Raw genomic sequence first — 57,671 nt, 5'->3', positions numbered from 1 at the left:
GCGAGACGCCCTATACCATCTGGTCATCGCGCCGCCCACGTCGCCCCCAGGACGAGACGCCACTAAGGGCCGATCAACTGGGCGCGGCCTTGTGGCAAAGCGTCCTCGCCGCAAGCCGCCAGGCGCCGATCACGGAAGGCCGGCAACAGAACCATCAGGAGCAAGCATGACAAAACGCGTTGCCATCATCGGCGCCGCCCATCGTTTTCCCGGCACCACCCCTGAACGGTTCTGGCAGGATCTGCAAGACGAGCGGGATCTCGTCACCCAGGTCGCGGAGGATCGCTGGAGCCACGACAGCTTCCTCCACGCCAACAAGCGACACCCGGGCACCAGCATCACCTTCGCCGCCGGCAGCCTGGGCGACATCGACGGCTTCGACGCCGCCTTCTTCGGCATTTCTCCCCGCGAAGCCGCCCATATGGATCCCCAGCAGCGCATGCTCCTGGAGCTCGCCTGGGAAGCCATGGAAGATGCCGGCCTCAAGCCCTCCGACATGCGTGGCAGCCGCTGCGGCGTGTTCGTCGGTATCGCCAGCCTGGACCACTCCTTCCGCATGGCCGACGACCTGGAGGCCGTCGACGCCTCCACCGCGACCGGCAACGCCTCCAGCATCGCCTCCAACCGGCTGTCGTACCTCTTCGACCTGCACGGGCCGAGCATGTCGCTGGATACCGCCTGCTCGTCCTCGCTGGTGGCCTTTCATCAGGCCTGCCAGGCGATTCGCTCCGGCGAGACCGACACCGCCCTGACCGGCGGCATCAGCCTGCACCTGCACCCCTACGGCTTCCTGGTGTTCTCCAAGGCCAGCATGCTGTCGCCGAACGGGCGCTGCCGCGTGTTCGATGCCGATGGCGATGGCTACGTGCGCTCCGAGGGCGCCGGGCTGTTCATGCTCAAGGACCTCGACAAGGCGCTGGAGGATGGCGACCGCATCCTGGCGGTGGTGGCCGGCTCGGCGGTGAACACCGACGGTCACAAGTCCGGCCTCACCGTGCCCAACCCCGAGGCGCAGATCGCCCTGATGCGCGAGGCCTACGACAAGGCCGGCATCGCCCCGGACGACATCGACTACCTGGAGGCCCACGGCACCGGCACCGCCGTCGGCGATCCCATCGAGACGCGCGCCATCGGCCAGGCACTGGGCACCCGCCGCGCCACGCCGCTGCCCATCGGCTCGGTGAAAAGCAACCTCGGCCACCTGGAGACCGCCTCGGGCGCCGCCGGCCTGGCCAAGGCGCTGTACAGCCTGCGCCACCGCGAGGTGCCCGCGACCATCGGCCTGAAGACGCCCAACCCGCGCATCGACCTCGACGGCTGGAATCTCGACATCGTGACCAGGGCGCGCCCCCTCAAGCCGGAGGGGCGCCTGGTCATCGGCGTCAACTCCTTCGGTTTCGGCGGCGCCAACGCCCACGTGATCCTGGAGAGCCCGCCGGAGGTCGTGCCCGCGCCCGCCCCGAGCGTGGATGCCGCGCTGCCCCTGCGTTTCTCGGCGAAAAGCGCCCCCGCGCTGAGAGCCATGGCCGGGCGTCTGGCCGAATGGCTGCGCGAGCGCGAAGACGACGACTTCTACGACATCGCCTACACCCTGCAGCACCGCCGCGAACGGCACCCCGAGGGTGCCCTGCTGTTTGCCCACGACAGGCAGGAGGCGGCCCGCATCCTGGCGGCCTACGCCGAGGCCGACGACACCAGCCGACTGGCCCTCGGCCAGCACGTCGAGAACGCCAGCGGTCCGGTCTTCGTCTACAGCGGCAACGGCTGCCAGTGGGAGACCATGGGCCGCGACCTGCTCGAGCACTCTCCCCGCTTCGCCGCCGCCGTCGACGAGGTGGATGCGCTGTTCCAGCAGCACGGCGACTTCTCCCTGCGGGCCGAACTGGAAGGCCACAACGGGCAGGAGCGGTTCCAGCGCACCGAGATCGCCCAGCCGGCACTGTTCGCCGTGCAGGTCGGGATCACCGAACTGCTTCGCGAGCAGGGCATCGAGGCCAGCGCGGTGACCGGGCACAGCGTCGGCGAAGTCGCCGCGGCCTGGGCCTGCGGCGCGCTGTCGCTGGCCGACGCGGTCAAGGTCATCCATCGCCGCAGCCACTTCCAGGGCCAGACCCGTGGCCTCGGCGAGATGACCGCCGTGGGCCTCGGCGAGGCCGACCTCGGCGCCTGGCTCGAGCTCCCCGAGTTCAATGAGCTGGTCATCGCCGGCATCAACAGCCCCAAGGGCGCGACGCTGGCCGGCCCGCCGGACAGCCTCGGACGGCTGGAAGCCCGGCTCGCCGCCGAAGGCGTGTTCGCCAAGCGCCTGCCGCTGGACTACGCCTTCCATAGCCCGGCGATGGATGGCATCGAGCAGGGCCTCATCGACGCCCTGCAGGGGCTCGCGCCAAGCGCCGGCGCCATCCCCTTCGTTTCCACCGTGACCGGCACCATGCTCGCCGGCACCAGCCTCGATCCGACCTACTGGTGGCGCAACATTCGCGAGCCGGTACTGTTCGGCAACGCCGTGGGCGAACTGGTCGAGCAGGGCCACAACACCTTCATCGAGATCGGCGCGCATCCGATCCTGCGTCGCTATCTCAACGAGATCCTGCGCGACAAGGATCGCCAGGGCCTGGTCATCGACACCCTCGATCGCCAGCGCCCCGGCGAGCAGTGCCTGCGCGACGCCGCCGGCAAGACGCTGCTGTCCGGCGCCTCCACGGCGCTGGACCGCTACTTCCCGGTGGAGGGCCGCCTGGCCGACCTGCCGCGCTATCCCTGGCAGCGCGAGCGCTACTGGGTGCAGGGCACCACCGATGGCCAAGGCCTGCTGAGTCGCCATTACGAGCACCCGCTGCTCGGCTATCGCCTCGCCCAGCAGTCGCATACCTGGGAGAGCCAGCTCGACACCGGCCGCCTGCCCTGGCTGGCCGATCACGTCGTCGGGGAAGGCGCGGTGTTCCCCGGTGCCGGCTTCCTCGAACTGGCGCTGGCCGCCGCCCGCCACGAGCACGACAGCGAGCTCATCGACATCGAGGAACTGGAGATCCAGGCGCCGCTGCTGCTCGACGGCGCCAACGGTCGCCGCACCCGCACCCGCCTGGCACCGGAAAGCGGCCACATCGAGGTGCTCTCCCGGGAGCCGGTCACCGGCCAGGAATGGCAGCGCCACGCCGTCGCCCGGGTCATGCAGCAGAGCCGCGGCTTCCAGCTGCGCCGCCGGCCTCCCGCGCTGCCCGAGCGCGACCCGGACTTCCGGCTCACCGACCATCTCGCCATGGCTGAGGCGATCGGCCTGCACTACGGCCCCGCCTTCCAGGCCATCGGCCATGGCTGGGTGGAAGGCCACAGCGTGATCGGCGAGATCAACCTCCCCGAGGTCATCGAGCGCGAGCTCGAACATGGCTACCTGCATCCGGGCATCCTCGACAGCGCCTTCCAGCTGTTCATCCCGCTGCTGGCGCAAGAGGGCCTGACCGACGAAGGGCTGGCCTTCGTCCCGGTACGCGTCGGCCGCCTGCAGTGGCGCGCCGACGGCGCCCGCCCGGCCCTGACGCACGCCCGCCTGCTCAAGCGCGCGCCGCACTCCTTCACCGCCGACTTCGAGCTGTTCGATGCCGAAGGTCGAGCGATCGCCGTGCTCAGCGAGACGCGCTTCAAGGCGATTCGCCTCAAGCCGCGCCAGACGCCGCACCTGAGCCATCTGGGCGTCTGCCTGACGCCGGCGCCGCGCCGCCAGGCGGCGCCCGACCTGTCGCCGCTCTATGCCGCCATGCCGCAGTTGGTCGATGCCTTTAGCGGCGAGGCGACGCAGCCCTATGCCCAGGAAGTGGACCCGCTGCTCGACGGCCTGGCCGAAGCCTTCGCCGAACGCACCCTGCGCGACACCTGCCATGACGGCGTTCTGACTCGAGCCGACTACCGCACGCTCGTCGGCACCCATCTCAACGCCCGGCCGCTGATCGACCAGCTGCTGCGCCTGCTGGTCGACGCCGGCCGCCTGGCCGCGGATGAACAAGGCTGGACGTTCACCGACGACGAGCAGGACGCCATCGCCCCGGAGCAGATCTGGCGCCTGCTGCAGCGCGACTATCCCGAACACTTCCCGCCCCTGCAGCGGCTCGGCCGCTTCGGCCGCCACCTGCCCGCCCTGCTGAAGGGCCAGGCGCAAGCCGACGACGTGGGCCTGGAGGCCGATGCCCTGAGCGCGCTCACCGCGAGCCTGGTCGGCGAGCGTGGCTGGCGTGCCATCGCCGATATCCTGCTCGACTGCCTGCCGGCGGTGCTCGCGGCACTGCCCGAGGGCCAGCGTCTGAGCGTGCTCGAAGCCGGCCCCACGGCGCCGCTGCTGGGGGAGCGCTTGACCGCGCTGTTCGACCCCGACCGCTGCGACTACCGCGCCATGACCGTGGGCGACGCCGCCCATCAGCACGCCGCGCGCCTGCAGGAGCGCTTCCCCACGATCGCGGTCGAGGCCCTCGACCCGCTCGACGATGGCGCGGCATCGCCGTCGCTGCCGTCGGCCCAGCTGGCGCTGGTCAGCCTGGATGTCACCCATGCCGCCGAGGTCGAACGACTGCTGGACGCCGTGGCGTCGCGTCTCGCCCCCGGCGCCGAACTGCTGCTGGTCGGCATCCGCCCCAGCGCCTGGCTCGACACCCTGCTGGCCACGCCGGGGCTGGACGACGACGCCAGCCCGCGCCGCGTCACCGAGCCCGACGCCGTGATCGACCAGCTGAAACGCCTCGGCGCCAGCGACGTACAGTGCCTATCGCCGCAAGACGACGAGCGCGGCGCCTACCTGTTGCATGCCCGCCTGGCGGAGAGCCCTCAGCTCCAAGAAAAGAGCCCTCAGCTAGGCGAAGAGAGCCCTCAGCTCCAAGAAAAGAGCCCTCAGCCAGGCGAAGAGAGCCCTCAGCTTCAGGAAAAGAGCCCTCAGCTCCCCAACACCGGCGCCGATATCCTGCTGGTGGCCGACGCCGAAGGCAGGCCCTTGGCCGACCAGCTGGCCGAAGGCCTGGCACAGCGTGGCGCCACGGCGACCATCGCCGACGCACCGCCGAGTCCTGAAGCTGCTTCCCCGCAGCGGATCGTCGACCTGCGGCGCGGCGAGGCACGCTGCGAGCAGGCCGCCGACTGGGCGAAAGCATTCGACGACGCCCAGGACGTGAGCCTGTGGCTCGTTACCCGCGGCGTGGCCGGTATGTGGGTGAGCGGTGAAGAGCCAGAAGTGAGTGGTGAGCGGTCAGCACAGAGCAATGGGCAAGTGCCCGGCCCGGATGCGGCGCTGTGGGGCTTCGGCCGGTCGCTGGCCAACGAGGCCCAGGGCTTCACGCTGACCCTGCTCGACCTTCCCGCCGGCGACCCTGCTGACGGACAGGCCGAGATCGGGGAGCCGGTGCTCGCGGCGCTGCTCGACGAGCTGCTGACCCCGGACAGCGAGACCGAAATCGTGCTCAACGAGGACGGCCAGCGCTACGCCACCCGGCTGCGCCCGCTGCCCGCGCCCGGCGCCCATCAGGACGGCAACCGGCGCCAGGCCATGACGCTCGGCTTCGACCTCCCGGGGCAGCTTCGCCACCTGCGCTGGAAGGGTCACGACCTGCCCGCCCCGCAGGCCGGCGAAGTCGAGATCCGCGTGAAGGCCACCGGGCTCAACTTCCGCGACGTCATGTACACCCTCGGCCTGCTGTCCGACGAGGCCATCGAGAACGGCTTCGCCGGCCCGACTCTGGGCCTGGAGTTCTCCGGCATCGTCGAGGCCGTGGGCCCCGAGGTGACCAACGTCGCGGTGGGCGACGCCGTCGTCGGCTTCGGCCCGGCCAGCTTCAGCGACCGGCTGATCGCCCGCCACAACGCCATCGCCCCGCTGCCGGAAGGCGTCGGCTTCGCCGCGGCGGCCACCATCCCGACCACCTTCTTCACCGTCTACTACGCGCTGAAGCACCTGGCGCGCCTGGCGCCCGGAGAGCGGATACTGATTCACGGCGCCGCCGGCGGCGTGGGCATCGCCGCGCTCCAGGTCGCCCAGTGGCTGGGGGCCGAGATCCTTGCCACCGCCGGCAGCGACGAAAAGCGCGACTTCCTGCGCCTGATGGGCGTGGAGCGCATCCACGATTCCCGCGCCCTGACCTTCGCCGAGGAGATCCTCGAGGAGACCCAGGGGCAAGGGGTCGACGTGGTGCTCAACTCCCTGGCGGGTGAGGCCATCCACCAGAACCTCAGGGTGCTGCGGCCGTTCGGGCGTTTCCTGGAGCTCGGCAAGCGCGACTTCTACGAGAACACGCCCATCGGGCTGCGTCCGTTCCGCAACAACCTCAGCTATTTCGGCATCGACTCCGACCAGCTGATGAAAGAGCTGCCCGAGCTGACCGGCGAGCTGTTCGGCGAAATGATGGAGCACTTCCGCGACGGCACCTTCACGCCCCTGCCCTACACCGCCTTCGACAACCACCAGGTGATCGAGGCGTTCCGCTACATGCAGCAGGCGCGGCAGATCGGCAAGGTCGTGGTCACCCACGAACGCTCGCCCGGCGACGCGCCTCATGTCTCGCCCGAGACGCCGCTGGCGCTGAGCGCCGACGCCAGCTACCTGGTCACCGGCGGCCTCGGCGGCTTCGGGCTGCGCACCGCCGAGTGGCTGGCCGAACGCGGCGCCCGGCACCTGATCCTGCTCGGACGCAGCGGCCCGGCCAGCGAGGAGGCCCAGGCCGGCGTGGCCGCCCTCGAGGCCGGCGGCGTGACGGTGTGGGCCGAAGCCTGCGACGTCACCGACCGCGATGCCCTGGGGGCCCTGCTGTCACGAGCCAAGGCCGAGCTGCCGCCGCTGCGCGGCGTCGTGCACGCCGCCACGGTCATCGACGACGGCCTGATCCGCAACCTCGACGCCGAACGCATCCAGCGGGTGCTGGCCCCCAAGATCGACGGCGCCCGTCATCTGGACGACCTCACCCGCGAGCTTGCCCTGGATTTCTTCGTGCTCTACTCCTCGGCCACCACGCTGTTCGGCAACCCCGGCCAGGCCAGCTACGTCGCCGCCAACCACTGGCTCGAGGCCCTGGCCAGCCATCGCCGGGCCCTGGGGCTGCCGGCGACCTGCGTGTGCTGGGGCGCCATCGACGACGTCGGCTTCCTGGCCCGCAACACCCAGACACGCGACGCCCTGCAGGAGCGCCTCGGCGGCAACGCCTTGCCCTCCGCCATGGCCCTGGCGGAGCTCGAGCGACTGCTCGTCCACGGCGGCGAAACGCGCGGCATCCTGGAGCTGGACTGGAGCGCCCTGAGCCGCTTCCTGCCCACCGCCCAGGCGCCGCGCTTCCTGGAGATCGCCCGCCACGGCGAAGACGACGGCCGCCACGACCAGGACGACAGCCTGCTCAAGGCCCTGGCCGAGCTGCCGCCGGAGGCCATGCACGAGGCCATCGTCGACCTGCTGCGCGCTGAGCTTGCCGGCATCCTGCTGATCGAGGAAGACAAGATCGACCCTCAGCGTTCGGTCTACGAGATGGGCTTCGACTCGCTGATGGGGGTGGAGCTGATGACCGCCATCGAATCGCGCCTCGGCGTCCAGGTGCCCGTCATGGTGCTCAGCGAAGCCTCGACCCTGGACAAGCTGGCCGGCGTGCTGATCAACAAGCTGACCCAGTCGGGCGACGCATCGGCAGAGGACGACACCCAGGACATCAACATCGAGACGCTCGCCGAACGTCACGGCGCCAAGGAGGTAGCCTCGTCATGAGTCAACATGCCCGCGACGATCTCAAGCGCCAGCTGCTCTCTCGTTCACGGCGGCGCAGCCGGCCGCAGCCGAGCGATGCCGCATCAACCGACGTTGCAACGAGCCAGCAAGTGCCCGAGCGGTTCGTGCGCTTCGAGGATCATCCCGGCTACCAGCAGATCGCCATGATGCGCGAAGGGGCACGCCGGCTCGGCCTGACGGACCCCTTCTTCAAGCAGCACGAAGGCAATGCGGGCGCCACCACGACCATCGACGGCCGCAACTACATCAACTTCGCCAGCTACAACTATCTGGGCTACTCCGGCGATCCTCGCGTCAACCGCGCGGCCGCCGACGCGGTGGCACACTACGGCAGCTCGGTCTCGGCCAGCCGCATGGTCGCCGGCGAACGCCCCATCCACCAGGCGCTGGAACGCGCCCTGGCCGACGCCTACGACGTCGAGGACGCCGTGGCGTTCGTCAGCGGACATGCCACCAACGTGTCGACGCTGGGCTACCTGCTGGGCCCTCGCGACCTGATCCTCCACGACGAGTACATCCACAACAGCGCCATGGTGGGTGCCCAGCTCTCCGGCGCCAAGCGCATCGCCTTCCCGCACAACGACATCGCCGCCCTCGATGACCTGCTGAGCCGCCATCGCGGCCAGTTCGAACGCGTGCTGATCGTCATCGAAGGTCTCTACAGCATGGATGGCGACGTGCCCGACCTGCCGCGCTTCGTCGAGCTCAAGTCTCGCCACCGGGCCTGGCTGATGGTCGACGAGGCTCACTCCTTCGGCGTGCTCGGCGCCCGCGGCCTGGGGCTGCGCGAACACTTCGATGTGCCAGCGACCGCTGTCGACATCTGGATGGGCACCATGAGCAAGACCCTGGCCGGCTGCGGCGGCTACATCGCCGGCTGCCGTGCCCTGGTCGAAACGCTGCGCCACCTGGCACCGGGCTTTCTCTACAGCGTCGGCATGCCCGCCCAGGTCGCCGCGCCGAGCCTCAAGGTGCTGGAGCTGATGGCCGAAGAACCCGAGCGCATCGCGCGCCTCCAGGACATATCGCGCTATTTCCTGGAACGCGCCCATACCCTCGAACTCGACGTCGGCGACAGCATCGGCGCCGCCGTGGTCCCGGTGATCGTCGGCAGCTCGCCGCTCGCCGCCGGGCTATCCCACGACCTGTTCGAGCGCGGCATCAACGTGCAGCCAATCCTGCACCCGGCGGTGCCAGAGAAGAGCGCGCGGCTGCGCTTCTTCCTGTCCTGCGAGCACACCCGCGGGCAGGTCGATGACACGCTCGCCGCCCTGCAGCAAGCCATGAACCGCCGAGCCGCGGCCCACGCATGAGCCAGGCCTGCATGACCGACGGCCCGCCCGCGGGGCGAATGCGCATTTTGTTCCTGCCGCTTGGCTGGGTGCTTGCGCACACCGCGCGCTGCATCGAGATCGCCAAGGTCCTGCGCCAACGCGGCCATGAGGTCGTGTTTGCCGGCGACGATCCCCGCCACCCCGCCTCTCGGCTATCCCTGGTCGAGCAGGCGGGCTTCCGGCTGGTCTACGCTCGAGAGCCGGACCTGCCCTACGCCTGGGAACGCTACAAGCAGCACGGCTGGCGAGCGGCCGCCTGGGATCTCGCCCACCTGCGCCAATGGGCGCCGCTCGGCAAGATCATCGAGGGGCAACTGGCGGTCATCGAGCGCGAACGGCCGGATCTGGTCGTCGGCGACGCCAGCGTCAGCGCCAGCACGGCGGCCTATATCGCCGGCGTGCCCGTGGCCGGGATCATGAACGCCTATGCGGCGCGCCTGCTGACACCGCGCTCCCCGCTTTATCTGGCCGCACGCGGCTTCGACCGCATCTCGCTGTCGCGCTTCCGCCGGCGCGTCTTCCACCGCCACGGAGTTCCGGAGATCGATGCCCTGGCGCTGCTGCACGCCATGCCGATGCTGTCGCCGGATCTTCCCGGCCTGTATCCGATGCCGGCCCGCTTTCGCGACTATCACATGGTCGGCCCGATCTTCCCCGACCATCCCGCCCCGCTGCCCGACTGGTACGATGAGCTCGACGACGGCACGCCCAATGTCTACATCACCATGGGTTCGACGGGCATGTTCGAGACCTTCCTGAAAGCCGTGTATCCCCGGCTTTCGACGCTGCCATATCGCTTCATCGTCACGACCGGCGGCCAGGTCAGCCAGGACGTCATCGACGCCGCACCGGCTAACTTCCGCCTCACCGACTATGCGCCGGGATCGGCGTTGCTGGCCCACTGCCGAGCCATGATCTTCCACGGCGGCAACGGCACCTTCTATCAGGCCCTGGCGGCCGGCGTGCCGATGCTGGCCCTGCCCTCGCACTACGAACAGCGCCTGAGCGCCCAGATCGCCGTGCGTCACGGCGTCGGGTTACGCATGAAGGCCCGCCGCTTCAGCGTCGACCGGCTGGTCACGTCCCTGACACGCCTGGTCGAGGAGCCTCGCTTCGCCGACGCCGCCGCGCGCTTGGCGCCCCAGGTGCGTGACACCGATGGCGCCGCCAACGCCGCAGATATCCTCGAGCGGATCGCACGAGAAGGCCGACCCGCGGGGATATGCAAGCCTGTGAGCGCCGCTTCGCGGCTGGTGAATGGTGAGCGCGCGACGCGCTTGTGAGTGGTGAGTGCAGCTTGCGGGCTTCGGGCTTCGAGCTTCGAGCTTCGAGCTTTCGGACTCTTCCCTCCTCCCACTCACCCTCCAATAACGAGAAAACTCACACTTACATTTTAAAAAACTCATTCTTGCCTGCGAACAAAGATGAGTTCGCTATGGCGAAATAGCGGTTTTTGTATCAACATGTAACACTATAGATAACTTGTGTGAACATTCCTTGCTAGCTTGAAACTCAACATTCCGGCCTATCGCATGATACTCGACGCTTAGCCGAAGTCGCGACATGGCCTGAATGACCTTCAATAACGGCTAGCAGGGAATCACCATGTCACATCGTATGTGGTTAGGTACTTTCGTGGTGGCATTCATGACCAGCGGTCCATGTGTCGCCGACCTTCGCCCCTATGTTTTCGTCGATGGCGGGATTGCCGACCCGGACCTTAACGGCATCGAGGCGCACTATGAGCGCATGAAGGATGAGGCCAGCAACGCGGGTGGCAATGGAAAGATAGATACCGATGACACGAGCGGTGCCTTTGCGATTGGCGTCGGTATCCAGCCGTATCGGCACTTCGCCATGGAAGTCGGCTACTACGATTTCGGCAGCTATGACATCGAGGGCGCCGGACAATATCTGCGCGGTGAACGGCAGATGTCGGCATCGGGCGATACTCGCACCACCATTGATGGATGGGGCGCACAGGGCATTTTCATCATGCCTTTATCGGAACGTTTCACCGTCCAACTGGGTGCCGGCGCCGCATGGCTCGACACAAGAATAGAGGGGCAATATACGCAATCCGCCACCACGCGGGCCGGCACGCAGACACGCCAGAACGATATCGACAAGACCATGCACGATACCGTGGCTCTGCTCGGCCTGGGAGCGCGCTACCGCATCACTTCCAGCGTTCAACTCAGGGTGGACTATCGATACTTCGGCGGGGTCGGCCAATATACCGACGAACATGGCAGCGAAGTTCAGCTCGTCACGGCGGGAGTTTCCTATCACTTCTGATCTTTCAATCATGTTTTATCTATCGACTTCGGCCCCATCACTCCTGGCGCAAGCCCCATCATGGTGATCCATCTCGGCTGGACAGTCGCCAGGTGCCTAGCCGACCGGGGCTTCCGAGGTTAAGCGCGACGCCATCTCCATCGGGAAATGCCAAGGAATCACCTACGGGGCACCCGCAGGGCATTCACCACTGCCTTGGCTGCTGATGTAGCCCATGGATAGCCAATGTCCTACACGTGCACCTCTTATATCTCAATTAAAAAACAATAAAACGCCACATTAAAAAATCAAACGTCATACTAGCAAATAATCCAAGAGCCTATTTTTATAGGCAATCTCCTACAAGATAACCCTCGCTTCTCTTAGTTTTCTACGTCTAGCCCACCACTAACTTCAAAGAGCGGGCCATATTAGAAAACGCACATGAGAAAAGTTCCTAGAGACTTGCAAAATCTCCGGGACTCCCTCTTGCGTCGCGCCCGCCAACCACAGGGAAGAGAAAGGGGGATGTAGAATGGCCATTCTCAACATCGCACTCGCTGATGGTGAAACTCGAACGATTACACAATCAGATACCGGCGGAGATGCCGACAACACTATCAATATCAATGGACTAGGAAATTCCGAGCTCATCGTCGATGGTACCTCTGCCACACTCGGCAGTATCCTGGATATCCAAGCGGGTGCATCACCGACATTTACCGCCACGAATGGCGGCAGCCTGACGGTTGATCAGGGTCTGCTGAATGTCAGTGGGCTGGATAGCTTTTCTTTCGGCATCGAGGGTAACAGCGATATCACGCTGGATGCCTCCAGCATCAGTACTTTGAGTGGCTTGAGCGATTACAACGTCGACTTCTCCGGTGCAGAGAGCGGCTCATTCACCTTCAACAAGCCAGACGTCGGCCTGCTGGATAGCTACAGCTTCAATGTCACGGGCATGGAAGCCGGCGACGGCCTGAACCTGGGCGGTGGCGACTGGAGCCTGGATGAAGGCGCTCTCGGCACCCAGGACGCCTACCGTGACGGAGCCCTGCATATCACCCAGGGCAGCGCCCTCGCCGGGACGCAGGTCAACGCCAGCATCGAAATGTCGTCGGAACAATACGCGGAGTTCGAGCAGGATCCGGAGGCGTTCCTCTCCGGTGGCACCTTTACCCAGGTCTGCTTCGCGGCCGGCACCATGATCGCAACACCCGAAGGCGAAAAAGCCGTAGAAACCCTGACAACGGGCGACATGGTACTCACCGCCAGTGGTGCCCAGGTGCCGGTGAAGTGGATCGGGCTGCAGACCATGTCCCGCATGAAGGCCGGTAGCCAGGCGCCGGTTCGCATTCGTGAGGGTGCCCTGGGAGCCGATAACCCCACACAGGATCTCATCGTGACGCCCAGCCACGGCATGATCATCGATGGCCTGGTCATCAACGCGGGCGCACTGGTCAACGGCGACACCATCGACTATGTGCCTCACAACGAACTGCCCGACACCGTGACCTACTACCACGTGGAAACCGATAGCCACGAGGTCATCATGGCAAACGGCAGCGCCACCGAAACCTACGTCGACTACATCACCCGTCAGGCATTCGACAACTACGCCGAGTACGTAGCCCTCTACGGTATCGAAACACGTGTCATCGAGATGCCGCGCCCGCGGATCTCATCCCGCCGCCTACTGCCCATGGCCTTGCGACAGCGCCTGGGAATCCAGGACGCCTTCATGACCGCCTGACCCGGCGACAAACAGAAGCTCCGCGACAGATCGGTCAGGCACTGCCTGGCCGATTTTTTTACGTCTATCCCCCGGATTCCAGTGCTGGATCAGGAGCGTCAACGCCATGAACATGATCAACGACACCATGAAAGGCCGGCCCAGTTCCCTGCAAGACACCGTCAATGAAATTCCCGATCTCCTCCAGCAGGCGCAGCAGGCGATGGCCGAAGCCGACCTGGAGCGCGCCGAAACACTGATCGATGAAGCCTTGCGCCAGCCATCCCGGCAGGCAAGGCGGCTGTGGGTACGTGTCGCCCTACAGCAAGACCGACTCGAGAGCGCACAGGCTCGCGTCGCAACAATGCTGCAAGCCGACCCCAGAGACCCTGTGCTTCGAGCGCTGGAAGCGCAGATACAACGAAGGGAGGGCCACCCTCGTCAGGCACTCCAGATAATCAATCAGGCTATCCCGGAATGGCCCAAGAACATTCAACTGAAGCTGCTTAAACTCAGGTTTCTGCAGGATCTTGGGCGTAGCCGACCAGCCTTGGCGCTAGTACGCAGGCTGCGTCGTCGCTGGCCTGAGCACCCAGGGGTGCTGATGGCAGTGGCCCAGTTCTACCGCGACCACGGTCACTTCAGGGCAAGCCGCCTCGTCCTCGAGCATTTACTGGCCCATCATCCCGAACACCAGCCCGCACGCCTGCTGAATCGTGCCCTGACTTACAGCAGGACGAGTGATGACACGAATGCTCCACTCGCCGAGCTCGTAAACCAACTCGCCCAGCGCGACGAGCTATCACAGGCGGACACCGGCGAACTGCTGCACGCCATCAAACTGTGTCCACTCCAGAAAGAGCTGATCAAAGGCTGCCAGGACGGCCTATCTCGGTTGGACAGCCAACTCGACATGATGAAAGAGCAGGAGAAATTTTTGCTATTCAGCCAGGCGGAGCGCTTCGGCATGGCCGACATCGCTCACCGAGCGCTCGAGGCACTGCTCGAGACAGGACCTCGCTCGCCCCAGGTAGCACGTCGCCTCTTCCTGAAGGCCATCGCCTGCGGCGTCAGCGAGCACGACATGCTCATCTCGCGTCTGCTACGCCATATTGCCCCGGACAAGCGGGGGCTGCTGGAAGCGGAATTTCTCCTACACACGCAAGGGCCAAAGGACGCCTGGGCACGCCTCATGCAGGAGCACCGCCCGCGACGCTCACGGGTCGAAGTCCAGCAGCTGGTTCCCCTGTTGAGAACGACTCATGACCGCGCCCTGTGCCTGCGCTATCTACGCTTCTGCCGTCGACGCTGGCCAAGGGATGCCGAGCTACGCCTGCAGCATGCCAATTTATTGGTGGAAGCAGGCTATCCTGGACGTGCGCTCTCCGTCTTGAAGGCACCCGTTCCTGCCAATAAGCGCCTGCTCAAGGCACGAATTCGAGCAAGCTGCCTGCTGGAAACCGGGCAGATAGATGCCGCAAAAGCCGAGATGGAGAGGGTCGGTCACTATGGCGAAGCTCAAGGAGCACTCCACTGCCACCTCGGCATACTACTGATGCTTGGCCACGAAGAGGACGCTCAGGCGTTTCTCGAGCAGGCTCAACGAGGCAATCAAAACCAAACCGTCACATCAGGACATTTTTCGATCTCGTCACTCGGTATGCAATTGAACGACCTGAAAATGTTTCACCGTGAACAAGCCTCTCTGACATCTCTCGCACCGCAGTCTCCCGGCAAGCACGACGCCTACCTGGTCGCCCACTACGTCTATCCGGCCAGGCAGGTGATTCAGCGCAACGTCAGGTATAAAGTGGCCGCCGGTGAGCGTGGCACACGCCACATTCCTCGCCGAGTGGTGCAGTTCTGGAACGATCGACGACCGCCTCATAGCGTGGCGGAGATCATGCAGTCCTGGTCATCCGTGCCCGGCATCGACTATCAGCGTTTCAACACCCTGATGGCACGCGATTTCTTGAGACATCACCTGGGAGCCGACTATGAGCGCGCCTTCCGGTTGGCCAACAACATCGCAGAAAGCGTCGACTTCTTTCGCCTCTGCTACCTCCGACACCACGGCGGCATCTATGCCGATGCCGATGACCGCCTGTCCGGTCGACTAGAGGCCCTGATCCCCCCCGATGTGGGGCTGGTGTGCTTTCGCGAGAACTACGGTGCACTCGCCAATAACGTGATCATCGCCGCCCCGGAACACCCAGCCATCGTGCTGGCATCGGAAATGGCCCTCGAAGCCCTGCTGGCACGAGACAACGAAAGCACCTGGAGCAAGACAGGGCCCGGCCTGCTGACGCGAGCGGTCGCCAGCCACCTGCTTCGCGGCAAGCCCGAGCGCCCCGAACAGCGCGTGGCCATCCTGCCGAGTTACCTGCTCCGCCGCCAGGTTCACATTCACATCCCACTACCCCACAAGAAAACCGGCCAATACTGGAACGCGGCCAACACGACCGGAGTCGATCTTCGCCCCTTCTTTTCGGATCATCACAAATCAGCGTGAAGCCATTTCCAAGCCAATGAGGCATGGTGAAAGCGACCTTCGTGGGAGCGCTGCTCCGCAGCGCGATCCGGCGCGCAGCGGCGGCGAGAACGGCACCGCTACAGGATCTACCCCGGGCGCCTCGAGGCGCCATTCGGCCAATGAATTGGCCTCCCACGAAGACCTGTACGGTGGCTCAGACTCGCTGAGGGAGCGCCCTTCGCCCAATGAATTGGGCTCCCAAGAAACCCTGTGCGGTGACTCAAACTCGCTGAGGAAGCGCCCTTCGTGGGAGCGCTGCTCCGCAGCGCGATCCGGCGCGCAGCGGCGGCGATAACGGCACCGCTACAGGATCTCCCCCGGGCGCCTGTCGGCGTCTTTCGCGCAGAAGATCCGGAACGCCGGACCGTGCGCTCCCACCAAACCCTGTGCAGTGGCTCAAACTCGCTGAGGGATGCCCTTCGTGGGAGCGCTGCTCCGCAGCGCGATCCGGCGCGCAGCGACGGCGATAACGGCACCGCTACAGGCTCTACCCCGGGCGCCTGTCGGCGCCTTTCGCCCAATGAATTGAGCTCCCACGAAGACCTGTACGGTGGCTCAAACTCGCTGAGGGAGCGCCCTTCGTGGGAGCGCTGCTCCGCAGCGCGATCCGGCGCGCAGCGACGGCGATAATGGCACCGCTATGGAATCTCCCCCGGGCGCCTGTCGGCGCCATTCGGCCAATGAATTGGCCTCCCACGAAGACCTGTACGGTGGCTCAGACTCGCTGAGTGATGCCCTTCGTGGGAGCGCTGCTCCGCAGCGCGATCCGGCGCGAAGCGGCGGCGATAACGGCACCGCTACAGGATCTCCCCCGGGCGCCTGTCGGCGCCTTTCGCGCAGAAGATCTGCGCTCCCACGAAACCCTGTGCAGTGGCGCAAACTCGCTGAGTGCTGCCCTTCGTGGGAGCGCTGCTCCGCAGCGCGATCCGGCGCGCAGCGGCGGCGATAACGGCACCGCGGCAGGATCTCCCCCGGGCGCCTGTCGGCGCCATTCGCGCAGAAGATCCAGAACGCCGGACCGTGCGCTCCCACCAAACCCTGTGCAGTGGCTCAAACTCGCTGAGGAAGCGCCCTTCGTGGGAGCGCTGCTCCGCAGCGCGATCCGGCGCGCAGCGACGGCGATAACGGCACCGCTACAGGATCTCCCCCGGGCACCTATCGGCGCCATTCGCGCAGAAGATCCGGAACGCCGGACCGTGCGCTCCCACGAAACCCTGTGCGGTGGCTAAAGCTCGCTGAGGGAGCGCCCTTCGTGGGAGCGCTGCTCCGCAGCGCGATCCGCCGCGCAGCGGCGGCGATAATGGCACCGCCACAGGATCTCCCCCGGGCGCCTATCGGCGCCATTCGCCCAGTGAATTGAGCTCCCACCAAACCCTGTGCAGTGGCTCAAACTCGCTGAGGGATGACCTTCGTGGGAGCGCTGCTCCGCAGCGCGATCCGGCGCGCAGCGACGGCGATAACGGCACCGCGGCAGGATCTCCCCCCGGGCGCCTGTCGGCGCCATTCGCCCAATGAATTGAGCTCCCACGAAAACCCTGTGCAGTGGCTCAAACTCGCTGAGGGATGCTCTTCGTGGGAGCGCTGCTCCGCAGCGCGATCCGCCGCGCAGCGGCGGCGATAATGGCACCGCTATGGGATTTCCCCCGGGCGCCTGTCGGCGCCATTCGCCCAATGAATTGAGCTCCCACGAAACCCTGTGCAGTGACTCAAACTCGCTGAGGGAGCGCCCTTCGTGGGAGCGCTGCTCCGCAGCGCGATCCGGCGCGCAGCGGCGGCGATAACGGCACCGCTACAGGCTCTACCCCGGGCACCTATCGGCGCCTTTCGCGCAGAAGATCCGGAACGCCGGACCGTGCGCTCCCACGAAACCCTGCGCGGTGGCTCTGATCCGAAGAGCCTGCCTTTCGCCAAAGACCACCCTCACCCACCAACGTTATGGCACATGAAACACCTGGGGCCATAACGAAAACGGCCACCGCTGACGCTATTCCCGACGGGAGATAACGTCAGCGGTGGCCGTGGATATTGGCACGATTGTTTCGCGACGTGATCGCGATCACGCCATGCGGCTATTCCTCCCTGGCGATCGAGCGTTCCACCCGATGCCAGGATGACTGATGCCCTTGCGCGGCCGCACGCGCATCCTCACGCTGTCGCATGCGCTGCAACACGCGGTACTGCAACCGATTCAGCGCCTCGAACCCCAAGCCTGGCAAGGGGTTGAACGGGTTCGTGCGGCTCATGCCCCAGATCGACAGCCGCGAGCTTCCGGGTTCGGCCTGGCCGCGCGCATGCACTCCAAAGGTGTTGGCAATCAGCAGGGTGTTGGCCGGTACCTCCATGGCCTCCGGCGGTGCGCTCCCCAGGCTGGCCGCCTGTTCTGGCGAAACCCGGAACGAGCCGCGCGAGGTGTAACGATTCTGGTGATTCCGCGCCTGCTGGCTCATGGTGAATTCCCACTTCAGGCGCGCCTTTCCCGGGCGATGGGAGCCGGGCACAAAGATGAAGGAGCCGTTGATCGCCGAAACATCCTCCAGATACAGCCAGAACTTCATGGTTGGCTGGAAGGTATCGACGTGCAGATGCTTCTGGGGGTCCACTGCGCCGTTCCGCTCGCCATTGAGCACTTTCTCGACGTGGCAGATGGGCATGCGCAGGTGCCCGGCGCAGTAGCGCAGCAGTCGCCGAAAACGCCGCTCCCGAAACAGCGCCGCCGTCTGCGGCATCTCCGCCAGAACCTCCGGGGCGAGCAGCATGCGCCGGGTACGCGCATCTCCCTGGCAGCACTGGCGCACCTCTCCGCGTGCGGCCGTCACCTCTTCCACCAGCGCCGCGAAGGCCTCGGGAGGCAGGAAGTTCTCCTTCTTCACATAGCCCAGGCGCTGGTACTGGTCGCGGTCCTCACGCGGCACGCCCCAGCCCAGCATGGCCATTCTCGCCCGCATGACGCCATAGGCGCTGGCCACCCGCGCCACATGCAGCCCGCAGCGATTCAGCCGCCGGCTGCCAATCACCGGGTTGGCGACAAAGGACTTGCTGCCGGTGAACAGCTCGCCAACCCACAAGGGCCAGCGCCACCACGTCTTGTTCATCGCTTGCTATATCCCTTCCCGGTCCTGCTGACATGCCGATCCTTCATGTATGTCTCTCCTATCATGCTTGCCCTGTTCGCCCAACGACTGCCAGAACACCGCTGCCCGAGCGGGATCGCCCAGTTGGCGTGCCGTCTCCGCCGCGGCATCGGCCATTCGACGTGTATCCTCCGGATGATTCAACAGCAGGCTCAGGCAGCGATGCCAATCGGCGGGATCATCATCGGCCAGCAACCCATTCACCCCATCCTGCACGATAACGGTATAAGGATAACGGCGGCTATAGATCCCCACCCCGCCCATGGCGGCAATATCCAGAAACTTGATCCAGGACTTGCCGCGGTTGAACGGCGTATCCCAAAGCGGTGCCAGGCCGATGTGCAGCCGCCGACGACGCTGATAGCGGCGAAACGCCGGCCAGGCCAGCGGAGCCGGCGTGGTCACCCCCTCGAAGGAAGCCAAGCGCTCTGGCGCATGCTCTCCCAGCATGATCTCCAGGCAAGCATCGCGGCGCGTTTCCATCAGCATTTCCAGCGCCGGCATCATGTATTCGAGGTCCTGCCGGTGCGCCCGGGTGCCGTGAAATCCGATCCGCCAGGGCTTGGCCTGCGTAGGACCGACCCCGAAATGCTCACGCGACGGCAGTGGCGCAATCAGCGGTGGCGGCAAGACCCGCACCTCGGGCGTCCATCCCGAGAGGCGATCGGCCAGCGCCTCGCTGCAGGCCACCGCGTCGTCGGCCAGATCCAGCAGCCGGGGCTGCAGCGCTACCGCCGAGGCCATTCGCTGCCGATAGGCCTCCGGCAGCGTCTCATCCTCGGCCGCCGCCGCCAGGTCGTCATCGATCAGATAGACGATGTGGCCGAAGCGCTCCCGGTGGTTCTCCAGCCACGTCACCCAGCCAGCAGGCAGCGTTCGGCACACCACGAGATTCGCCCCGAAGCGTCGCCTGACCCGCAGGCGCGCCGCGGCGGTGCGCCAGCCACGCACGTCGATACGCTCGACCACCATGCCGGAATCACGTAAAAAAGGCGCGACCGACTCGAGGAAGTAGATATCCTCGGTCGGCCGCGCCCCGTCGCTCAGCACCAACCAACGCTCACCCATTCATTCGCGGCTCCAGATTTCGCGGCTCCAGATACATGGGCAGCCCACCCGCCGGGCGCAGCGTCAGGCGGCATTCGATGCTCACCTCATGGCCCGGCACCACGCGCGGGGTGAAACGCTGTGCCAGCGTGGCCAGGCACAGGATGCCCTCGTACAGCCCGAAGCGCTTGCCCAGGCACACTCGCGGCCCGACGCTGAACGGCAGATAGGCGAACTTGTCGATGCGCGGCGCCCCCGGCAGGAAGCGCTCCGGCCGAAAGTGGTCGGGCGCGTCCCACAGCTTGCGATGACGATGCATCAGCCACGGCAAGGCCAGCATGATCGTGCCGGGCTTCACCTCTCGCTCCTGCACCACATCGGCCGCGCGAGCCTGGCGGCTGAGCAGCGGCACGGGGGGATACAGGCGCATGGCTTCCTCGAATACCGCGCGGGTATACGGCAGGTCGTCCACGTCATCGAAGGTCGGCGTGCGGCCACCCAGCACCTCATCCAGTTCCTGCTGCAAGCGCGCCATGGCCTCGCGATCGTGGTCCAGCAGGTACCAGCTCCAGGCCAGCGAATTGGCCGTGGTCTCGTGACCGGCCATGAACATCACGATCGCCTCGTTGCGCACCGCCTGTCGCGCGAACGGACAGGCCGCGGCCTCTGCGGCCGAGCCCTCCATCTGCTCCATGAAGCTCGCCACCAGGCTGAAGCGACGCTCGCCGGAAGGAGCGGCCCGGCGCTCGATGATGCGATCGATCACCTCGTGAACCTGCTGCGCCGAATAGCGCGTGCGCGCCTTGCGCCGCGGATTGCCCAGCAGCTCGAGGAACGGCAGGCCCAGCGTGCTGGCGAGATCGAGCTGGGCCACGTGGCGCTGATACTCGGTGAACCCCGCCACCACCTGCTCGGCCTCGGCGTCGGTGGTGTCATCGCCGAAGATGCTGCGCCCGATGATGCGTGCGGTGAGATGCGCCATCTCCTTGAGCATGTCCACGGGCTGCTCGGCCGGCAGCCTCGCCCAGTGCTGGGCGGTCTCCTCCGCCGACGACGTCATCACCTCGCTGAACGACGGCAGCAGGCGGTTGTGCAGCGCCGGGGCGCACTGCTGGCGGCGTTCCTGCCACAGTTCGCCGTCGCTGACGAAAAGCCCATCGCCCAGCAGCGGCGCCAGGGCCTGGCGCATCTGCGGACTCTTGCGGTCGTAGTTGTCGTGCTCCTTGAGGAACACGCGCCGTACGCTATCCGGCGAATTGCACAGCACATAGTCCTGCTTGCCCAACGAGAAGCGCAGCGAGCGAACGCCATAGTCACGCTCACGCCACACGGACAGCAGGTTGCGGTTGGCCATGCGGATACGCTGCCAGATGCCCTGCTCCGGATCGGCCATTGGCACCGCGACCGGTGCCGGTGATGCCATCACGGCGTCGTCAACCACGTTTTACTCCTTTCAAGGGCAGCCAGTTCCTGACCGCCAGCGCCAATAACACGCAACCGGCCAGCGGCGCCGCCACATCCAGAACCGAATCCATGTTCCAGTGATACACCAGACCGTAGTACCAGGGCACGGCGTTACCGCCCCCGCCCTTGGCTTCATGCTGGGCAATCTCGCGCCCCAGGAACACCGCCACCGACATGCCAGCCGCTGCCCAGCGCCCGAACACCGGCCACAGCAACAACTGGATGCCGATACCGATGGTGAAATGCTCCAGGTGGGTCGTATTCAGTTCGAACATGGGAAAGACCGCCCACGGTGGCGTGATACCGTAAAGGGATAGCCGCTAGCGTAGGGAAAAATCCTCATGCACTAGCGTCAGATTAGGGTTGTAAGCCGGATCCTGATCCAGCGCTTCGCCCCAGGTACGGCGCATATAGTCGGCTTCGGAATTCGCCCTGGCACGCTTGGTCGGATCGTCATCGGCGCCGCGAGAGATCGACTCGTGATGGTAAAGCTCGGCATAGGGTGTCCACAGATTGCGATATCCGGCTTCGCGCACCTTGAGGCAAAAGTCGACGTCGTTGAAGGCCACCGCCAGGTGCTCCTCATTGAGCCCGCCGACCGCCTCGAAGACCTCACGACGCACCAGCAAGCAGGCGCCGGTGACGGCCGATAGCCCATGCGCCAGATGCAAGCGGGTGAAATAGCCCGGCGAGTGCCGACTGAAATACTTGTGGGCATGCCCGGCCACACCGCCGATGCCCAGGATCACGCCGCCGTGCTGAAGCGTGTCGTTGGGGTAATACAGCTTGGCCCCCACGCAGCCGATCTCGGCGCGGCTCACCTGACGCACCATCTCGCACAGCCAGTCGGCGTTGATCGGTTCGATATCGTTGTTGACCAGCCCCAGGATCTCGCCCCGGGCATGACGCGCACCGAAATTGTTGATGGCCGAGTAGTTGAAGGGGTGGTTCCAGCGCAGCACCCGGACCCGCTCATCGCGCTTGGCGACTTCCTCCATATAGGCCAGCGTGTCAGCGCACTCGCTCTGGTTGTCGAGGATCAGCACCTCCAGGTTCGGGTAGTCGGTGCGCTCGAGGATCGCATCGACGCAGGGCTTGAGGATCTCGACCCGGTCCCGAGTCGGCACCAGCAGGCTCACCAGCGGCGCCGGCGACGGCAACGGCCACTGCACGCGGTAGGTGTTCGCGAAATGGCCATGTCGCACCCGCGCCTCCGGCGCATGCGCTTCCAGGTAAGATGCCACCGCCCTCAGGCCGGCCTCGCTGGTGTAATCCTTTTCTCCGCTGGCCAGCGCCGTGGAGCCCTCGCCCGCCCGCCAGTGATACAGCACATGGGGCACGTGCACGATCTGCTGCGCCTCGAGCCGCGCCGTGCAACGCAGAGCCAGGTCATGATCCTGGCTGCCCTCGAAGCCCTCGCGAAATCCCCCCACCTCACGCATCAGGGAAGTGCGGTACACGCCCAGGTGCGAGAGATAGTTCTGGGCCAGCAACAGGTCGGGATTCCACTGAGGCTTGAAGTGTGGATCGATCCGGTTGCCATCGTCGGCAATCTTGTCTTCGTCACTGTAGAGCACTCCCGCATCGGGATGACGATGCAAGGCCTCCACGACGTGGAACAGTGCCGCCTCAGACAGGCAGTCGTCGTGATCGAGCAAGGCGGTAAACTCACCCTCGGCCATCTCCAGCGCCGTATTGCTGGCCGCACAGATATGGCCGTTGCGTTCGCGTATCGCGACGCGAATGCGTGAATCACGCTCGGCATACTCCGCCAGCAGCTTGCCAACGTCCGGGTCGGTGGAGGCATCATCCGCGATGCAAAGTTGCCAATGGGGATAGACCTGATCCAGCACCGAGTCGAGGCACTTGCGAAGCCACTCGATGCGAGGGTTATACACCGGCACCAGGATCGAAATCAGCGGCTGACGAGGCAGCTTGTCGATGACACGTCGCATCCTGTAAGGCCCCAGCTCGCGGCGCGTTTTCAACCACTGGGTGTAGCTGTGACGAACCGTGCGCCGCTCGAAGGTCGCTTCATAGTGCTCCAGCGCCAGGTCACGCCAGTGGCAACCGTCTTTCCGAGCGTGATGCTTCAGCGCCGTAATGACATCGTTCTTGGTCACATCTCGCCAGCGGAAGTGCATATTCGACAGCCGCTGCGCGAGCCGGTCCTGGGCAAACCAGGGGGTCAACCAGGCAATACGCAGATGCTGCAGGGTGAAGCGCCCCTCACTACCCATGGGATCGAAGCGCAGCGCCTTGAGCCGCTTGGGAACGTAGAACATCCGCTTGGTCACTCGGCCACTCTTGAGCGGCAAGTAGATGCTTTCTTCCTCACTGAAACCATTACCGGTGTCAAGGTAGAGCTTCACCGCCACGCTGGGCTGATCATGGTCCATCGCCACTTCGAGCATCTGCCAGCCGGGTAATGGCAGTCGACGGCGAAGCAGAAACTGCGGATCAGCACCGGTCGCCTGCCAGTCAAAACCCGTGTCTTCCGCATTCTCTCGGCGTAGCTCACAGTGGGGGGTAAAGTAACGGGACGGCAAGCGCACCAAGGGCGTATCGTCCAATCGATCGGCCAACCAGCGTGAGCCTTGAACCAACCACCAGTGCTTCCAAGGCTTCATTGATCACTCGCTTCAGCAGTACGATCCGTCAAGGCCGTGAGTCCGGTCTCTCTGCTCTGCAACTTTTTCTCGATGCGTGCCTTGATATTCTGGATGCCAAGACCCGTTGGCCGCTTTTGCAAGGCGCGCTCGATGGCAAACAGCGCATCCTCCAGCAGCCCTTGCCGCTCCAGCAGCACCGCGAGCTCGCGCAGGTAATCCGCCTCACCTGCGTTGTCCTTGTTCAGCGTCTTGCGCTGATGTTCGGTCAGCCCTGGCGTCGGTTTCTCACCGGCGGGTTCACTGAACTCGATACCCAGGATGTCCAGTAGCTTGCAGAACGCATAATCCTGCCGCCCCTGATCACGAAGCTCCACGGCACGCACACGGATTTCCTGCACGGCCTTGGGAGCATCCGCTTGCAGCGCCGCCAGCGGTGCTCTCAGGTCCAGCACGCCAGCGCCGGCGGCACGCCCTCCCTCATGTGGCAGCTCGGCAGCAGCCTTGAGTTCGGGGAATCTTTCCACGACGGGGGTCATCTGCTTGAGCAGGTGCTGCTCCAGGCGCTCGCGCATCTCCGTGGTGAGATCGGCAACCGTATAGCCGTACTCATCTTGAGCGCGATCAGAGTAACCCTGGAGGCTCCAGTCGACTTGATGAGCCAGACTATCCGGCGCCTCTTCCAGCACGGTATTGAGCAGTCGCTTGAGCTCCAGTGCCGACTTCACGTAACTGCGGTTGGTGATTCCTTCCGAATGTTCCAGCAGCGAGGAAACGTCCTCATCTGAAATACCCAAGACTTGAAGGAAACGCCCCTGTACCGGTGCTCCACCCGAGCTTGGCGACTGGTAGGCCATGAAACAACAGTTCTCGTCGCCGAACGCCTCGGCCCACTGGAGCAGGGGCAAACCAGCCAGGTGCCCCGCTGACCGTCCCAGAAATTCAGGCAACAAGTCACCCAGCCGACGAGTACTATGATGGCGCTTGATGCCCTGATTGTGATTGGCCAGAAGATAATCCACTGGATGTCGCAGAAAGGCTATCACCTTGACGCGCAGCCCCTGGCAGATCTCTGCCATCGCCTCGTGCTGGCCATAAAAGGCCTCAGCGGACAGCATCAGGGTCGCTTGATGCCCGCGTGCTTCTTTCAGCCAACGCTGGAAAGTGGCACCTGCCTGCTCCTGCTTCCCACTTAATAGGGGGCCAGCCACTTGGGTATGCCCCCCCGACACCCCATTGATATCCAGGGTATGCTCGGGGTAGTAATAACCCAACGCCAGCAGCTTATCGCGGTGCGAAACACAGAAACGCTGAATGGCCGAAGAACCACACTTTGGCGCACCAATATGTAACACCACATCAACTGGATCGCCGGTCTTTGTGGAAGAACGCAGAGTTCGAATCACACGTTTGATCATGTAGATATTCAACCTAAAATAATACAGCCAGCACTATGCGTTACGTTAGTCGCCTTACAATTACACCCGACCGATCATTCCTATCAGCATCAACCACAACTGACAACACTATAATATGTCGCAAAATTAATCTAGCGAAGCCTGAAATCACTAAAAGCAACAATACTTGACAGAACTCTCACAGCCAGGTCTTTCTTATGATTGAAGGAAAAATACGCACCTGATAAAAACACGACCTAGCACACCAATAACACATTACAAAAAATTCACCCTTAGCAAAAAAAGTCACACTGAGACGCACTTAATGCCTAGGTGGGAAGGGATATCAGGCTCAACTGACGACAAGCGACCTCACCTCCGCTCTATATACTCATAGCTACGTTCGCATTATTTTCACCCAGACGAGTAGACACGCAGGCCCATCCCCGCAAACGTATAAATCTTAGTCATAAAAAATTATTTATATGACCTCCTAAAATCTCCAAAGAGTTAGCTGAAGGGTTTACTTACACACAGCAAGCATATGTTCCGAAGGGGCCACACCATTACTAACAAGAAATCTTTTCATTTTTCTAGCAAGGCGCTTTCGATTTTCATCGAACTGGATATAATCCCAAGACCTAAATTCCGACAAAATATCATCAAAACTAATGCCATCATGATAATTAGCAGCATCAACATGGGGCACCTTCATAAACTCACATAACTCTTTTGTCCTACTATCTATGCATAAGCATAATGCAGGGGTGCCTGCCTGAATTGCAGCTTGGACACCGTGAATTCTAGTTCCAACTACAAAACTTTTCTTAGACATTTCGAAAAGCCATTGAGGAACAGAAATAAAAACTGAAGAATGGTATTGGAACCAGCTTGGCAATAAATCTAAGTCAACATCCGGAAGCCAAGCTGTTTGAATATCTTGCAAAACTTTCTCCGGCACACCATCGCCCCAGCCACTGGACAATGAAATCAAATGCTTGGGGTTCTGAACGACATAGCTGGAGGACCTACCTTTTATAAGCTCAATAAGGCTTTGCTCTAACTTTGCCAAGTCTCTCCGATTGTAATTTCCAGCAGTCACGCAAATTCCATCACGCAACTGAGACCTTGTCAAAGAGTTGAATTTATTAAATAATTCTTCACCCAAGCTATCGCTTGGGTTAATGAAATTAGACTGACAACCCGTAACTTCGACACTATCTTCCAGACCAAGCTTTTTTAATAACTTATAAGTAAAGACACCTCTTACAGCTATGTTTTTTCCGCCACAAGACAGGTCTGCAGCTTTTTTCAGCCAACGAACACTCCCTTCTGGTATCTCATTAAAATGGGAAACTTTAGAAGATGAAAACTGTGACCCCAACCCTAAAACAACCACAGGAACATCAACATCATTCAAATTTGGACCTTTATTTGATAAATCAACATGTGTGCCAAGGTGGTTAGCCATCGGAATAATCACACCACCACACTTATTGTCTTTGCTGGCTCCTTTTAACGACCAGTTGTATTTTTTTGGGCTAAGCTTTACTATTTTTTCCGCCGCATAATGGAAAAGTAAGTTCCCAGAATTCATTGAAAAACTTGACCGGAATTCGTCAATATTTTTAGGAGCACACAAACTTGAAACATCTAACCCCGCAATACTGAACTTCATCACTTATCCTCCAGAGCTTTAAGCTTCCGTCGCAAACCTCTAATTTCAGCATCGTGCTTAACTAGAGCCATTAGCAACGCTGCAATCAAATCGTCTTGCGAGACGGGGTCTTCAGCTTTGTGCGCGCTAGAAAATTTGAGCGGTGGTTCTCCTGAATCAGCAAGAATCTCATTCAACTTGGTCAAGTCATCTGTGTAACTCTCTGCCAAGTCTTCTGAATCTGAAACAGAGGGCATAAGACTATTATAAGACACCCCTTTTATCTCAGAGTCCAACAGACCCGAGCGTTTCAAAAATGGTTGAAGCTGATCGGGCAGCACCTCGCCTTCGAACTGATTGTTATAGATAGCCCACAAAGTTAGCGGTAATTTCTGAGGTGTTTTATTCTCCAGTGAACGGCTATAACCAACAGAGCTTACATCAACACCGCATAATTCAAGAAACCCTAGAGCCAGATCATTTTCTGAGTCATAGTTTTTGACGATAAAGCTTTCACCAAACAAGCTTCTCCATCTTTTCGCAACAGATGAGAAGTTTATGCCACGACTACGGTGCCATTCATTGAATGACTGAATGCGTCCAGAATAGGTTTTGTGCTTTATACCCCATTGCTTGTAAGCAGACAAAGCCCACGAAACATGGTTTCTAAAGTAACAAACCACCTTGACATCAAAAGAAAGCTCAACACCCAGCTTTCTAACCTCTTCCAATAGATCAAATTGGCCAAAGAGAGACTCATTAGACCAGATTGCAGCTCTCCAGCCATTGCTTATCATCGATGAGATATTAACTCTTAAGCAATCTATCAGCTCAGCCAGATTCTTGGACGGGTTCTTTCTATAGATAGGCCATCCATAAGGCTTTTGCCAACTTGCAGAAGGGTTTTCAAAGCGCTCTAGCATTAACCCCAAATACTTCACACCTTGACTCTCTAGCTCTTTCGAGTGTTTAGCCAAAGTTTTTTGAATTGCCGAACTCCCGGCCTTACCGGAGCCAACATGAACATAGAGTGTAAAGCTCATCTTTTATCCCAAAAAACAAAAATAATTAAAAAAATATCTTCTTGTATTCTTCAGCGGCATCTTGATAACTTAGTGGTTCTTTAACACCAACATAAAACTCCATCCACTCTTCATCTGTCATAAATGCCGCTTTCCTAAGAGTCTCAGCCAAGCTTAACGAGTTACGTGCTTCAAAATGCAGGCCGTCCACACCATGTGTGACCTTCTCTTTCATGCCACCAATATCAGACACTATAACTGGGCGGCCGTTAACGAAGGCTTCCTGGATAACCATAGGTGAGTTCTCCCACCATATTGAGGGGATTATCACCCAGTCGACATTTCGCATCCGCTCACGAACCTGGAAAGGCTCGTAGGCACCGACCCAGCGCAGTGAGCCTTCCTCTATTAGCGTATCGGCCATTTCCATCACAGAGCTTTTAAAGTCATCGACCTGATGCTCGAAGTTAGCCCCATGAATCTCCACAACAAACTTGGCGCGCTCTTCCTCTTCCATGGAGAGCATGGCCTTGAGCAAGATATCGATTCCCTTGAAGGGATTGATTTGGCCAAAGAACGCCAGGCGGTTGCGCGTCGGCTTGTCGGCTTTTAGTCGAGATCCCTTGACCGAAGACTCATCGCGAAGTTTCGCTTCAGCGATGTCAACTCTGTCTTTCAGATCCGCTTCGTCGTTGTCTTCCTTGACTTTCAGTACAGCAGGAAGCGTTCGAGGAGGCAGCTTTTCTTCAGGCGACTGACCATTTTCGATAACGCTGACCTTGTCTTCCGGGATCCCCCACTCAACATAACGCTGCTTCAGAAAATGCGAGGGAGAAACAAAGTGGTCCACATAATCGAAGTGTTGACCAATAAAACTGCGACGGAGCCAGAACTGCTCTTTTGAAAACTCCGGGAAACAGCGATGGCAGTCCTCAAGCGATGAGCGGAAGCAAAGCTTGTTGGATCCTCGCTTAACCATCTGCCCCTGCTGGTGGCAAATCGCCATATATTCATGCAATGTGAGCACCACACGAATATCTGGATCTTCTTCCTTGATCACCCGCAGTAGCTCAATCCCCAGATGAAAATAGTGATGTAGATTGACCACTGTGGGTTTCAGCACGCGAATCAACTGGCGAAAATCATTCCACACGGCATAGCTGTTGGCAGCCTTGAGCAGAAAGGAGTTACCTAGCGACTGCTGCCACAGGTATTCATCTTCGCGACGCAGAGTCAGGGCACCAGTCGGGCCATTGCCGCTGTCATGGCGGGCTATGAACCAGGCCTGCTCGACACTCTCATCATCACGCAGCGCCTTGAAAACGTTGTAGGCAGCAAGTTCACCGCCCCCCAAGGAGAAGTCGGGGTGGCCGTGTGCCATCACTAAAACGCGCGATGGTCTACCCTGGGATGTTACTGAATCCATGTGATGTTCGCTCCTTAACCGAATCGCTGCATTACCGACTTGATCTGTTCTCCCCAGCGCTGCGTATGGCGCCAGGCATTGAAGCGAACCACCAACGTCCGGAACGACGTATCTCCCAGAGAAGAAAACGACTGGCGCTCCAGATGTACAAGTTCCACACCTGGCGCATAGCCTACCTTGTGACCGCCGGCTATTACCTTCAGGCAGAGATCCGAGTCTTCAAAGTCACCGATCAGATAGCCTTCGTCGAGCCCACCCACGCTGTCGAACAACTCCCGAGACATGATCACGCAAGCCCCAGTGACGGCGGGCTTCTCAGCAACCTCTACGCCGTCGGGGACCATGTCGAACTGAGGGTCCAGGCCAGCAAGCGGATGCTTGTTCAGCCATACCTGCCAGGAGCTCGAATAGAAGAACACCATGCCGGCATGCTGCATGCCTCCCTCAGGATTCAGCAAGCGCGCTCCCAGCATGCCGTATTCCGGATGGGCATCCAGAAGCTGACTAAGATGATTGGCCCACCCTGGGCTCGTCGGAAATGCATCACTATTGAGCAGCAGCACCTGCCGACCTCGACTGATGCTCACACCGAGATTGTTGGCACCGGAAAAGCCCCGGTTACGATGCCCCCATATCAGCTTGAAAGGCACATTATACAATTGGTGGAGGTTTTCCACTTCATTGCTGATGGCCGTTAGAATTCGCGGATCATCAACGACATAAAGAATCTCGGTGCTCTCAAGCAGCTCAGGATCCCGCGAAAAGGCTAACAGCTGATGCTCCAGGAAATCCCACCGGTTGTACAAGGGGATAATCAGGCTAAGGGTCGGATCCGAGGGAGGAGTCCCCAGTACCTGTACTTCTGGCTCAGTGCCACTGGCATCGAAGTAGGCCCTTCTCTCCACCAGCAGCTCCTCGATCAGTGCACCTTCCCACCGGTTCAGCCGCTCATCGAATTTCTCAGCCGGTGTGGGTACCGTGAAGGCCCAACGGGCATATCCTTCGGGATCGCTTGAGACCTCTTCCGGCGTGCCGCGAACAGCCTCAAAGGCCTGCGCCGTCTCACGGTGATAGGCCACAAGCCTGAGCACTGCTCCAGGCATCAGGGGAAAAGGCCAAGGCATGACGAACCCCGCATCCACCGTATGCTGGCCAAATTGGGCGCGAAAAAGCTCGACGATATCCTCGCGCTGATAGCGCAGGGCTTTATCCAGCGACTCGACGTTGCCTTCGCTATCGACCAACCAGAGCTCCCAGCCCGGCTGAGCGACCACCCAACCCGCCAACAGGCCGCTGCGCTGGGGCATAATTCCGAAACGATCCAGATGTGCGGACACTTTCAGCGGATCGGGCTCCCGCCAACGTGCTCGCTGCAGAAAGCCTGAGGGGGAATCCGCATCTTGAGGAGCAACTGTTTGCTCTGCTGGCCCAGGGCCAGGCTTATGCACTGAACCCGCTTGGGAAGGCAACGGAGCTGCTGCTGCCATGTCCGCAGCCGGAGCCTGTAAATCAAATAGCCTAGGCTCACGATCTTCGGCCAATTGCCACCCAAGGCGCAGCTGTTGCAATGAAATCGAGGGAATGGAAATCTTGAGCAGGAAGCCGTGGCAATTCAACTGCGAATTGGCATCCCGCATACTCGCCTCTACATCGCTGCGAGGTAGATAGGAGCATGCCATATCTTGCAGCTTGCCGCCTATCCACAGTGTCAATGTCGTCGCGGCAGTACTGGCTTCCCAACCTTCAATGAGCAAAGCGCCTTGCGATAAACGCACGCTGTCAATTTTCAGCGCCGCTTGAGGAGAGCCATCGCGCATAACGACATAGGGCGAAGCCTCAACATCGTGACTCTTGGCGTCTTTGGACTGGACGCTTGCCTTGGTTGATTTTCCTAGCTTGAACACGCTCACGTCCTTTCCGTTATGTTTGAACAGCACTTCTTAACAAAATACATATTAATCAAACATCGGCGCATTCATGAATGACTCTCCTTGTGCATCCTTGTCAGACACACGCGGTGGCCGCCCACTCATCAGCGGCCAATGGATAGCAAGCGTCGGGTCGTCCCAGCGAATGCAGTACTCATCGCCAGGATTATAGTAATCGGTACATTTATACTGAAACTCAGCCTCATCACTGGTGACATAGAAGGCATGAGCGAAACCGGGCGGCACCCATAGCATCTGCTTGTTTTCGGCACTGAGGGTAGCTCCCACCCATTGGCCGAACGTGGCACTGGATTGGCGAAGATCCACTGCCACATCGAACACCTCACCGCGGGTCACTCTTACCAGCTTACCTTGAGGCTTTTGCAACTGGTAATGCAGCCCACGCAGGATACCCTGCTTCGATTTACTGTGATTATCCTGCACAAATTGATAATTGCCGCAGTATTTTTCAAAATCGCTCTGTCGGAATGACTCCATGAAGAAGCCTCGTTCATCACCGAAGACTTTAGGTGTCATCAGTACGACTTCGGGAATGGCAAGTTTCTCGTAGTCCATAAGAATGCTCAGCTGTAGAGTTAGGCAAGAATGATCGGAGCTATGGTCAGGAAAACCACACCAACAGACCGGACAGGTTCCAAGGCCACTATTGAGGAACGAATCATTCCGTGGCTGTAGGGGTCTGCTGCTGCTGGCTTTTTCGCTGGACCAACCGTTTCAGGTATTTGCCGTAGCCTGTCTTGGCCAGACAGGTCGCCTTGTCGAACAGGTGGTCATCACTGATCCAGCCCTGAATCCAGGCGATCTCTTCCAAACAAGCAATCTTGAGCCCCTGGCGATGCTCGATGGTCTGCACGTACTGAGATGCTTCCATCAGGCTATCGTGTGTACCAGTATCCAGCCAGGCGAAGCCGCGCCCAAGTCGCTCCACGTGCAAGTCTCCACGCTGCAAGTAAGCGTTGTTGATGCTAGTAATTTCCAGCTCGCCACGATCCGACGGTTTGACTTGCTTGGCAATTTCCACCACGTCGTTATCGTAGAAATACAGGCCGGTCACGGCATAAGGAGATTTCGGCTCGGTAGGTTTCTCCTCGATGGAGAGGGCCTGGCCTTGTTCGTCGAATTCCACCACGCCAAAGCGCTCGGGATCCTTGACCAGATAGCCGAATACGGTGGCACCATTCGGCTGAGCAGCGGCACGCTTTAGCTGGTCGGAGAAGTGCTGGCCATGGAAGATGTTATCCCCCAGCACCAGGCAAACCGGATCATCCCCGATAAACTCTTCACCGATGATGAATGCCTGCGCCAGTCCATCGGGAGACGGCTGCTCGGCGTACTCGAAGTGCACACCAAACTGTTCGCCAGAACCCAACAGCTTCTCATACTGAGGCAAGTCGTCAGGCGTTGAAATAATCAGTATTTCCCGAATCCCCGCCAGCATCAGCACCGAAATCGGGTAGTAGATCATCGGTTTATCATAGATGGGGAGAAGCTGCTTGGACACACCGTGCGTAATCGGATGAAGACGAGTACCGGAGCCACCGGCCAGAATAATACCTTTACGAGCCATATTCATATCCTTTTGAAGAGGTGGAATCTGCCAGTGAACACTGCGGGCCTATTTACTCTCGAAAACCATGCCCGGCTCGACCTGAACTCCGGCAGCAGAAAGCAGCACTTTTGCGACAGCCACTAGCTTTCTTCAACGCTTCCATACCCCCTGCGCAAACCGCTTGTTATTAACGCAACCAACAGCAACAGCGAAAATCAAAAACAAAGCTGCCAACGATCAGAAACTCATTTCCTTCAACAACTCAATATAGCAAAAAGCTAACGACTAATATGTTCTTCCAGGGTCAGAGCCAACTGGGTGCGCCACTCCGGCATCTTTATGCCCAACGCTTGTTCCAGTTTTTCAACCGAGAGACGCGAGTTCAGCGGCCTCGCCGCTGGCGTGGGATATTCTACGGTGGGAATACCAACCACCTGAGCCGGATTGATCATCAGGGATTCCCCCTGACCTTCAGCTTGATGAAAGATCTCGGATGCGAAGCCATGCCAGCTGGTTTCACCGCGCGGGGCGAGATGATAGATACCGCTCCCCAAACGCGCTGAGAGTAACGGCGGAATGGCAAGCGTACTCACCTGGGCGATCAGGCGTGCCGGAGTGGGCGCGCCTATCTGGTCATCCACGATCTTCAGTGCATCGCGCTCATGGCCCAAACGCAGCATGGTCTTCATGAAATTGTGGCCACGAGCCGCGTACACCCAACTGGTGCGAAACACCAGATGAGAGCAGCCACTGGATTGAATGGCACGATCGCCTGCCAGCTTGCTGGCCCCATAGACCGACAGCGGCTCCGTGGGGCTATCCTCTCTCCAGGCCTCATCACCATCACCGGGGTAAACGTAGTCCGTTGAGTAATGTACCAGGGCAATATGATGCTGGCTGGCATAGCCCGCGAGCTGTTCGGGCAGCGCAGCATTCAGCTGGTAAGCGGCATCACGGGATTCTTCCGCCTTGTCGACTGCCGTCCAGGCCGCGGCGTTGACGATCAGATCCGGCCGGGACTGTTCCAGATACCCCGATACCGCTCGGGCATCACCGAGATCCAACTCATGGCGATTCGGCGCATCGACTTCACCGAGCAACACCAACGTCCTCCGCAGCTCGAAGCCGACCTGGCCCGAACCACCCAGCAGCAAAATCTTCATGTCAGGACTCCCAGGCGTTCTCCCTTGTAGCTGCCATCCAGCACGCGTTGCCACCATTCCTGATTGGCCAGATACCAGTCGACGGTCTTGCCTAGACCAGACTCGAAGGTTTCAACAGGTGTCCAACCCAGTTCCCGTTCGATCTTGCCGGCGTCAATGGCATAGCGAACGTCATGGCCCGGCCGGTCGCTGACGAAGGTTATCAAGCTGGAAGCTGGAAGCTGGAATCTGGAAGCGTCAGGTCGACGCTCATCGACCAGCTTGCAGATGGCTTCCACCACCTCCAGATTGGTTTTCTCGTTGTGGCCGCCGATGTTATAGGTCTCGCCGACCCGCCCTTCCATTGCCACCTTGATCAGGGCACGGGCGTGATCTTCCACATACAGCCAGTCGCGAACCTGCTGTCCGTCGCCATAAACCGGCAGCGGCTTACCGGCCAGGGCGTTGAGGATCATCAGCGGAATCAGCTTCTCGGGGAAGTGATACGGGCCATAGTTGTTGGAGCAGTTGGTGATCAGGGTCGGTACACCGAAGGTCCGCTGCCAGGCACGAACCAGATGATCGGAGCTGGCCTTGCTTGCCGAATAAGGCGAGCTCGGAGCATATGGCGTCGATTCCGTAAACAGATCGTCGGTGCCTTCCAGGTCCCCGTACACCTCATCGGTCGAGATGTGGTGGAAGCGAAACTGCTCGGCCTTCGAGGGATCGCTTTCCTTGAGCGCCAGCCAATAGGTGCGAGCAGCCTCCAACAGCACCGTGGTGCCCACCACGTTGGTCTGGATGAATTCGGCGGGCCCGTCGATGGAGCGGTCGACATGGCTTTCCGCCGCCAGGTGCATCACGACATCGGGCTGGAAGCGCTCAAAGGCATCGTGCATGGCCTTGGCATCACAAATATCCGCCTGCACGAAGTGGTACCGGGGGCTGTGCTCGACGTCTGCCAGCGATTCGAGGTTGCCGGCATAGGTCAGCTTGTCGACGTTGACGACAGTGTGCTCGGTGGAGCGGTTCAGCTCACGGACGACAGCGGAACCGATGAAGCCGGCACCACCTGTGATCAGGAAGGTCTTGGACATGGGCGATAGATTCGAATGGTGAGTGGTGAGTAGCGAATAGGCACGCTACCGCCGACCAAAGCCTCGATGAGCTTCGGCATGGCGATGTTGGGCGCTATCTTAACCTGCATAAATCCTGCGTCACCCCCTCCCCCTTGGAAACGGACAAATCCTGGCATGTCAATGGGATATCGGAGAACATTGTGGTGGAGGGCCTTTCCATGGATACGGGGAGCCCCAGCTGTGGCCAGGCGATGCAGGCAACAATTGCCAGCATCGTGGGGAGGCGTGCAAAACGGGATGGACAGGATTCGCCCGGGGTTGGGACCGAGGCTGAGCCCTCTACCGGGCGGCCACTACCTGCTGGTACAACTGCCAATAAGCCTCGGCCATTTGGGTAGTACTGATCTGCTTGTCCTGCTGCCAGTGCAAGACGCTTTCCGCCGCACAGCGCCACTCCTGTGGCTGTGAAGCCCGTATCAGCGTTTCTGCCGCCGCTTCTGCGTTGAGTGGACTCACTCGCCAGCCACCCCCGCTGGCCGCAAGGCGCTCGCCGACGGCACCGATATCGAACCCCAGCACAGGCACCCCCACTGACCAAAGCTCCGTCAGCGTGTGGCACCAGGTTTCAGGCCACAAGGAAAGCACTGCCCCCAGATGAGGTCGGATGCTTGCCACGTGCGCTGCAAAGGTATCGCGCGCATAGGGGCCGTGAACGATCACATTGGAAGGTAACGGCATGGCTTGGGTCCCTGCCAGGGTGCCCAGTACATGCCACTCCACGTGCGAGAGCTCCGGGTGTTCTGCCAGCTCGAGCAGAACGCCACTACCCTTCGACACCGCGATAAAGCCAGGCACCAGCACGCGCAGTGGGCCATCCGGCTCCGGGCATTCGGCCAGCGTGGCAAGCTCAGTGAAATCCCGACCGTGAGGGATGACCGCGAAGGGACGCGTCGCAAGAGCGGGAAATATCTCAAGCACCAGGTCGCGTGCGGCTTCTGTCGTGGTCACGAAACCATGGCACAGCGCCAATGCCCCGGCGAATTGCTGCTGCCATGAGTAAATACCTTCATGCTTCAGGGCCGGCATCAGCTCGGGCGCCCACAGCTCCTGGGCACATTCACCGCGTGAAGCGGTGCAACGTCCGCCACAGAACTGCTGATTCTCGTCCAGCAGCTTCACCGAGGGGCAAATCGCATAGTAGTCATGGAACGAACACACGACCGGCAACCCTAGCCTGTCTGCCGTCGCGATGAGTCCAAGCCCCTGCCACGCCAGATGCCGTACATGCACCAGGGTCACTCGATACGCCACCAGCCATCGCTCGACCACACGGTCGTACTCTGCCGACACATGCGGCAGAGGCTCCACCGGCTCTTGCAGCCGGTGCGTGGCAAGGCGCACATAGATGCCGGAGTGGAAGAGATAGAGCACCATCTCCTGGCCTGTGCACCTCAGCACCAGGCATTCCGCTCGAGCCTCCACTGCCCGCATCAGATCCTGATTGGTCTGCGGGGTGCCGCCACTCTGAATCGAGAGCACATAGAGAATTCGCTCTCCCTCAGCGGGCGGCACGTCAGTGGCAGGCGATTCCTTGTCCAGCCCCACCCAGTCGGGCAATCCGTTTGGCAACGGTGCTTCCGGCCAGGCCAACGTCCGAGATAAAAGCCGCCCCTCCTGCCTGCCCCACCTCAGGTAGTGCTCCATTGCAGGAAGCTCGGCCGCGCTGACATCGGGGTTGGCCGCCAGATACTCCGCCGGGGAAAAACCAGGGCCAGGGGCCCGCCCTTCCTGCAGGCCGTGCTGCAGGAAGTGCTCCCAAGGGGATAGAGGGCCATCTTCGATATCCGGATAGGTAGTGCGGTACCACTCAGCATCGAACAGGCCGGATGCTTCCAGAGCGTCGGCTAGCTGCCGATGCATCACGCCCCCTCAAGCGGGGGAAAGATACGCCGCCCTTCCTGGCGGCCATGCAGAAGATAGTGGACCAAAGGGTTCGCGCCGGCCTCGGCCACGTCAGGATACTGCTCAAGGTAATAGCTTGAATCGAATTCGGGGCAAGGATGGCGGCCTTCGAAGCCGCCGTAGCGCAGGTAGTGCTCGTGCGGCGCCAGGGCAAACTCTTCGGCAGCACCAACATCCGGATAGGTAGCCAGGTACCACTCCGCATCGAACAGGTCGCTGTCGCGCAGCAGTTGGCTGTGCTGCTGCAGCGTCTGTTCCTGCTCCTCTACGCTGGGCTGCTCGGATGCCGCCTGCCGAGCCGCTGCCTCAGCCAGCTCCTGGCGCAGCTCACTCAGTTGCTGCTCCAATGACGTTTTCTGCGCCTGCTCCTCTTCCAAGGCTTGCGTCACTCGGGCCACTTCATCGAAGCGCTGGGCAATGGCAACCTCACGCTCCTGCAGGCTCTGCTCCATCTCGCGAATGCGAGTTTCCAACTGCTCCTGGGGCACCTGCCCGCTCTGCTCGTTCACGTCACACAACTCCTTGATGAACCCTGTCTTGCATTATTTATCGTCATTCGCAGCCGATGCGGTACCCCCCCACGCCCGCTGCGACGACTCAAGGCAACACCGCCTCCGGCGCAGCAAAAGTCCGTTGTGCCGGCTCGGCGGGCAGATAAAGACGCTCGGGCCGCCCAGCTCCCGCGCGATGCCAAGCCTGGCTGGACTGGCGATAGTCAGCACGAACGCCGCTGAACTGGGTGACCAGATGCGTGGCCCCAACGGCCGTGAGCGAATCCGGCGCCGTCCGCCCGAAGGCCAACGGCACCCGAGGCATCACCTCACCCACTGCCTGGTCGCCGTAGGCGGCGCGAATGCGGTAATAGTACTCGGTATCCGCCTCCACTCGCACCCGATCCCAATAGCCCAAGGCTTCGAATACCCCGCGGCGGAACATCAGCGAGGAGACATTGCGATAGATCCACCCCTCTTCCATTCTCCAATTGCTGAAGATCAGCTCGGGCGTACAGCGTACCCAGTGTGAACAGCAGGCCATCCATTCGGGGTGCGCCTGAAGGCCAGCCAGTTGGATAGCCAACTTTTCGGGATGGGACCAGTCATCGCTGTCGTGCACGGTAATATAGTCGCCGCGCGCCTCGGCTAAGCCACGATTACGCGCCGCATAGGCGCCCTGATTGGACGGCTGGCGAAACACCTTGAAGCGCGCATCTTGCCCGGCGAAGGCCTCAGCCACACGAGCAGTCTGATCGGAGGAAGCGTCATCGACCACGATCACTTCCAGCTTGACCCCTCGCTGTTCGGCGAGACTACGCAGCGCCGTCGGCAAACCCTCTTCGGCGTTATAGGCCGGCACGATGACGGTCAAAAGCGGTGAGCGCGCTTCGCGCTGGTGAGGGGTAAGGCGTGATGAACGATAAGACCGAAGATCTTCTGGGCGTTCGGCGCCGGCAAGCGCCCTGTGGTGTTGCCCTTGTCCAAGGCCAACCAGATTATCCAGGTTCAACCCAACCATCGGGTCGGCCAGCTCGATTTGCGCCAGGCCATGGCGTTGCCATACGTCATTGATCCATGTCAGGCGTTGCCGCTGCCATTCGCCTTGCCGATCGGCGCCGGCCTCGGGGTAAGCCTCTGCTTGCCAGCCCAACAGATTGGCCACCGCAAGCGACGTATCCGCCAGCCCAGGCGCGTGTCGATGTAACGACGCCAAGCGACGCCAGGCTTCGGCAAACTGGCCGCTTCTACCGAATGCCTCCACCGTCAACAATGCCGGCCCCGCATGCTTGGGCAAGCAGCCTTTACCCTCAGGCCGACGTGCCAAGCAGGAGGCCGCCGCCTGCCAATCGCCCTGCCAGGCGTGCCATCGGCCTAGCGAAAAGCCGGCGTAGCTGGCTTCGAGCAGCGAACCATCAGTGAGCAATGCGACCAGTGAACTCAGACACTCATCCACCTGGCCGTGCTGCCCCCAAAGAGCGCGATCCAACCGAACTGCCTCGAGAGCACACGGCAACCGCCCTTCCTGCTCACCGTGGGAAATGAAGTGCAGCAGGGGGCTGATATCCGCCTTCGCAAGATCAGGATACTGCGCCAGGTACCAGCGCGGGTCGAAGCTCGGCCCGGGCCGCCAGCCCCTGGGCTCCCCAACCTGGAGGTAATGTACTTCTGGCGCCAAGTCCGATGTCGCGACCTCGGCATACTGATTCAGATACCAGTCGGCATCGAACCAGGGTGATTGCGCTAACTGCTCGATGCCCACTCCACACTCCTCAGCCGCGCTCCGCTCACTCACCACTCACCACTCACTTCTTCCAGCTCCCGACGCAGCCGGGTCACTCCACCGTCACGCTCTTCGCCAGGTTTCTCGGCTTGTCGACATCCGTGCCCTTGACCAGCGCGACATGGTAGGCCAACAGCTGTTGAGCCACGACGTGCAGCACCGGACTGAGCAAGCCGTAGTGTTCCGGCAAGCGCAGAATATTAATTCCCTCGCTCTCGGCCACCTTGCTGCAGCCGTCGGCGAACACGAACAGCTCACCGCCGCGGGCGCTGACTTCCTGCATATTGGCCTTGAGCTTCTCGAGCAGTTCGTCGTTGGGCGCGATCACCACCACCGGCATCTCGGCATCCACCAGCGCGAGCGGGCCGTGCTTGAGCTCACCTGCCGGGTAGGCCTCGGCGTGGATGTAGCTGATCTCCTTGAGCTTGAGCGCCCCTTCCTGGGCAATGGGATAGTGCCGCCCACGCCCCAGGAACAATGCGTGCTGCTTGTCGGCAAACCGCTGCGCCCAGGCTTCGATCTCAGGCTCCAGGGCCAGCACCTTCTCCACCGCTACGGGCAAATGACGCAGCTCGGCGAGGAAATCCTGCTCTTGTGAGGCGTCCAATCCATCATCGGAACGCGCATCGGTCAGGCGACCGTTGCCCTTGGCCAACAACAGGGTCAACAGGAACAGTGCCGAGAGCTGCGTAGTGAAGGCCTTGGTGGACGCCACGCCGATCTCCGGGCCCGCCCGGGTGATGAAGCGAAGTGACGTCTCCCGAACGATGGCCGATTCCGGCACATTGCAGATCGCCAGCGTATGACGATGCCCGAGTGACTTGGCGTGATGCAGCGCAGCCAAGGTATCCGCCGTTTCACCAGACTGGGAGATGACAACGACCAGTTGCCGCGGATTGGCCACACTCACCCGATAGCGATACTCGCTGGCAATCTCGACATTGCAAGGCAAACCCGCCAGCTGCTCGATCCAGTAGCGCGCCGTGTTGCCCGCATAGCTGGACGTACCGCAGGCAAGGATCAGCACGCTGTCGACGTCGGTCAGAACTCCCGCGGCATCCGCCCCGAAGATGCCCGGCTGCAAGCATCCTGCGCCGCTGAGCATCTCCAGCGTGTTACCAAGCGCCTGTGGCTGCTCGAAGATCTCCTTCTGCATGAAGTGGCGATACTGGCCAAGCTCCACGGCTTCCGCCGACAGGCTGGAGGTGATCACCTCACGAGTAACCGGCTGACCCTTGCCATCGATCAGCTCGATAGCCTCACGGGTCAACCGACCCACGTCGCCGTTTTCCAGGTAGACCATCTTGTTGGTGACCGAGAGCAGCGCCGAAGCATCCGAGGCGGCGTAGTGACCATGTTCGCCGACGCCGAGCATCAGCGGAGAGCCCTCACGAGCCACAACAAGGCTCTCCGGTTCTTCCTCGCGCACCACCGCCAGGGCATAGGCGCCCTCTAGATGAGACACCGCACAGCGCACAGCGGAGAAAAGATCGACACACGCTCCCTGGCTCTCGCCAACGAACCCCGACTCCCCCGCCAGGCAAGCTTGAACCAGGTGGGCAATGGTCTCGGTATCCGTATCGGAAGTGAACACATAGCCCAGTGCCTGGAGCCTATCCTTGAGCTCGGCGTAATTCTCGATGATGCCGTTATGCACCACGGCAAGCCCGCCCGATACATGCGGGTGGGCATTACGCTCCGCCGGCACGCCATGCGTGGCCCAGCGGGTATGGGCGATGCCAACCTGCCCCGTTACGCCTTGCTCGGCCACGCGAGCCTCCAGCTCCGCCACCCGGCCCTTGGCCCTGGCACGACAAAGAGCGCCTTCTTCGTTCAGCACCGCCAGGCCAGCAGAATCGTATCCTCGATATTCCAGTGTCTTGAGTCCTTCCAGCAAGAAGGAAATGATTTCCATTGCGCCCACGGCGCCGACGATTCCGCACATGATGGTTCCGGTGAATGGTGAATGGTGAATAGCGGACGCCCGCTTTATCGTTGGTCAGGCACCTCGGCGATGTCAGGCTCCACTACCGCCTCCGCCCCAACAAACGAAATGCGTCGCTTGTGTTCATCCTGTACATAGCAGCGAACCTGATAGGCTCCCGGTCCGGGCAGCGGGATCTCACGCTTTGGCTCAGGCCGGTACATAAACTTCTCTATCACTTCGCCATCACGAAAGAGATACCAGGCGAAGCGAAGTTTCTCCGGCTGTTTGCAGCGGTGTTCCAGTACCAACAGGTCTGGTCGCGGGCGAGAGATCTCCAACCCTTCCAGACGTAGCTCCAGAAATGCTTCCGCTGATACCCTAGGCCGTGGGTCCGCTTTATACGCGGCGATAACAAGGCGATAGAAGTTTAATAAGCGCCGGTTCATCTCCGACTCGTTGAAGCACTGGCGCACCACCTGGCGGCCAAAGTGCCCCAGCCCGCGGCGGTCGGCACGGGAGCGCATCAGTCGGTCAAGGTCTTTTTCCACCGCGCCCTGTTGATAGCTTTCGTGTTTATCGCCCACCCCACCGAAATTGCTGAATACCGCTTGCTGCCACGTCGCGCTATCCACCAAGCCGTTGTAGCCCTTGCTGCCTAGAGCGATAGCCGGAACTCCACAGCTCATTGCCTCCAGGGCACACCGACCCGGCGCGATCACCGCATCGCTCTGACAATAGGCGTCACGCAGTGCTTCCCCCTGTAGCCAACCGGCGTGGGAAACGGTGTTCTCGCCACGCAGCGCTTCTACACGTTCAGAAAATGTTTCCTGAAGAGTCCCCTGCCCCACCACCTGCCAATGGATACGACCGGGGTAGTGCTCAGCAGCGTGTGCCACTGCCTGGTAAAAAACGTCGAGGATAAAGGCCTTGTCCTGATCCAGCCTTGTCACCAGCGACACCACCACTTTACCGGTGGTTTCGGGCAAAGACGCCACATACACGGCTTTGAAAAGCTTGGCATCAGGGGTATTGGGCACCACATGCAACTTTTCGGGGTGCTGCACGCCACCTTCCGTCAATAGATAATGACGAATCCCCTCGGAGACAGTAAACACGGCATCCAAGTAATCAATCTGCGAAGGCAACACATCTGAATACTTGCCATGCATGGTCGCCACACAGGGTAAGCCCAGTATTCGGGAGACCATTACGCCCAATTGACGTGAAACAAACGGGTGAACGTGAACTAGGTCCAGCGGCTGCTGCTCATGCAGCTCCTGTATCGCAGTAAAAGCTGCAGCAAGTGAGTCCACTTGGTAATCCGTCTCGATGACTCCAACCCCAGATCCTCGTAGTTGCTCGGCAAAAGGCCCTGGGCGGCACACCACCGTAACCAAGTGCTTACGTGAGAGCATGAACTGAACGGTGGCCCGCACATTCTCATGCAGGCCGCCCTGTGGAGCGGTGAAGAAGACCGGGATTAAGAGGTGCAATGATGCTGACATAAGCCGATTAATCAACGAGAGGTGAGATTTAAAAATTGCAAGACATGTTACCAAATGACTCTAAAAAATGGGACGGCGAGGGGCACTCCTAACACCAAAGCATTAAACACTACCTTACAGCCCCATTACCTGACAATTCTTTTTATCTTCTGGACATTCCCCGCCACATCTTTCAAAAAAGCACAGACCACAACACTATCACAAACTTTTATATCCAATCCATCGGAAAAAGAGAAATCAAATTTGTTCGAATACGGCAATTTTTCAACAACAACTCCGTCTATTATTGCATAAAAAGAAACTCTTAGATAAGGAAAGTTATGGATAGCACACCTAACACTCCCCACCAGCCGACCTCTATCAATGCAACAAGTCAGCTCAAAACAGGCTAAATTATCGCTAGAGAGAATAGGTGACGAAGAAGACGCCAAATCACTAAGAACTGGTGGAACAGACACATCATCAGTTGAAAGAGAATGGCTAATATGCTTTATACATTCCACTATTATGCTTTTAGGGGGAGGGATATGCCCCTTACCCCAGTCACCGAAGACAATGAAATGCCTCTGACTCTCGCTTATAGAAAAAATACTCCTTGATATTTGGCTAATATTCTTTTTGTACAAAAAAGGGCCAGCATGTTTTTTTGTATGCGAATCAGTTATATTTTGGAGGTACAGAAGAAATGAAAAACAATCAAGATCAACATCTCTTACGTCATGTAACAAGCCATGACTTTCAAGTGCAGCATAGAGATCTTTTTCTTCTGCCCCACATCTAGAAAATGAATTATACAAATAGTTATGCACAGCCCACTTACTGTATGAAGATATCGAGGTTTGCGGCCCCCAAACCAATACAGATGGCTTACTAACCATATTCCTTCCTACATTCAGTGCAGCAAAGCCACCGCCAGACCCCCCCGCCAATATCAAATCAACTTTGAAAACCAGAGCCACAAAATCAAGCAACTTAGACAAAACCTTCGGAAGGTCCTCAAAACCCGTGTGGCCAGCATACCAACCAAGAGAGGTTTCTTTGCTCAATGCCAAACTGGGATCAGATATCGCTATCAGCGGCAGACCTGATAGCTCTGACACACCTGCACCAGAAAAAAAAGGGGGCATTTTATCCCCTCTATTAGAAACCGCTCCACTAAAGCATACCAAAACGACTTTTTTGCTTCCACCAACACCTTTTGCGTAAACGTCTAACGCCTTACCTTTATCTAAAAAAAACTTATGCCTCCCGTCAGCAGCAAGATTTTTGACGGAAATATCATCAATGCTTTCATGAAAAAAACAGCTATTTTCTTTTACAGCTTTAGCCACCTCCTCCGCCTTGCTCACCTTTCGTACCCCAACGTCTTGAAAGCCCCCTTAAATATATCATAGACCTGATCTTTAACATCATCATCCAGTATCTCGAAGGCATTAAAGTGCCTAGCATTGTTCTTCATATCTGGAAGCTCAACTTTTGAGCCACCCAATCCTACTTCAGAAAGAATCTCAGCCAGATCACGATTTATGTTTTCATACTTCGCCACTCTATCTACCATAACAACATCATCACGTGTATACATAGACCAATTTATCAGCGACCTAACGTCAGAACGACTCAAAAACTTCCTAGCCTTTTCATTTACAAGACCCTCATCAACTTCCAGCAACTTCTCGCCATGCACATTATATTTCTTATTATCATAAAGACAATTTGACAAAACCCATGAATAAGGATGGCGATCAATTGTGAACGTATAGAAATCCGCAATATCCAAACCGCGACTACTTAAAATCTTCTCAATTCTTTCATAGGTCATATGGCTTGAAGCCAGCTTCTTCTCTAAACTCAGAAATTTGGTCGCATCTTCAAACCTACCATCCAGGACAAGGCCGGTATAGACACTCTCTTTGCTACGATCCAGCAGATAGTTTTTTGAATAACAGCCATTCGCTGCTGAATATAACTCGTCCCTGGGCGTGACTGCTGGAACTATGTCATCATCTCCTACATAATTTCTAAGAACAGCCTCAACAGACGTTCCTGCAACCTTTCTGGTTTTCAGAAAAATAAACTTTTTCTCAAAACTTATAATTGCCATCTCACCACCTTCTTAGCCAAAAAATCAAGAAAACATCAACATATATTTTGAAAACACAGCCCAGCTCGAAAAACTAGCAACTTCCCAAATGAAATTCCAACCGACCAGAAAGATTATGAGGACAACTATCGCCCTCCTGAGCCAACTTGTCTTCAACTATTCTTGAGATAGAACTCACATCACCGACAATTCTAACGCCATGAGCACTGTTTGTTTTTTCAATCTCTTCATCACACCACGCTTCCACTAAGCTTGCATATTCCCGAGGCAGGGTAATTTTACTACCTAGACCTTTGCTAGCCGCCGGGAAAAAGTATTCTTCCAGCAAATACCTAACATAGGCTTCTCTTGCATCCTTGCTCATACCAGAGTTGAGTCTATTAACCCCCCTCAGTAGCTCTACATCTTCACGCATCAAGGATACATTCCCAGACATAGCATCCTTGCTGTTATAACAAACCCCTTCAACACCTAATATTTTAAAAAAGTTTTCCAGAACTTGATCGCCGCTCGTAACAAGAACAGTCACTTTAGCATGAGAGGACCAATTTTCTACTGTAGTGCCAAATGCATAGTTCCGCCAAAGACCATCCCCAGCTTTTTTGGTAGCCTTCAATCTTTCAAAAAACTCTGGCAACGAACTAGTCCCTCCCCCCTTAACACTTTGCTGCCAGGCAGATAGAAGCACACTATGAAAGTTTCTTATTGTCACAACAACTTCATCAACACCGCCTATTGTTTCGACAAAATCTTCCACACCATTTTTATTCAAACAGGACAGTGCTTCACAGGAAATCAGAGATGAACGATCACTTGAATCAAGCTGCCTAATCAATTCATCCCCAAGGCTTTCCCACAATGGCTTAACCTTACTTACCCACGGTATGTTTTTACCACATATTCCATAACAAGCATGCTGATGATTGAAGTTAGGGCCAGGATAAAAGACCCCTTGTCTAAAAAGAGCCTCCCTGTTAACACTACAAGCATTTTGCAAATATGTGGCCCCTGACTTCATTTGGCCAACATGAACTATTTTTTTCATTTTCCACCCAAAAGAACTGTTAATCTTCCGACCACATCCATATTTTTAAAATTGCGACTCTGCAGACCTGTGGACGTAAAAATATTTGATTTAGCCTGACTTATATTACTAACAACGGCTTCTTCCCCCCAAACTTGAACCGCACCCTCCCAGTCCCAGATGACAGGCATAGCTCCTGTTAGCATTCCTTCACCTATCGCCATATGAAAGGATTCGTGGTCTGATGGGGAAAGGATTATACCAATCATCGTAAACCATTCATTTACATCATCTCCGGGCGGATCAAAAATGACCTTGTGCCGCAACCTTGGATTACTATTGATACGTTCAAAGAGGTTGTGATAATAGACCAATTCGTCTTCACGCTTGAGTAACCACTCGTAATCTAGTGGGTGCTTACCCTTTACTCGCAAGGAATAGCGATTATCCTCTTCCAGCAAAGTCTCCAGCAGGTCCACTGCGCGGTCCAGGCGCTTGCTCTTGGGGGCGACCCCTACCATGCCCAAGGTAAAGCGGGCATCGCCGGTCTTCTTCTTGGGGGTGAACTTGGTGTCGTCCAGATAGTTGGGAATCACCGAGGTCTTGTCGAGGGGGAAACCTGTGAAAACCTCCAGCGCCTGTCGTCGAGTATGCTCACTGACGAAACTGATGTGGTCGATATTGTCCCAGTTGGCTTCACCCATGTAAGGCGTGCGGCTTTCCTGAGCATGAAACCGTGCCACCAAGCGCTGGTGGGGTTTCTTGTTATGGGAGTACCACTGGAGGTTGCCAAGGCACCATTCGCAGAAGATCACGTCCACCTGCTCCAACAGGGCATGACTCCTGGCTTCGTCGTGCTTGTTGTGCCCCTGCCATTGATCTACCAAGAATTCAAACTGGCCGGTGGCTTCCAGCTTCTTCTGCAGAAGGGTAAAGAACTTGAGATCGTGCCCGGCAACCAGCACCTTTGTCTTGGACTTGGTCACGGGCGCCTTGGGGGCATCCTTCAGCCACTGACGCATCTCGCTCACCCGTGTCGAGAAGGTGTGGCGCTCGGCCAGGTGCCTTAACGCGTCGGCGGCCTGCTGGGCAATTTGGGGCTCATTGAGGGCGCGTGTCAGCTGACGACGGAATTCGGCATCGCTGTTGGCAAATAGCGGGTAGTCGTGGCCCAGAAGCTGCTCGTGAAGCGGGTTGCGATTGAGAATGGCGGCACAGCCGGCCCCGCCGTACTCCAGGATCTTGGTGGAATACTCCACGGTATCGTTCATGCCTTCATGCCGCCAGGAGAGCCCTACGCGGGCCTGTAGAAGCTGCTGCTGAACGGCCTCGCGGGATTGTGCCCCTAACCACCTCAGCCCCGAAGTATGCCCTAGAACATCAAGCATCCGAGATTTGTAATCTGGACGATCAGGCTCACCGTGAATCTTGTCGCCGATCATCACCAGCTCGCTACCGACCAGCTCGCGGTGAATGGCGGGCCAAGCCTCGGCCATCTCCAGGGTCATCCAGTCGCCCTTGAACTTGCCGGCGTAGATGGCGCGCCTTGGGCGCTCGACGATGGGCGGCAAGGTGTCAGGCAGGTCCGGGATCACCGGGGTGTAGAGCCGAACCTTGTCAGCTTCCAGGTCCGGCACCAGGGCTTGCCAAAGCGCCTGGAAACCTTCGGTCTGACAGAGCAGCCGCTGGCAACCCTGTGCGAGGCGCTGCATGACCAGGCGTTGATCATGAGTATACTCGGCCACCGCCTGAGGAATGTCAGTGAGATACATCCAGCATTTGGCCAGCACGTCTGGCGCCTCCAGCAGCTGGGTGGCAATCTCCAGGCCGCGCACAATGATCACGTCATAGGGCGTTTCGCGATCCAGGCGGATGGCCAGCTCGCCCATCATAGCCGGAGTAATGCGGGCAAAGCCTCTGCCCTGCCAGTACTGACGGTCGCTGCCATCCAGAATGGTGACATTGGCATTGGCCTTCAGGGGGGCATAGAGCTCATCCCGGGCAGGAGTGCTTCTGGCCAGGAATTCGACCTGGGCGCTACCCGTTGCCGCGGTGGCCAACGCGATGGTCTGCGCCCAGATCGAAGAGCCATCGATGTAGTTGAGATCGGGGTTGCCGCAGATCAGAACACGCTTTGTCATGGTTAGCCTCCCACCACTTGCTGGGCCGCACCGGCGAGTTGGAACTGGTCGCTGTCGGCAAGGTAGAGATCGGCGCGGGTGATACGCGCCTCCGGGTGGGCCTTGATGGGTTGCTTGAGGAATTCTTCGGTTCGCCATAGGCCCCCACCCAGGCTCGCCTCTTTCCCATAGGCGAAACGGTCGTGATCCAGCGCCTTGGCCCAGCCACAAGCCTCGGGCTGATAGAGGCTGGCGTTGACCAGGTCGCGCAGGTACTGCTCACCGTAGTGGTGCTGGGGGCTGAGCCAGCCGGCCATAGGGGTAACGGTCTGCTGCTCGCTCAGCCAGGGGGCCTTCTCGCCCCGCTGCAGCAGGGTGATGTGCTCCGAGAGCGAACCGGCCAGCTGCGCCACACCCGGCGCGCAGGCGATGCCCAATTGAAAGCCGCGATAGCTCTGCTGGCGGGCGAACCGATCAAGGGCTTGCAGCTCGGCCTGGTTATGGGCTTCGGCCACCAGGCCAATGGCGGGGTCGGTGGGCAGGCGGGTTTCGATGCCCAGACGGTCGAAGATGTCGTTCAGCCGATGGGCATAGGTGTGCTTGGCAAACACCTCGCGGATACCGGCCAGACTGCGCCGGCGCCACTCTGCGTCGTCGTGCATCAGGGTATGCAGGGCCTCGTTGGCTTCTTCCTGGCTATTCACCAGCCAAACGGCATCGCTCTCGAACAGGTTCTCGATACCCTTGGCGTAGGTGCTGACCACAGGGGTGCCACAGGCCATCAGCTCGAACACCCGGCGCGAGAACATGGTGGGTGAATCGGTCACCGAGTTGACGTTGAGGAATACCCGGTAGCGGCTGTATTCGTCGCAGAGAGCCTTGTAGGGCAGGCTGCCCTTGATGCCGGCCTGGTATTCCTCGGGAAAGGGGAAGATGCCGGTGCCGTGATTGCGATCATAGATATCCAGGCCTTGCCGATTGGCCGCCTGCAACAGCCAACGCATGGCTTCGCCGCGTTCGGCATGGCGGTTGCCGTACCAGCTGCCGGCGAAGCAGGCGCGGGGCTTGCGGCCCGCCAGCGGTGCCGGCTTGTGCAGAGCCGGCTGAGCGGCGAAGGGCAAGGCGTTGACGTTAGGGTTACCGGTCTTGGCCTGGTATGAGTCCTTCATGTTGGCGTCAGTGGTGAAGATATGGTCCACCAGCTTGGCGCTGCACATGAATTTCTGATGATGCACCGGGTCTTCCTTGTTCCAGAACAGCGTGGGAATGCCTTTTTCCCGAGCGTACTGGCAAATATGCGCGACTTCCTGACCAGGCTTGTTGGCATAGTCCGCCACCCGGTACTGCCAGCTACCGTAGTTACCCTTCCAGGCACTTTCGATAAAGAAGAACTCTGGCCGGTATTTCTCGGCAAGGGCGTACCAGTTATCCGGGCGGGGCTGGATCAGGTTGACATCTTGCTCGAAACAGCCGGTGGTGAACTCGTCCATGATGCCAATCACATATGGCTTACCGTTGGGCGGCTGCTCCGGCCAGCCCAGAATGCTGATCTCGGCGGCCTGGGCGCTGGGCGGCACGAACTGGGTAGGCTGAGACTTGTCCGGCCTGGGCTTCATGCTCAGTTCTCGCAGCATGACCTGTTCATCGTCGGCCTTGTTGAAACCGCACACGCCCACGTGGATCTCGCTGACACCTTCCGGCACGGTAAAGCTGTGCAGCTCCTGGATCTGGTTCTGGGTGCAAGGCAGGTACTTGAAGTAGGCCTTGAGATGGCCGGACTTGGCCATCTTGCCGCAGGGCTTATCCACCGCCTTACCATCGGCGTCGAAGGCGTTGATCAGCAACACCGCCTTGCGGTTCTGGGCGCCCTTGACGTTGTGATACTCGGACGCGGCCTCAATGATCAGTGATTGCCCGGCCTTGACCGGTACGCGGTGCCAAAGCGGGTCTTTTTGGGGGAGCTCGACGGTTTCCGGGCGGCTGAGCGTGCCGAGACGAGACTGAGGCTGTGCCAGTGCGGCTCGCTTCGCCGCCGTGGTTTGTAACTCAGCTGCCGCCGGTTCGGCTTGCGCATCAACCGCAGCCTTCTGCACCGGCGCATTCTTCTCCCCCTTCAGCGCCCGCACCATCTGTTCGGTATGCTTGGAGAACAGCAGCTCGGTACTAGGCTTCGATACAGGCAACTTCATTGACCTCTGAAGTGCCCGGGCCAGGCTCTCGGCACTGCCGGCCTCGAAACTCACCACGCCCTCATACTTGTTAGCGTACTCCGCCAGGGGTACCACGTCGGATACCAATAGCCGCTTGCCATAGGCCAAAGCTTCGGCAGCCTTCATCGGCGGCACCAAATCACATACCGGCAGCTTCTTGCGCGGAATCACGATGGTGTCGATCAGTGCGTAATAGTCCTCGACTTTCTCATGCGGCACACGTCCCGCTTGAATCAGCCATGGATGATTTTCCAGATGCAGCTTGCCAGTTGCCTCGGTGATGGGCTGGTCATCGCCTACCAGCAGCAGCTTGATGCGCTCCCCCTGCTTGACCAGCTCGGCACAGGCTTCTACCAAGGTGTTCAGGCCTTCGTAGGCGTTGAAGCTTCCCACGTAGCCCAACACCGTGTCGGCTTCAGCAATACCAAGTCGCGCCTTGAGCACCGGATCAGCCGGTTTTGGTTCTGGCTGCTCCGTCACACCGTTGGGCACGATCTCGATGCGGCTGGGTTCCACCCCGCGCCCGGCCAGCTCGTGTTGCATGGGCTGGTTAAGGGTAAAGAGCCTGCGCGCCTGCTTGGCCACGAAGGTGTCGCGCTCGGCTTCGAGCTTGAAGGCAGGCGTATTGGCATACCCTGGCTCACGGGCATCGCGGGAAAGCTCCCAGAAGCCACGCACTTCGTTGTAGAACGGCAGGCCCAAACGCTTGGCCGCGATCCAGGCCGGCAGGCCCACGATATAGTTTGAGGCTGCCAGTACCGCCGATGGACGATACACGCGGAACAGTTCCAGATAGCGGGACACACTGGCTTTCAGATGCTCGAGCTCGTCATCTGGAACCTGAGCCTGTGGCCAGCGGCTATGAATATAGCGTACCCCCTTCACCACCACTTCCGGGGCGATCCGATCTCGCCTGGCGCCCAGCTCCCACGGTCGACCGGGGCGCACGAAGCAAAGCGTTTCAAGACCGTGTGCATTGAGCGCCTGGGCGATACCCTGGGTGCGTATGGCGTAGCCATTGCTGGCATAGCTCTGGCCATGGCTGACCACATACGCAACACGCCCCTGAATGGGCGCAAACAGGGGCGTGCTGGGTTGGTCGGCAAGTTCAGTGGCGTGTTGGAGCAGTGCGTCCATGGAATTCCTGATGCATCTGTCAAAGTCGTCAGGCCGATCCGATGCCGGCCATGCTATGTAGTCGTCTTGGCTGCTGAGGCGACTTCGCTCGGCGAGCGATAACGCCAAGCGAAGACGCTTACGGGTCTCTTTCAGCCTATCGCGGGCTTACCCCAGCAAACCGACAGCATCGATGACGTGGCTCTTGGCCTTTACCGCCTCGGCTTCCTTGATGAAAGGCTTGTGCTTGACGAGTACACAGACGACATCCGCTTGGGAGAGGGCCTGTTCCAAGGTCGCGAGTTCAACGTTGTCTCGCTGAATTGCCTCGGGCAACTGGCCGATATTGGGCTCGACCACCTGCACGCGGCACCCGAGCTCGACGACCTTCTGGGTAATGCCAAGAGCAGGGCTTTCGCGCAGATCATCGATATCTGGCTTGAAGGCGACGCCAAGACACGCCACCGTGAGGTCACGCCGCGTGACACTCGGATTCTCCCGATGCAGGCTCTCTAGTGCTTCGGTAACGCGCGACAACACCCACTCTGGCTTGCCGTCGTTGACTTCTCGGGCGGTGCGAATGAGCTGCGCCTGTTCCGGGCAAGCATCAACGATGAACCAGGGATCCACGGCAATGCAGTGGCCGCCCACGCCTGCTCCTGGGGTAAGGATATTTACCCTGGGGTGGCGATTGGCCAGCGAGATCAGCTCCCAGACGTTGATATCCAGCTCGTGGCAGATGGTCGAGAGCTCGTTGGCAAAGGCGATATTCACATCGCGAAAGCTGTTCTCGGTGAGCTTGGCCATCTCGGCCGTACGCGCGGTAGTGGCAATGCACTCGCCTTGCACCACGATCTTGTAAAGCTCGCATGCGGCTTCCGCGCACTTGGGCGTCATGCCACCGATCACCCGATCATTTTCCACCAGCTCGCGAACCACGTGGCCCGGCAGCACTCGCTCGGGACAGTGGGCAATGCGGATATCCGAGGCTTCGCCATGGGTCTGCGGAAAGGTTAGATCCGGGCGGGCCGCTGCCAGCCACTCGGCCATCTGCTCGGTAGCGCCCACAGGGCTGGTGGACTCCAGCACAACCAGGTTACCCGGCTTCAGCACCTTGGCCAGCGCTTCGCTGGCGGCCTTGATGTAGCGCAGGTCGGCCTTGTGGTTTTGGCCATTTTCATCGGTGTGGAAGGGCGTCGGCACCGCCACCATGAAAGCGTCCGCGGCTTCCGGGATAGTGGTCGCCCGCAGGTAGCCCTCTTTCACGGCGGCATGCACGACCATATCCAGTTCAGGCTCGACGATATGGATCTCACCCTTGTTGATGGTGTCGACGGCCATCTGGTCGATATCCACGCCAATCACCTTCTTGCGACGTGAAGCGAAGACGGCAGCAGTCGGCAGGCCAATGTAGCCAAGCCCGATCATGGAGATAGTATTGAAGTCCATTTTATGTCCCGTTAGGCAATATAAGTGAGCGTTGAATCGTCAAAGGGGAGCAGTCGGTGGCTACGCATGAGTCGTTATCTTTTTATCATCACTTCATGCGTTGAGTATCATCAGCCACAGGCCATCGTTTTCGGCGTCTATACTGCCGCCAAGGCATCACGAATACGCTGGCATGCCTTTCCATCACCATACGGATTATGGGCAAAGCTCATCGCGTTATAAGCCGTTTGGTCGGTCAGCAGACGGCGGAGTTCACCGGTGATGGCACCGACATCAGTACCTACGAGTTTTACCGTACCCGCACTCACGGCCTCGGGGCGCTCGGTGGTATCACGCATGACCAATACCGGCTTACCCAGCGAGGGAGCTTCCTCCTGAATGCCGCCGGAATCAGTGAGGATGATATCGGCACGATTCATCAGGTAGACGAACGGCAGGTAGTCCTGGGGTTCCATTAGGTGCACGTTGTCGATATTGCCCAGCAGTCGGTTAACGGGTTCGCTGACGTTGGGATTGAGATGCACTGGATAGAGAATTTGCACATCGGGATTTTCTTGAGCGGTATCGGCTAAAGCCTGGCAGATATTCTCGAAGCCGCCGCCGAAGCTTTCACGACGGTGACCGGTGACCAGGATCAGTCGCTTGTTGTCCTCCAGCATCGGGAAGCGCTTCCGCTGATCGGCGGCCAGTTGGCCGTCGTTTTCCAACTTCGCCACCACGTCGAGCAGTGAGTCGATAACGGTGTTTCCCGTCACGTGCACCGTGGCAGGATCAATACCTTCCTCCAGCAAGTTATGGCGTGAGGTATCGGTCGGTGCGAAATGCAGCTTGGCGAGAGCCCCGGTTAGCTTGCGATTGCCCTCCTCCGGCCACGGCGAATAGAGATTGCCGGTACGCAAGCCAGCCTCTACATGCCCAACGGGAATTTGCTGGTAATAGCAGGCTAGTGTGGTTGAGAAGGTAGTGGCAGTATCACCATGCACGAGCACGATATCCGGCCGAAAATCGTTCAGAACGTCTTTCATGCCCTGCAGGATGCCGGTGGTGACATCGTTGAGATCCTGGCCAGGCTTCATCAGATCGAGATCGTACTCAGGCTTGAGCTCAAAGAGGCTTAGCACCTGATCGAGCATTTCACGATGCTGTGCCGTCACGCAGACGCGGGCGTCAAAACGCTCATCGGCTGCCAACTGCAAAGCAAGAGGTGCCATCTTGATGGCTTCTGGGCGAGTACCGAAAACGGTAAGGACTTTCACGTGGTCTTTCCTTGGCAGCACCGAGCCACCTTTCCTGGTTTCAACGATCGACAAGCTGGTACTCAAGCTCCTGGCAGCGCAAGAAATAATGCTCCAGGAGACTCTGCGTTTCCGCTAGTTGTTCGGCAATATTGCTATCCTTAACAGCGTGCCTTTCTTGCGATTCCAATGCTGATAAAATTACTGGTTTGGTCGAACCAGTGCTGGTGGGGCGCCCATTTTTCAGGGCACGCTCACATAGTGTTAGATTGGCAGAAAAGAGGTGATGACCGTAACGATCGGCCGCCTGTTGATACAGCTCTCTTGCCGTTCGGTAATCACCTTTCTGAAAAGCGCTTGTCGCTTTCTTGACAATATCCATATTGATACTCATTCGGCTATTCAATGCGACATACGTTATATGTGATAGAAGCCATTGAAGTGCTTAGTCATTCCTGGAGCTGGATTACCTACCCGTTGCTGGTGCAGGCAAGGCTGGCCTACCAGAATGTGGTGAACGCCCTTCCTGATAGCCGTAGTGAATGTAATGCAGCAAAGGATTAACGCCACTCTTGACGACATCTGGATAGTTGAGAAGGTACCATACGGTATCGAACTCCGGTCCGGGGTCTCGCCCTTCTACGGCACCCGTCTTCAGATAGTGTTCAACGGGTTCAATACCAGCTTCGACCACGTCTGGATTCTGCTCTAGATACCAATCGTGATGGAAGAACCCCGAGTCGTGTACGACTTTCTTTTCTCGTTTAAAGAGGCGGCTTTCTCGCTTTATTTGTCCACGTACTCGTTGTTGATGAGCAGCGAACAAGGCCAGTACGTGCTGACATTTTTCCTCTTGCTGCTGCTCTTTCAGACTGGCCACCTGATCACGCACCACCTGCAAATCTCTGGCACGGCGCTCGCTCGTCTCGCTAAGTTTCACCAGACGTCTCTGTAACAGTAGATGCTTGCTGCTCAGCTCAGAATGCTGACTACTGAGCTGAGAATGCTCGCTATCACGTTGCTCTCCCTGTACCACATGTCGTTCCAACTCTTCCTGAACGATATGAAGTTGCTTGACTAACAGCTCATTCTCTTCGGACAACTCTTGATTAAGCTGGAAGCTTTGAGCAGCGTCCTGTTCCAAACGCTCTCGCTGGTCACTCTGCTGTTTTAGAGAACTTTTCAAATGTTCCAACTGCTTATCTAGAGTCGCCTTCTCGGATCGTAGCGATTCATGGCAGGCCTGCTGCTCTTGACGGCGTTGCACTTCCTTTTCCAGCTCTTGCTGTACCGACTGCAACTGCTCCAGCAGCATGGCGTTCTCTTTTTCCAGAGGCTTCGCGCCCAAGGCTTTAGTAGAGATATTCATCATTATGTGATGCCAGAAAAATCAGTTAACAAATACGCCGCCTAGAGGCATCAGGCTTTGGCTCATCACCGAAAGCTCTACGATGCGACAACACTCAATCACGATGATCGCGAATGATCAGCAGCAACATATTCAAGATAAACGCCAGGAAGATAGTCACCAGCGCAAACACCGTGGCGTTGTAGAGACGGTCCGGCTTGGTTGAGTATTCCGGCATCAGGGGGCTTTGCAGCACGCTTACCTGCTTGAGCTTGCGCGCGGCTTCGAGACGAGTGTTTTCCAGGGCCGACAAGGCACTGGAATAGGTTTCCTGGGCAAACTGGGCCTTGAGCTCCAGCGTCTGGTATTCGGAGGAAATACGATTCAGCGATTCTCCCGTGGCCTGGGCCAGGCGATCGCGCTGCTGCTGGATCTGCTCGCGCATGGCGTCGATTTCGCTCTGTATGCGCTGCATGTCGGCCGACCGACTGCTCTGGTAGCTGGAAATGGCCTGTCGCTGGGCCTGAAGCTCCGCCAGCTTGCCTTCCAGCGACGCCACCACCTGGTTGATGCTCTCCACGGTCTGCGTGGGCGAAACCAGCCCTTCGCGGTTCTGGAAGGCCAGCAGGTCTGCGCGCGCATCATCCAGCCGGTCGCTCAGGCGACCCAACTGGCGCTCGAGGAACTGTACCTGCTCGTCTGCCAGACGCTGGCCCATATCGTTCATATGCGCCTCGCCGGCCTTGAGCAGCAGCTCGGTCATGCGATGCGCGAATTCCGGGGTGTATGCCTGTACCTCGATATTCAGCACGCCGGCGTACTCGTCCATTTCGACGGTGACGCGCTTGAGGTAATAGTCATGCAGCTCCTCGATGGGGGCATCGGCATCCCACAGCCGCGCGAAGAGGTCGCCATGGGTGCTGTAGTGGCTGCGGAAATCGAGCTGCTGCTGCACTTGCTTGAGCATGTCCACCGAGAGCAGGTATTCGCGCAGCAGCAGAAGATCGCTATCGCCGCTGCCGCCCAACGAGATCACCGAGGAGAAATCCATCTCCGGGGCGGCGATCTGGGGACTTTCCAGTACGACGGTGGCGCGAGAGACGTAGCGATCTTGCGCCCAGACTGACCAGTAGAAGCTGACGAGTAGAATCGCCACGATGGCGAGAGCCCAGTGAGGCTGCTGTTTCAGAAGTTGTTTCATGAGATAAGCTGTAAGCCGTAAGCTATAAGCTGCAAGGACGACCACCATCGATGACGGGCAGGTTGCACGCCGCTGGTGGTGATCACGTTAGAGTTTGCTATCGGATCGAATCAGTCGTCTTCCGAAGACTGCATGGCTTGAACATGCCGGCGAGCGTCATGTAACCGTTCGCGGGCGGCGCCAAGGGCGTCACCGAAGACCTTGCGCTCGCGTGGAATCAGGTTATCGGCCTTGGCCTGCTCGAAGGCGGCCTTGGCGTCGTCGAATTCCTGCTTGCACAGGCGCAGATACTGCTGGGCTTCCGGCAGGTTCGTCGGCGTTGGCTGGCGGCGCGCCTGGGAGGTATCGGTGTCATCGTGGTAGGCGGCGATGGCGTCCTCGATGTCGTCGTACCAGATGGCCTGCCCCTCCTTGAGATAGACCCCCGCCTGGCACAGCTCCTTCAGAATGCCCTCGGTATGAGAGACCATGATCAGGCTGGCCTGCCCAACCTTGTCCTTGAAGGCCTTCTTGGCCTTTTCCTTGAACGCCCGGTCACCGACCGCCGTTGCCTCATCCGAGAGGTAGACGTCAAAGTCGAACGCCAGGGAAAGCCCGAAGTTGAGACGGGCCCGCATGCCGCTGGAGTAGGTCTTGATCGGCTCATCGAAGGCATCATCCAGTTCGGAGAATTCCTGGACCCTGTCGATCACTCCCTGCACATTGCCGCGCCCACCGTGCACCCGAGCCACGAACTTGACGTTCTGCCGGCCGGTCATCGATCCCTGGAAGCCCCCGGCCAGCCCGATGGGCCAGGAGACGCGGCAGCCGCGCTCGATCGTGCCCCGTTCGGGGCTATCCATACCGGCTATCAGCCGCAGCAGGGTCGATTTACCGGCACCGTTGCGCCCCAGCAGGCCCACGCTGACGTTGCGGGGAATCGTCAGGTTGACGTCCCTGAGCACCCAGTCGCTGCCGTGGTGGTTGTGGTAGCGCTTGTAGAGGCCGTTTATGTGGATCATGGAATCTTAGTTAGAAGCTGGAAGCTGGAAGCTGGAAGCTGGAAGCTGGAAGCTGGAAGCTGGAAGCTGGAAGCTGGAAGCTGGAAGCTGGAAGCTGGAAGCTGGAAGC

General features: G+C 59.5%; 37 protein-coding genes (1 of these 37 running past the window's edge). 7 read left to right on the top strand and 30 right to left on the bottom strand.

Going from position 1 to position 57,671, the window contains the following annotated elements:
- The 7 genes from FHR96_RS17450 to FHR96_RS17420 form a co-directional block, all read left to right on the top strand.
- Positions 1–170, top strand: partial view of an LTA synthase family protein gene (locus FHR96_RS17450; RefSeq protein ID WP_183389007.1) — the final stretch only. Its footprint begins 1,408 nt before the window's first position; the window shows 170 of its 1,578 coding nt (coding positions 1,409–1,578); its start codon lies off the left edge, out of view; the stop codon is at positions 168–170.
- Positions 167–7,720, top strand: a complete 7,554-nt coding sequence (locus tag FHR96_RS17445; protein ID WP_183389006.1) for a type I polyketide synthase — start codon at positions 167–169, stop codon at positions 7,718–7,720. Before FHR96_RS17450 ends, FHR96_RS17445 begins: the two co-directional genes overlap by 4 nt.
- The gene (locus tag FHR96_RS17440; RefSeq protein ID WP_183389005.1) at positions 7,717–9,054 is read left to right on the top strand and encodes an aminotransferase class I/II-fold pyridoxal phosphate-dependent enzyme; all 1,338 of its coding nucleotides are present in this window, start codon (positions 7,717–7,719) and stop codon (positions 9,052–9,054) included. The genes FHR96_RS17445 and FHR96_RS17440 overlap by 4 nt, the downstream gene beginning before the upstream one ends.
- Positions 9,055–9,092: 38 nt before the next feature.
- Positions 9,093–10,358 carry a glycosyltransferase gene (locus FHR96_RS17435; protein WP_183389004.1) on the top strand — a complete coding sequence of 422 codons (1,266 nt, stop codon included), beginning with the start codon at positions 9,093–9,095 and terminating at the stop codon, positions 10,356–10,358.
- Between the two features lie 322 nt (positions 10,359–10,680).
- Positions 10,681–11,373 carry an outer membrane protein gene (locus tag FHR96_RS17430; RefSeq protein ID WP_183389003.1) on the top strand — a complete coding sequence of 231 codons (693 nt, stop codon included), beginning with the start codon at positions 10,681–10,683 and terminating at the stop codon, positions 11,371–11,373.
- Positions 11,374–11,887: 514 nt separating this feature from the next.
- A complete protein-coding gene (locus FHR96_RS17425) occupies positions 11,888–13,105 on the top strand; it encodes a Hint domain-containing protein (RefSeq protein WP_183389002.1) in 1,218 nt (405 codons plus the stop codon).
- Positions 13,106–13,211: 106 nt separating this feature from the next.
- Positions 13,212–15,596: a glycosyltransferase gene (locus FHR96_RS17420; RefSeq protein WP_183389001.1), complete on the top strand. Its 2,385-nt coding sequence runs from the start codon at positions 13,212–13,214 to the stop codon at positions 15,594–15,596.
- 2,090 nt (positions 15,597–17,686) lie between these two features.
- Here FHR96_RS17420 and FHR96_RS17415 read toward each other — a convergent pair.
- The 30 genes from FHR96_RS17415 to FHR96_RS17270 form a co-directional block, all read right to left on the bottom strand.
- The gene (locus FHR96_RS17415; protein WP_183389000.1) at positions 17,687–18,709 is read right to left on the bottom strand and encodes a phytanoyl-CoA dioxygenase family protein; all 1,023 of its coding nucleotides are present in this window, start codon (positions 18,707–18,709) and stop codon (positions 17,687–17,689) included.
- Between the two features lie 6 nt (positions 18,710–18,715).
- Positions 18,716–19,816 (bottom strand): glycosyltransferase family protein, encoded by a 1,101-nt coding sequence (locus tag FHR96_RS17410; RefSeq protein ID WP_183388999.1) that lies wholly within the window; start codon positions 19,814–19,816, stop codon positions 18,716–18,718.
- The gene (locus tag FHR96_RS17405; protein ID WP_343066375.1) at positions 19,809–21,236 is read right to left on the bottom strand and encodes a cytochrome P450; all 1,428 of its coding nucleotides are present in this window, start codon (positions 21,234–21,236) and stop codon (positions 19,809–19,811) included. The genes FHR96_RS17410 and FHR96_RS17405 overlap by 8 nt, the downstream gene beginning before the upstream one ends.
- Positions 21,229–21,534, bottom strand: a complete 306-nt coding sequence (locus FHR96_RS17400; protein ID WP_183388998.1) for a hypothetical protein — start codon at positions 21,532–21,534, stop codon at positions 21,229–21,231. The genes FHR96_RS17405 and FHR96_RS17400 overlap by 8 nt, the downstream gene beginning before the upstream one ends.
- 45 nt (positions 21,535–21,579) lie before the next feature.
- Positions 21,580–23,658: a glycosyltransferase family 2 protein gene (locus FHR96_RS17395; protein ID WP_221195869.1), complete on the bottom strand. Its 2,079-nt coding sequence runs from the start codon at positions 23,656–23,658 to the stop codon at positions 21,580–21,582.
- A gap of 227 nt (positions 23,659–23,885) precedes the next feature.
- On the bottom strand, positions 23,886–25,286 hold the full coding sequence (locus FHR96_RS17390) for a hypothetical protein (protein WP_183388996.1): 1,401 nt from the start codon (positions 25,284–25,286) through the stop codon (positions 23,886–23,888).
- Between the two features lie 502 nt (positions 25,287–25,788).
- Entirely contained in the window at positions 25,789–26,943 is a 1,155-nt protein-coding gene (locus FHR96_RS17385; RefSeq protein WP_183388995.1) for a polysaccharide pyruvyl transferase family protein, read from the bottom strand.
- Positions 26,943–27,965 carry a hypothetical protein gene (locus tag FHR96_RS17380; RefSeq protein ID WP_183388994.1) on the bottom strand — a complete coding sequence of 341 codons (1,023 nt, stop codon included), beginning with the start codon at positions 27,963–27,965 and terminating at the stop codon, positions 26,943–26,945. The genes FHR96_RS17385 and FHR96_RS17380 overlap by 1 nt, the downstream gene beginning before the upstream one ends.
- Positions 27,966–27,990: 25 nt before the next feature.
- Positions 27,991–29,370 (bottom strand): glycosyltransferase, encoded by a 1,380-nt coding sequence (locus FHR96_RS17375; protein WP_183388993.1) that lies wholly within the window; start codon positions 29,368–29,370, stop codon positions 27,991–27,993.
- A 14-nt stretch (positions 29,371–29,384) separates the two neighbouring features.
- Positions 29,385–31,280, bottom strand: coding sequence for a glycosyltransferase (locus tag FHR96_RS22700; RefSeq protein ID WP_183388992.1), 1,896 nt, complete (start codon positions 31,278–31,280; stop codon positions 29,385–29,387).
- A gap of 45 nt (positions 31,281–31,325) precedes the next feature.
- Positions 31,326–31,874, bottom strand: coding sequence for a dTDP-4-dehydrorhamnose 3,5-epimerase (gene rfbC, locus FHR96_RS17365; protein ID WP_183388991.1), 549 nt, complete (start codon positions 31,872–31,874; stop codon positions 31,326–31,328).
- Between the two features lie 103 nt (positions 31,875–31,977).
- A complete protein-coding gene (gene rfbA / locus FHR96_RS17360; RefSeq protein ID WP_183388990.1) occupies positions 31,978–32,886 on the bottom strand; it encodes a glucose-1-phosphate thymidylyltransferase RfbA in 909 nt (302 codons plus the stop codon).
- Positions 32,887–33,146: 260 nt separating this feature from the next.
- On the bottom strand, positions 33,147–34,031 hold the full coding sequence (gene rfbD / locus FHR96_RS17355) for a dTDP-4-dehydrorhamnose reductase (protein ID WP_183388989.1): 885 nt from the start codon (positions 34,029–34,031) through the stop codon (positions 33,147–33,149).
- On the bottom strand, positions 34,028–35,107 hold the full coding sequence (rfbB, locus tag FHR96_RS17350) for a dTDP-glucose 4,6-dehydratase (RefSeq protein WP_183388988.1): 1,080 nt from the start codon (positions 35,105–35,107) through the stop codon (positions 34,028–34,030). The genes rfbD and rfbB overlap by 4 nt, the downstream gene beginning before the upstream one ends.
- Positions 35,108–35,428: 321 nt before the next feature.
- Positions 35,429–37,009: a glycosyltransferase gene (locus tag FHR96_RS17345; protein WP_183388987.1), complete on the bottom strand. Its 1,581-nt coding sequence runs from the start codon at positions 37,007–37,009 to the stop codon at positions 35,429–35,431.
- Positions 37,009–37,560 (bottom strand): hypothetical protein, encoded by a 552-nt coding sequence (locus FHR96_RS17340; RefSeq protein ID WP_183388986.1) that lies wholly within the window; start codon positions 37,558–37,560, stop codon positions 37,009–37,011. Before FHR96_RS17340 ends, FHR96_RS17345 begins: the two co-directional genes overlap by 1 nt.
- Before the next feature lie 88 nt (positions 37,561–37,648).
- Positions 37,649–39,304: a glycosyltransferase family 2 protein gene (locus tag FHR96_RS17335; RefSeq protein ID WP_343066374.1), complete on the bottom strand. Its 1,656-nt coding sequence runs from the start codon at positions 39,302–39,304 to the stop codon at positions 37,649–37,651.
- 73 nt (positions 39,305–39,377) lie between these two features.
- Positions 39,378–41,270, bottom strand: a complete 1,893-nt coding sequence (gene glmS / locus FHR96_RS17330; protein ID WP_183388985.1) for a glutamine--fructose-6-phosphate transaminase (isomerizing) — start codon at positions 41,268–41,270, stop codon at positions 39,378–39,380.
- A 44-nt stretch (positions 41,271–41,314) separates the two neighbouring features.
- Complete coding sequence (locus FHR96_RS17325) at positions 41,315–42,757, bottom strand: glycosyltransferase family 4 protein (protein ID WP_183388984.1); 1,443 nt, start codon at positions 42,755–42,757, stop codon at positions 41,315–41,317.
- Between the two features lie 125 nt (positions 42,758–42,882).
- Positions 42,883–44,088: a hypothetical protein gene (locus FHR96_RS17320; RefSeq protein WP_183388983.1), complete on the bottom strand. Its 1,206-nt coding sequence runs from the start codon at positions 44,086–44,088 to the stop codon at positions 42,883–42,885.
- 14 nt (positions 44,089–44,102) lie between these two features.
- Positions 44,103–44,858, bottom strand: a complete 756-nt coding sequence (locus FHR96_RS17315; protein ID WP_183388982.1) for a hypothetical protein — start codon at positions 44,856–44,858, stop codon at positions 44,103–44,105.
- Between the two features lie 73 nt (positions 44,859–44,931).
- The gene (locus FHR96_RS17310) at positions 44,932–45,903 is read right to left on the bottom strand and encodes a hypothetical protein (RefSeq protein ID WP_183388981.1); all 972 of its coding nucleotides are present in this window, start codon (positions 45,901–45,903) and stop codon (positions 44,932–44,934) included.
- Positions 45,900–48,023: a glycosyltransferase family protein gene (locus FHR96_RS17305; RefSeq protein ID WP_183388980.1), complete on the bottom strand. Its 2,124-nt coding sequence runs from the start codon at positions 48,021–48,023 to the stop codon at positions 45,900–45,902. Before FHR96_RS17305 ends, FHR96_RS17310 begins: the two co-directional genes overlap by 4 nt.
- Positions 48,024–48,025: 2 nt before the next feature.
- Positions 48,026–51,349: a glycosyltransferase family protein gene (locus FHR96_RS17300; protein ID WP_183388979.1), complete on the bottom strand. Its 3,324-nt coding sequence runs from the start codon at positions 51,347–51,349 to the stop codon at positions 48,026–48,028.
- A 147-nt stretch (positions 51,350–51,496) separates the two neighbouring features.
- Complete coding sequence (wecC, locus tag FHR96_RS17295) at positions 51,497–52,777, bottom strand: UDP-N-acetyl-D-mannosamine dehydrogenase (RefSeq protein WP_183388978.1); 1,281 nt, start codon at positions 52,775–52,777, stop codon at positions 51,497–51,499.
- A 137-nt stretch (positions 52,778–52,914) separates the two neighbouring features.
- Positions 52,915–54,033, bottom strand: coding sequence for a non-hydrolyzing UDP-N-acetylglucosamine 2-epimerase (gene wecB, locus FHR96_RS17290; protein WP_183388977.1), 1,119 nt, complete (start codon positions 54,031–54,033; stop codon positions 52,915–52,917).
- Positions 54,034–54,073: 40 nt separating this feature from the next.
- On the bottom strand, positions 54,074–54,394 hold the full coding sequence (locus tag FHR96_RS17285) for a hypothetical protein (protein WP_183388976.1): 321 nt from the start codon (positions 54,392–54,394) through the stop codon (positions 54,074–54,076).
- 84 nt (positions 54,395–54,478) lie between these two features.
- Positions 54,479–55,327 (bottom strand): hypothetical protein, encoded by an 849-nt coding sequence (locus FHR96_RS17280; RefSeq protein WP_183388975.1) that lies wholly within the window; start codon positions 55,325–55,327, stop codon positions 54,479–54,481.
- Positions 55,328–55,475: 148 nt separating this feature from the next.
- Positions 55,476–56,561 (bottom strand): KpsE/RkpR family capsule polysaccharide export protein, encoded by a 1,086-nt coding sequence (locus FHR96_RS17275; RefSeq protein WP_183389013.1) that lies wholly within the window; start codon positions 56,559–56,561, stop codon positions 55,476–55,478.
- Positions 56,562–56,671: 110 nt separating this feature from the next.
- On the bottom strand, positions 56,672–57,562 hold the full coding sequence (locus FHR96_RS17270; protein WP_183388974.1) for an ABC transporter ATP-binding protein: 891 nt from the start codon (positions 57,560–57,562) through the stop codon (positions 56,672–56,674).
- Between the last annotated feature and the right edge of the window lie 109 nt (positions 57,563–57,671).

Origin of the sequence: Halomonas organivorans, assembly GCF_014192055.1 — a bacterium.
GTDB classification, from domain to species: domain Bacteria; phylum Pseudomonadota; class Gammaproteobacteria; order Pseudomonadales; family Halomonadaceae; genus Halomonas; species Halomonas organivorans.
The sequence above is the reverse complement of the archived record's forward strand: the minus strand, read 5'-3'. Positions and strand labels throughout refer to the sequence as shown.

Coding starts and splice junctions, on each gene's coding strand:
- FHR96_RS17300 (WP_183388979.1), bottom strand. CDS start 51,349: ATGGACGCACTGCTCCAACACGCCACTGAACTTGCCGACCAACCCAGC.
- FHR96_RS17425 (WP_183389002.1), top strand. CDS start 11,888: ATGGCCATTCTCAACATCGCACTCGCTGATGGTGAAACTCGAACGATT.
- FHR96_RS17285 (WP_183388976.1), bottom strand. CDS start 54,394: ATGGATATTGTCAAGAAAGCGACAAGCGCTTTTCAGAAAGGTGATTAC.
- FHR96_RS17420 (WP_183389001.1), top strand. CDS start 13,212: ATGAACATGATCAACGACACCATGAAAGGCCGGCCCAGTTCCCTGCAA.
- FHR96_RS17270 (WP_183388974.1), bottom strand. CDS start 57,562: ATGATCCACATAAACGGCCTCTACAAGCGCTACCACAACCACCACGGC.
- FHR96_RS17385 (WP_183388995.1), bottom strand. CDS start 26,943: ATGAAGTTCAGTATTGCGGGGTTAGATGTTTCAAGTTTGTGTGCTCCT.
- FHR96_RS17315 (WP_183388982.1), bottom strand. CDS start 44,858: ATGGCAATTATAAGTTTTGAGAAAAAGTTTATTTTTCTGAAAACCAGA.
- rfbA (WP_183388990.1), bottom strand. CDS start 32,886: ATGGCTCGTAAAGGTATTATTCTGGCCGGTGGCTCCGGTACTCGTCTT.
- FHR96_RS17275 (WP_183389013.1), bottom strand. CDS start 56,561: ATGAAACAACTTCTGAAACAGCAGCCTCACTGGGCTCTCGCCATCGTG.
- FHR96_RS17435 (WP_183389004.1), top strand. CDS start 9,093: ATGCGCATTTTGTTCCTGCCGCTTGGCTGGGTGCTTGCGCACACCGCG.
- FHR96_RS17440 (WP_183389005.1), top strand. CDS start 7,717: ATGAGTCAACATGCCCGCGACGATCTCAAGCGCCAGCTGCTCTCTCGT.
- FHR96_RS17375 (WP_183388993.1), bottom strand. CDS start 29,370: ATGGATTCAGTAACATCCCAGGGTAGACCATCGCGCGTTTTAGTGATG.
- FHR96_RS17390 (WP_183388996.1), bottom strand. CDS start 25,286: ATGATCAAACGTGTGATTCGAACTCTGCGTTCTTCCACAAAGACCGGC.
- FHR96_RS17305 (WP_183388980.1), bottom strand. CDS start 48,023: ATGACAAAGCGTGTTCTGATCTGCGGCAACCCCGATCTCAACTACATC.
- FHR96_RS17410 (WP_183388999.1), bottom strand. CDS start 19,816: ATGGGTGAGCGTTGGTTGGTGCTGAGCGACGGGGCGCGGCCGACCGAG.
- FHR96_RS17280 (WP_183388975.1), bottom strand. CDS start 55,327: ATGCTGCTGGAGCAGTTGCAGTCGGTACAGCAAGAGCTGGAAAAGGAA.
- FHR96_RS17325 (WP_183388984.1), bottom strand. CDS start 42,757: ATGTCAGCATCATTGCACCTCTTAATCCCGGTCTTCTTCACCGCTCCA.
- glmS (WP_183388985.1), bottom strand. CDS start 41,270: ATGTGCGGAATCGTCGGCGCCGTGGGCGCAATGGAAATCATTTCCTTC.
- FHR96_RS17400 (WP_183388998.1), bottom strand. CDS start 21,534: ATGTTCGAACTGAATACGACCCACCTGGAGCATTTCACCATCGGTATC.
- FHR96_RS17415 (WP_183389000.1), bottom strand. CDS start 18,709: ATGAACAAGACGTGGTGGCGCTGGCCCTTGTGGGTTGGCGAGCTGTTC.
- FHR96_RS17445 (WP_183389006.1), top strand. CDS start 167: ATGACAAAACGCGTTGCCATCATCGGCGCCGCCCATCGTTTTCCCGGC.
- FHR96_RS17345 (WP_183388987.1), bottom strand. CDS start 37,009: ATGCATCGGCAGCTAGCCGACGCTCTGGAAGCATCCGGCCTGTTCGAT.
- FHR96_RS17430 (WP_183389003.1), top strand. CDS start 10,681: ATGTCACATCGTATGTGGTTAGGTACTTTCGTGGTGGCATTCATGACC.
- rfbC (WP_183388991.1), bottom strand. CDS start 31,874: ATGGACTACGAGAAACTTGCCATTCCCGAAGTCGTACTGATGACACCT.
- wecC (WP_183388978.1), bottom strand. CDS start 52,777: ATGGACTTCAATACTATCTCCATGATCGGGCTTGGCTACATTGGCCTG.
- rfbB (WP_183388988.1), bottom strand. CDS start 35,107: ATGTCCAAGACCTTCCTGATCACAGGTGGTGCCGGCTTCATCGGTTCC.
- FHR96_RS17310 (WP_183388981.1), bottom strand. CDS start 45,903: ATGAAAAAAATAGTTCATGTTGGCCAAATGAAGTCAGGGGCCACATAT.
- FHR96_RS17380 (WP_183388994.1), bottom strand. CDS start 27,965: ATGAGCTTTACACTCTATGTTCATGTTGGCTCCGGTAAGGCCGGGAGT.
- FHR96_RS17395 (WP_221195869.1), bottom strand. CDS start 23,658: ATGGACCATGATCAGCCCAGCGTGGCGGTGAAGCTCTACCTTGACACC.
- rfbD (WP_183388989.1), bottom strand. CDS start 34,031: ATGAAGATTTTGCTGCTGGGTGGTTCGGGCCAGGTCGGCTTCGAGCTG.